Origin of the sequence: Halomonas profundus, from assembly GCF_020865425.1 — a bacterium.
In the GTDB taxonomy this organism is placed as follows: Bacteria; Pseudomonadota; Gammaproteobacteria; order Pseudomonadales; family Halomonadaceae; genus Vreelandella; species Vreelandella titanicae.
In genome coordinates this window covers 1,494,922-1,552,592 of record NZ_CP086344.1, presented here as the reverse complement: position 1 = coordinate 1,552,592, position 57,671 = coordinate 1,494,922, and the positions used below count along the sequence as shown (strand labels likewise).

The window sequence follows — 57,671 nt, the reverse complement described above, 5'->3', positions numbered from 1 at the left end:
TTTTGACGCGATAAAGTAACCCAATTTGACATGCTATCTCCTTTACAAGAAAACCCCGATCCAAGGATCGGGGTTCAGTTTATCCCATACGTATATCAACAAAGATATAACGTTTAGGAACCAGATGTCGGTACAAGACCGACACCTGGAGTGCGTCCGCTATTACGCAAGGTTAACAGCAGAAGCATCGATTTCGTTACCGAAATCAACGATACCAACCAGCGACGCATCAGTGAACTCGTTGGCGGTATTGGCGTCGTTGACACCAGAACCGGTCAGTTCGAACACTTTGTATTCGCCAGCGTTGTTATCGTTCTCGATCATCACTACAGATTTAACGGTATTGCCAACAAGGTCAGCTACATTGGCAGATACGTCGAGAGTACCGTCGACGATGCTGCCGTAACCAGCGTTGTTGCCGTTTTGGATAGCAGCCAACAGATTTTCTGCTGTCAAGCCACCCCAAGTCTCATCTGCAGCATTACCAGTACCAGCAGCAAAGTCGTTGATGGTGATAACGTTGTTAGCAGTAACGGTAGTTCCACCGTTAACGCCAGTTGTCGGGAACGTATCACGCGACTCTGCAGAAGTGCTGCCCTGGAATTCTTCGTTGCCTAAGTAGGCAGTGAAGTCCAGAGTATCAGCGCCAGTGCTAGTGCCGTCGGCGTCGAAGTTAACAACGGTGTTACGATCGAAGTTATCTTCAAATACGATGGTTTCGTTGCTGACATCGTTAGTTGACAGAACGATAACATCGCCGCCAGAACCAGCATTGATTTCGTTGCCGGTGTTGTCAGCAGTAGAGGCTGTACCAGTATAGGTGTCAGCCTGAACGCCACCACCAGTACCGATACCGTTAATACCGTGAGCAGCGCTGGTAGAGCCATTCAATACGGCTTGCAGGTTAGCGTCAGTGCCGTCGAAGTTAGAGTCATTAGACTCTTCACGGATGGCAGACTCGAGACGACCTTTAGCCGAATCACTCATGCCGCTTACGCCAGCAGGTGACAAGGTGATTTGCAGATCATCGGCTTCAAACTGGCCATCAACCTGTGAACGGATCACGAGGCTGTTGTCTGGGCCGTTTTCAGCAACCAGCAGCTTGCTAAGCACTTTATGGTTGTTAACAACCTGTGCAATTGCAGCATTGATATCACGCTGATCACCGAAGACGCGGTCACCCAGGATATCGTTCAGGTTGATGATACCTTCGAAACCATTGTCGAAAGAATCAGCTGCAGCAGAAGTTACTGCACCACCAAGGCTAGCACCGGCCAGTGTTACAGTCAGCTGAGCGCCGTAAAGTACAGCAGGAATATCGTTGCCAGCAGGTGTGGTTTGACCAGAGGAGAGGCCAGCCGCGTTGCCGCGCAGGTCATCAAATGCAGTGTTCTGAGTGTTAACCAACCAAGTGGCACCCAAATCGCTGTTCATTTGAGACAAACCGCTGTTGTCGCTGTAGATGGTGTCGTTGCCAGCACCAGTGCTGATCAATACACCGCCTGCGCCTTCAGTCCAAACAACGTCATCGCCTTCACCAGTGTTGACCACAACGTTGTGTTGCAGATCTTGCTGGTTAGGCAGGCTGAAGTCGTCAGCGCCTTGAGCAATGGTGTGAACAGTATCGTTACCCGCACCTGTATTAATACCCAGTGAGAAGCCGTTGAACTCAGCAGCTTTGTCGAGGGAGTAATCTACAGTGATGCTGTCGTTACTGGCACTGGTGTTATAGACGTGAGCCTTGTTTTCAGCGTTCGGCGCCCAGTCATTAGCAGTTGAATCCAAACCTGCTTGACCAGCTACAGAAAGGTTCTCGCCTGCAAAAGCAGTAGCGTCGAAGTTGTAGACATTGCCTACGTTTTCGATAGACAGGTCGCCTTCAGCAGCACCAGAAGTTACTTCGATCTGTTCGAAAGCAACAAGCTCAGATTGACCAGTTGCAGTCATGCCGTGAGCAGTAAGAACATTGTCTACCTTGCTGCTACGATCAACTTCCAGGTTCAGCTTCTCGATAACTTTCTGAGAGTTGGACATACCACCGATGATGGCATCGCCAGCTGTGGAGCCACGACCAGCGTTGTCGAGAATCAGATTGGTTTCGATCAAGGTAGTGCTGACGTCCGGCTCAACCGGCTGAGCAGTACCGGCTACCAGGAATTCATCGTCAACAGACTCAACGCTGTTGTAGTCGAAGCTAACGTTAGAGAAAGCGTTACCTTCCGGATCGGTAACCAGGATTTCCTGGGCAGTGAACGGCAGGTTCACAGTGTTACCGGCAACGGTTACTTGGTTGTAAGGGTTAGCCAGTTCAACGTTGTAGCCGTTAAGACCCAGCTCGTCCAACTGTGCTTTAACCGCTTCTTGCAAGCCAGCATAAGTGCCGTCAGTAGAGCGCACGTCTTCTAGAACGTAGTTTTCACCATCAACGCTAAAGCCGATAGTCAGTTCAACGTTAGCCAGCGGCGTCTCAGGTGTTGCGGTGGTTACGTCAGCAACGCGAACCATCAACTGAGAGTTGCTCTGCTGAGGACCTTCTTTGGTCAGCGAGTTGGTATCGAACGCGGCACGCAGGTCGGAATCAGTGTCAACACTGCGCATACCGAAGGTGATGTCTTTGGTGACGGACAGTTTGCTACCCAAACGCACGTCATCAATGAAGAGACCTGAACGATCGCTGTTGTCAGACCAGAACTCTTCAACGCTGTCCATACGACCAGCATCCAGAACCACGCCATCCAATGCTTCGATGTGTGTTTCTTCGATGTTAGTAGTACGCGGCGCGACATATAAAGCATCAGTACCGAAATTAACGTCTCCAGCATCTACTTTCTGGTCGTTAATCAGGCTAGCTTCGATCTTGTCGCGACCAGCGCCGCCGTCAAGAATGTCACCAGTAGACAGTGCGTTAGAAACGGCACCGTTCTGGTTTTGACCAACGAGCCCCACAAAGGTGTCGTCTGCGTCAGTACCAGTTAAATTATCACGGCCTTCAGTCAGGACGAACGTTTCGCCAGGATTAGAAGGCTCAGTCGGCTCTTCAGGTTCAGTCGGCTGAGGAATACCTGCAACAACTTCAGCGATGTCCAACTCGCCAAGGTCAGTGCTAGCGTCAATTCCGGCTAGGAATTCAGCAGCATAGTTATCAGCTGCGGTGCCCGACTGATCATCACCTGCCGCTTCGGTATAGAGATCGGCTGCAGCAACTTTATTTGCCAGCGTATCGGCATCTGGCTCATCAGTGTTGGTTGCATTCTGGACGATGGTTAATGCAATGCTCGCCAAATCTTGCTCACCGCTTTCCAACTTCTCTACGTAGAAAGCAAGGCCTTCAGCGTCAGCATCACGACCAAAAGACTGCTGATAAATGCCGTTTACCAGTTCTTCGTTTTCAAGGTCGCCAAAACGAGTGGTGTACTCTTCGGAAGTACCGAAAGCACCAACAACTGCTTGCGCGCCGCGGGCTTCAATTTCCTCTGCCCAGAACTCTAGACCCTCTGCATCAGCAGGGCGGCCATAATAGGCTACGTATAATTGTTGAGCCAGATTCAAATTCTCTTGTGTTGCCATGGGACTATAGTCTCCTTGCTTAAGAAAGATACCACCTACAAAGGCGGCTCTTATCACCTTGAGCGCTCAAGGTATTTTTAGGTTCCTTAAATAGCATAGTTTTCAGCGTACTGACTAAGCAGATTGGCTGATCCTCCTACACTACTAACATCAACTGGAACACGCCTAATGTAATGTCACACATCAAGATAAGTCAATTGCTATGACCGTGACAAGGTTGCAAAAGCAACACAGGCTACCGCTACCTGTGTGAGCACCTACTACAATAAGCACTCAACGTCAAAACCTACTACAGGGAACCTGTTTTAGGTTTTCGCGCTAACGTCAAGCCAGCTGTGTCAGAACCCTCTCGTGAAGTTTTTTTGCTGAACTCCACGTTTTCGAACACTGATCGCTAATAATCAGTATAAAGCGATGCGAGCAATTCTTGCAATACTTAGATTGAGAAGGCGCCCTCTTTAACCTGGCGAATAAACTCGTATCAAAATAGCTGCTTGAGCCTTTAGGTCAAATTTTCCTGGGCGTTTTATTGCTTTTTTTTGACAAATAACTGACCCAACGCAATCACTGCTGCGGTATCGAGCTACCGATCCAGTTCTCGCTTTGAGCTCAGCGCCCAACCGTTTGTTCGCCCCATTTATTCACTGTATACCAGCTTTGTGACAACTTGATGCCAAGAAATTTTCTTCGCGCAATAGGCCTCACGACCTTGCTTACCCATTTGCTTAGCCTGAGCGCGGTGTGCATAAGCATCATCCAACGCCGCAGCGAGTGCCTGAGGGCATGGTTCGCATTTCCAGCCAGTCACGCCGTGCTCAACAAATGCTGTGGGGCCACCACTATCAGTGCAGGTAATGACGGGCTTGGAGGCTAGCATTGCTTCTAATGTGACATAACCATAATCTTCATCAAAGGAAGGAAACGCTACAGCTAACGCATGGGCGTATAATGTGCGCTTCTCCTGCTCGGAAATATGCCCTAATAGCCGCACTCGGTTACCCAAGCCTAAGCGCTCAATCAATTCTTCAAGCTGGCGACGCTGACTGCCTTCACCGGTGAGCAATAACTTTATGGGCGTCCGGGTGTTCGCCATGGCCTCTATCAATAGCATCTGACGTTTCAGCGGCTCCAGTCGGCTAGGGTAAAATGCATAGCCCCAGTCATCACCGCAGGTAAAGTGTTCAGCTTGGTGAGGAGGATGGTACAACGGTTCCGCCATTAAGCCGTTATAATAGTGCAAGCGTTCGGCCACACGGGGGGAGTTGGCAAACAGGTGTTTGGCCCCACTAAGGTGGCGCCGGTCAAACGCTTCTACCTGGGGTTTTAATGCGGCCAGTGCGGGACTTGCCTGCTTGGGGTCGTAAAGCTCATAGCAAACGCGGTGCTGATGCATTAACCAAACCACATGTGCGGGGTGGTGTAAGCCATAGGTAGGAAATTGCAGGCTGATAACACGATCAACCAACACGTCGTTTGGAGCAGTAAGGTCGAGTTGCTCAGCAAACATCATTTGGCGTTCAATCTGTGTTTCGCCATAGTGAAACGGTAGGCGTAGGCATTCCACTTGGTGCCCATAACGCCTTAGCGCCGCCACTAATCCTTCCACATGATAGTTGGCACCGCCGGCGATAAAAGGCGTATGGTTAGCTGTCACGAGTAGCTTCACGGTGCTTCCTTGTGGTTGGCCTTTAACCCTCGTAGAGCATCGCGCAACAGTTTAATCATGGCAGCAGCCTGTTCGTCGCTTAGCCATTTAATCGGTGGCTTTGCTTGCGATGATGCCGCTTGTGATAATGATGCTCCCGGTCGTGAAGTATCTGGCAGTGCAATGCCTAGAGTCATCATTTTTTGTTGTATATCAGCCATTTCAGTGAGCGTTATAGCTAACGCTTGATACTCCTCACGGCGCTGCCCTTGATGAACTAAAATATCATAAAATTCGCCCTCTTCTTTCCAGCGTTGTTGATAACGGCGCCACAGTAAGTTGACAATCACTTTCCACCCCCACAACCCCCTACGGCAAACGCCAGACAGCGCCGTTAACCGCCGATGCCAGCGGTTGAGCCGGAGCAGTCCACGGGGCAACTCTAGCCGCTCCTGCTTTATGTAGTCTTGGGTTTCAGTCGCTTGCAGCAGAATCATTAACGTGGCAACTCGACCTTCACGGGCTGCAAGCTCGCTATGATAACGAGCCCCTTGCTGGTCTGGCATACGCCCCATTAGGAAGCTATAGGCGCGTTCGACAAATGCCTGGTCATCTAGATGAGCACTCAATAGCTCGGCTAGGCGCGGCGCACGAGGATCGTAAAGTCGATGTTGTTGTGTTTGCAAAATAGGCACAAGGCGCTGCTGCCATAACCAGAGCCAGCTTTCAATTGCCAGCGAATCTTGTGTATCCGCCAACATCGCTTGATCTTTGAGACGCTTAACCAACGTATCTATATCCTGCTCAACATTTGTCATGCTGGCGGCCTATTTCAAAAGCGCAGTCTAGGCGACACATACCTGAAAACTTGCTGAACCGGTAGCCCGCCACTTCAAAGGTATCGAGACTGTCATGCCACCAGTAACAGTTTTCCAGGTGGTGGTCGCTTGAATGAAGTGCGGCAGAGAGGGTGTACTTGCCAGGTGCGATGTTGGCCTTAATACGCACTACTACATCGAGCTCCTCACCTTCACTCATGACCAGCGTTTGCTTGTGCTGATGGGTATTTTGGCCGAACACATCCTGCCCGTAACGATCGCGCAACAGTACTCCAAGGGCGATGTCATCAAGTGCAGCGCTGGCCTTTAAGCGCAAATGAATTTCCAGTGTTTCGCCACTAGCAAGCATTGAGCTTTGGCTATCTTGCCCCTGTACATGGCAGTGGGTTACCACGACTTCTTGGGTACCGAAGGCACCGGATTCACCTTCTCGCAGGTCATCGCCTTCTGCCTGCTCGGCCATAATTCGGTTGTAATGATTAACAGCGCCTTCCGGGTCGCCGTTATGAATTAAACGCCCTCCTTCTAATACAATCGCGCGGTCGCAAAGTACTTTGACTGCATTGAGGTCGTGGGACACAAACATTATAGCGCCGCCCTCTTGCTTAAATTGGCGGATACGCTGAATGCACTTTTGTTGAAAGTAGCCATCTCCAACCGAAAGTGCTTCATCGACTAAAAAGCAGGCGGGATCGGCGTGAATGGCAATGGCAAAGCCTAGCCGCATGACCATGCCGGAGGAGTATGTCCGCAGTGGTTCATGGATATACTCGCCTAGCTCACAGAACTCGATGATGGCGTCTCTGTGACGCTCGATGTCCCCATGCGTCATACCCAGCATCAGTGCATTGATAGTGATATTGTCGATGCCGCTGAGCTCTGAATTAAAGCCAGTACCAAGCTCTAGAAGCCCGGTTACTCGACCATCGATCTGTAAGCTGCCTGCGTCAGGCATCAATACGCCAGTGAGCAGTTTTAGCAGCGTCGACTTGCCCGCGCCGTTGCGTCCTAATACGCCAAGCACTTCACCCGCTGCCACCTCGAAGCTGACGCCGTCCAAGGCGGTATGCTGGGTATGGTGACTCTTGCCAGTAAGGGCTTCTTTCAAGCGTTCGCGCGGTGAGGCAAACAATTTGAAGGATTTATGCAGGTCTTTAACAACAATCACTGTTATCTCCAGAAACGCTGCACGCGGCTAGCACACATGGCTAACACACGTCGCTAACTCAAGTACTTGTACACGTGCTATAGGCGTCGTCGTCAAAGCGAGTCGCGCAGGTCGCGCTCGGTGCGTTTTAGCAACCAAAATCCGACGTACAGTAACACAAGTGTTACCGCTAGCATGGCCAGCAGCCCGGTAGCCCCAGGAAGACGCTGGTATAAAATCAGCTCTCGATAGGCATCAATAAACTGAAACATGGGATTCAAGCTGATCAGCCCCAGCGCCCAGTCAGGTATAATGTCGTCAACGTAAACAATCGGTGTCAGCCAGAACCATACCGGCAGTAACACCGCAACGCCTTCGCGAATATCTTTTAAATATACGGCGAGAATTGCCAGCGAAAAGCCGAGCGCATAGGTAAATCCCAGTTGTAGGGTGAGTACCACGGGTATTGCCAGCCAGTGCCAATCGATGGGAAAACCGATCATTAGCAGGAATACCGCGAAGAATCCCATGCTGATCAGGTAAATAACAATTTCAGCCAATAGTACCGAGAGCGGCAGCGCGGCTAGTGATGTATTCACTTTGGTGATCATGCCCGCGCGTTCGATAAATAGGTTGGTTATGGTGCTTAGGCTTTTGGCGAAGGCGGTCCAGGCGAGAATGCCGCTGATCAGATAGATACTGTAGGTGAAGCGTTCCACCTCGGCACCAAAGCCTTCAAGCCGTGCGCCCATAATGGCAGAAAAAATCAGCACAAAGACCAAAATATTTATTAGCGGTGAGAGCAGCGTCCAGATTCGTCCCAGCACCGAGCCTTTGTGGCGATCCACCAGCTCTTGGCGGGTTAGCAGAATAATCAGTGGTAAATGCTGCCGCCACCAGCTCAGGGTTTGACGTACTCGTTTTTTCAATAACGGACGCATCTCGCGGTTACCTGGCAATGCCATGGGCATGGCTCCTTGGATAGGTCGCTGTGTTTTCTGACGAACATTGTTCGGTTAATAATTGGTCTCCAAGCACCGCAGCTAACCACTGCTCGCTGCTTTGCTGCCAGCCGAGATAAGGCATGCCATCAGAAGCAATCGTATGACCTTCCCGCCAGTCGCTAGCCCAGTCTTGCAGCGCCTGCGCTAGCGCTTGAGGTGTATCGGCGTCGAAGTAAGTCGCATAGTCACCCGCGACCTCGCGGAAAACCGGAATATCTCGGGCGAAAATAGCAATACCCTGGCGAGCAGCCTCAATCAGTGGCAGCCCAAACCCTTCACCGTAAGAGGCTGCCACAAGCACATCGCTTCGCCGATAGAGCTCTTCCAGCAGCGTATCGCTGGCACCTTCCGCCCAAAACAGCTGCTGGCCACGCCTCGGATGCCGTTTGATGCGGCGAATCAGGTCTTCTACCTGCCAGCCTTGCTTGCCCACCACCACCAGATTAATATCAGTGCATTCCGCCCAGCATTGCTCCATCGCGTCTAGCACTTGTTGATGCCCCTTGCGCGGTTCAATGGTGCCCACCATTAATAGGATCGGCCCACGACACCTGGCCAGCGGTTGCAACCATTGTTGCTCTGCTGTGCTTAATACCGCGCTCGTAGGTGGTTGAAAATCGGCTCCAAGGTGGAAGTGCTTGACCCAGGGCCGCTGCCCTTCCTGAAAGCCCTGCCGATCGAGCGCGGCATCAACTTCCTCGGCTACTTGGCGAGAGACACAAGTAATGCCATCTGCCAGCTCACTGACCGATGTAAACCATTCCTTCATCGTCGCTGGAATATGTTCAGGGAAACATGCAGGCAGTGATAAAGGCAGTAAATCATGCACAGTAAAATAAAACCTAACGCCGCTGGCACGCATTCGGCGCATAATGTGACCTGCCTGCTTGAGTAGCGGCGGCGCCCACTCCAAGGACACATAGCGATCGCCGGGGCGTGCTTCTACTGGCACATCGGGGCCCGGTGGCGCTAGTCCTAAGTGTTGGCTGGCAAAACCGCGGGCAAGATAGAAATCATCCCCCCCCCAGCGAATCAGCTCTATCCGCCAACCGGCAGGTGGGTAACGAAGAAGATAGTCGGCTACTCGGCGGGTAACGCGCTCAATCCCGGTTTTAAGGTCTTCCCAGGCAATAGTGCTAACATCAAACAGTAGCCGCGGTGCGTTTTCATCGGGAGTGGTATCCACCTCGCTTAGCACTTTTGTTAGTCGCTTGGCAGACTCAGCCTCTTGCAACTTGTCACTTAGCGGCTCGTGCGCTGCCAGTTGGTCAAGAAATCGTTCGTACTGGTAACGGGGCGCGATCAGTGGTGCCTCCAAAATCGCATGCCGATACTGCTCGGCCACCCGCTCTGGTGCCAGCATGGTGGTCACGTAAGCCCGCCCTGCCTGTCCCAGCCGTTCACGCTCGTCATCATCAGCAATTAGCTGACAAAGCGCTTGACGCAGCGGTGCTAACAGTTGCTGCTCGGGGTCATCGGCCAACTGCCAATGACTTTGCGAGGGCAGTTCCGCACTGCTGCCATGGGCGTTGGCAATCACTGCTAGTCCATGGGCCATCGCATCAATAATAGCGCCTGATGTCTCACCACGAGACTGGGTGCGTAGCTGTACGGCGATATCGGCGGCTTGCAGCCAACGCTGGTATTCCTGGCGAGAAGCATAGCCAGTGACAGTCACTTGGCAACCAAAGGGATGGCGCTTAATCCGACGCGCTAGCGTATGGCCGTACTCACCGCTGTGCTGCGCACCTACCAAGACCAGTCGCACCGGCTGGCTCGTGGCATTGACTAACGGCGGCTCGCTCTCTTCGAGATCACCTAAAAAGGCGTCCAGTAAAAGATGGGACAGTTTTTTGGGGTTAATGCCGCCGAAACTGGCAATGACTCGCTCATTGCTGGCGATTCCCAGCACCTTGCGAGCAGCCTGCTTGTCAAAGGGGGCTGGGAGTTGGCGTAAATGCGGAATTAAATACGTTGGCCCGGCTTGCCCTTGCTGCCATCGTTCGGCCAATGAGCGGGCAAAGGCGGAGTGGTAAATCAAACCACCTGCTGGGCGAGTTACCATACCATTCACTGGGTATTGCTCCGCTCCACGCGCGTTTTGTGCCGCCTCGGCATGTGCCAGCAGTGCCGGGTAGCCGTGATCAATATAAAGCTGCTGTACTAGCGCGTCAGGCTTCAAACCGCTTTCGTTAAGCCACCAAACAGCATCAAACAGGAAGTAATCGTGCAAGACCACAATCCCAGGATGCCGCTGTAGCAAACCGAATTGGTAGGCATGGTAAAGTGAATTCCCCACCTGATAAAGGGTGTAATCGAAGGATTCAGCTCGCTGCAGAAAAGTGTCAGCATTGATACATTCAAAAACACTGCTTAGCTCGCGATCTACTTCGGGCTGATCAACTACCAGCGTAATAGTAAAATGCGTGGCTAGATAAGGTAGTAATTCTGCACTGTAGTTGGCGATGCCCGTTGTTTGAGGCGGCAGTGGCGAAATAAAGGCCAGTGTCGGTTTGTCAGCATCAATACTTGAAGGCGTAGACGTCAGTTCGAGCGTCAGTCGCCTTTCACCCGTGGCAATATCTATTACCGCTGAGGGCATCAACGCATTAATCATATGCTGTACAACGATATCAGGCAAAGCGGCACTCACCGATGCCAGCGTTTCTTCCTGGTCGGGCAACAGCGTGTGACACCTTCTAGGAGCCACGCCAAGGCGAAACAGATGGCGGTGGCAGGCAACCAGACTAACTTCATCAAAACCAAGCAGCAAAACGTGAGCGCTGCCAGCAGGATTATCTGGCGTGAAAACCTCTGACAATGCCACCAGCCAATCCTCTAGCTGGTTGAACTGTGATTTCTTACGGGCATCAACTATATAAAGGGTATCGTTATTCATGCAGATGCGGCTTCCTACGCTGTTCCAACCCGTTCATTAAACGCTGTTGACGTTCTCCATAGCCTTCGGTGCGATTTGGCGTTACTCCACCTCCGAATGTACCTGCCTGGACTAGACGAATCACCCAGCCTTTTAGCTTTGGAAAGGGCTGAAGTATGCGCAGCCCCAAGCGCCTAATTAGTGGATAGCTGATCAGTTTTTTCACTACGGGGCGCAGCACTCGTTTGACGGCAATCTGAATCACACGTCACTCCTTGGTAATAAGGTACGTTTCAGCGGTACTTCTTGGACGTTTAGTTGAGCTTTTCACTCACGAGTGTTTCCAGACGCTGGGTAAACACGGCATTGCTGAATGCCTCAGCTTGGAGGCGGCAAGCCTGCGGCGAGAATTCGTGCGCCTCAAATGCCTCGATAGCTGCGCTTAGGCTCGCTACAGTTTGCTCAGTAAAGTAAACACCGGTGGCTTGCTGGTGATGCTCCAAACCTTTTACAGTTTCAAGAGCGCCTCCATGCCCATAAGCAATGACCGGCGTACCGCAGGCTTGAGCTTCCAGTGGCACAATACCAAAGTCCTCATCAGCAGCGAATACAAAGGCCTGGGCGCGTTGCATAAGCTGATGCAGCTTTTCCCCCTGCAGGTAGCCTATAAGCTCAATGTGCGGGCTTCCTTCTGCCAGCCGTTTTAAGCGCTGAAACTCAGGTCCGTCACCAACCACTTTCAGTTGGCGTTTTAATGGATCCTGGGCAAAGGCTTGTATGATCAAATCCATGCGTTTATAAGGCACAAGCCGTGATGCCGCCAGGTAGTAGGGCTCCCTCTGGCCGATATGTAATGTAAAGCTGTCGGTGTCTACCGGTGGGTAGAGCACATCTGCGTCGCGGCGGTAATACTTGGCAATACGCTGTGCGACGTTGTGGGAGTTAGCTAGAAAGAAATCCACCTGGGTGGCCGTAAAGTAATCCCATTGGCGCAGGCGCTTAAGCGTTTTACGCACATACGCAGTCATGCCTGGCAACCGAAAGTGGCTATTTTCCAGGTAAGCCTCTTTCATATCCCAGGCGTAACGCATCGGCGTATGGCAATAGCAGATATGGGTTTGACCAGGATGTGTGATCACGCCTTTTGCCACTGCGTGGCTAGAGGAGATGACCAGATCAAAGCCGCGCAGGTCGAACTGCTCAATGGCATAGGGCATCAGTGGTAAACAATGGCGGTAAAAACGACTAATGAAGGGTAGACGTTGAAGACCGCTAGTATGAATACGGTGCTGGGTTAACCATGGGATGCTAGCGCGCTCAAGCGTATGCACTAAGGTGAATATTTCAGCTTGTGGGAAGACTTCTGCCAACCCTTTGAGCACTTTTTCAGCCCCACCATTAACCACCAACCAGTCATGTACAATGGCGACGCGAAGGTGCCGAAAACGTGTAGGGGCTACTTGCATGATGGACAGCTTTCCATATCGAACGGAATAAAGCGCCATAGCTTAAAGTAAGCATGGCACTAGCTCCAGTGAATACGGCAAACAACCAGAGCTAGTGCCATTGGTGATTTGCACATCGCTGTGTTGAGGACAGAGATCCTTGAGGGCGTTGTTAACGCGTTCTTGAGCGCTATTTTCACCGTCCTTGGGCGAAAGACCTTCGCTTCAACCTGCCCTAGCGCTCATTATCGAATACTGCAAGAGAAGTCATTTCCAACTGCGATAGTTCTGGCAAACACACCGACGGATTGTGTAAAGAACATGCTTTCGCCCGCCTTCTACTCTCGCCCATACTTGTCGTTGTAACGCACAATGTCGTCTTCCCCAAGGTAGGATCCCGTTTGCACTTCAATAAGTTTGAGAGGAATCACGCCAGGGTTTTCCAGGCGATGTACAGTTCCCAATGGTATATAGGTGGATTCATCTTCGGAAAGCAGGAAACTATGTAAATTAGAGACGTCCCCATGACCTTCGCCTTGGGTTACCTGGGCAGTGCCTTGAACCACAACCCAATGCTCGGCACGGTGATGGTGCATTTGCAACGAAAGTTGACCACCTGGTTTAACGACAATTTCTTTGACCTGAAAGCTATCCGTTAACACCATGGTGCGGTAATGCCCCCAGGGGCGATAAACCTGCTGATGCGACTGACACTCTTTTCGTCCCGCTGCCTTAAGGGCATTAACAATTAATTTGGTATTTTGCGCCTGACGACGATCGGCTACTAGCACGGCATCGTCGGTTTCGACAATGATCAGGTTATTAACCCCCACCGCTGCTACTAAGCGAGACTCGCTATATACCAAGCTGTCGTTGGTTTCATGGAGCATTACATCACCATGTATTGCGTTGCCGTTCTCTTTATCCTCGCTGGAGCGCAGCTCGTGGAGCGCGTCCCAGGCGCCTATGTCACTCCACCCTGGAGACATGGGCACAACGGCCGCCTGATTAGTATGCTCCATTACAGCATAGTCAATGGATTCGCTGCGACACTGTGCAAAGGCTTCTTCGGCAACACGCAGAAAGTCCATGTCTTCTGAGCGCTGCTCATAAGCGGCCTGGCAGTTGGTCAAAATGTCGGGGGCATAAGCTTTGAGAGCAGCTAAATAATTGCTAGCCTTGAACAAGAAGATGCCACTGTTCCATAGATAGTCGCCGCTGGCTAAGTAGCTTTCTGCTACCCCTAGATCAGGTTTTTCGACAAAGGCCTCAACGCTAAAACCTCCCTCCAGCGCCTGCCCACGTTTTATATAGCCATAGCCTGTGTGCGGCGAGGTTGGCGCAATACCGAAGGTTACCAACTTATCTTGCTGACTCAGTAAGCGGCCTTTTTCTACGGCGTCAGCAAATGCCTTTACGTCTTTAATGACATGGTCAGCAGGCATTATCAGTAACTCGGCTTCCGGGTTGGTTTTGGCTACTGCTAATGCGGCAAGGGCTAATGCGGGAGCTGTGTTTCTACCGCAGGGCTCCAGAATGATTTGGCTCTTCTTAAAGCCGAGTTGATGCATTTGCTCAGCAACTAAAAAACGGTGCTCCTCGTTACATACGATGATGGGGTCACCTGCGTTGGTGACACCTTTTAGACGTAGCGCCGCCTCCTGAAGCAAACTGACGTTGTCTTTATGCAAATTCAGAAACTGCTTTGGATAATGCTCACGCGATACAGGCCAAAGGCGCGAACCAGAGCCGCCAGATAAAATCACCGGTATAACCATATTTTCCTCGAAAACGTATTTTACAAACATCAAAAAGGGGCTGGTATTACTGGGTGAATACCCAACACCGTGCTAGCACGTAACTTGCCACAGCGGCGACTACCACCGCCGTGGCGATGGCCCAAAGCCCGGTTACCCCCACCCCTAAGGCACCCGCTAGCACTAGGTTGTTAATACTAAATCCAGCGAGAGACATGACGGTAAAGCGCCATAGACTTGCACTGCGACGAAAAGTAACCCGCTGATGGCCTGCTAATGAGATGCCAAAGGCGACGCTATAGGCCAGCGCATTGACGATAAACTCATGGAGCGCTGGGAATACCATTATCATCAACGCTGCCGCCAGGATATGGGTCATTGATGCCGCTAGCCCAATAAGGCCGAAGCGCAGCATCTGCCATAGTTCAGCGAGTGGAGGTGTATTCGTCACTGGTGTCCGCCACGATGTATAAGGGCCGCTGTTTACTTTCAATAAAAAGACGGCCGATGTATTCACCTAAAATACCGATAGAGAGCAGCTGCATACCGCCAAAAAATAAAACAGCTGTCATCAATGATGCATAGCCTGGCGCATCGCGCCCGAGAAACAACACTTGGCTAATGATGATGATAATATAGATAAACGCCAAGCAGGCGATGAGCCCGCCAATATACGACCATATGCGCAGCGGCAGCGTACTAAAACTAAACATGCCATCTAAGGCAAAGTTCCATAATCTCCAATAATTAAATTTAGATTCTCCCTTCAGCCGTGCGGGACGCCGATAGGGAACGCCAATACTTCGATAACCGACCCAGGCATAGAGCCCTTTCATGAAGCGGTTACGCTCCGGCATTGAGCGCAGGGCTTCGATCATGCGACGATCAATCAAACGAAAATCACCAGCGTTTTCAGGGATTGGCGTTTCAGTAATACGGTTAAAAAGCCGATAGAAGCCACTGGCCGAATGGCGCTTAGCGGCCGTATCATCAGGGCGCTCGCTGCGAATACCGTAAACCATATCGACACGCTGCTGCTGCCAAATCGTGACAAATTCCAGAATGAGTTCGGGCGGGTCCTGGAGATCCACATCAATGGGCACCGCCGCATCGCCATGTGCGTTGAGCAAGCCAGCCGAGAGCGCTGCTTCTTTACCGAAATTGCGGCTTAGCGCAATAAACCCAACGCTTTCGTAGCATTCAGATAGCCGTTTTATCTCGCGCTGGGTTCCATCTGTTGAACCGTCATCAACCATCAAAATACGCCACTGCCACGGAGCGTCGGCCAGCACTCTGTGCACTCGTTGAACAAAGGTCGTTACGGTATCGACCTCGTTAAACACTGGAACGACAAGCGTAATGAGAGGGGGAGTATTAACGTCCATGCGAACCTTTATTGGGTGGCTTGTGATGACAACGGTGAGTAACGGCCTGACGAAACCGCAACGGGTTGCCATAGAATGGTGACGTTTTCATGCGTCACACAGGCCCAGCTGGCTAATCGACACGCTTGTTGCGAGAGCTCGTGGTCGGTTATCAAATACACATGCCCTTCGGGCAATTCACCTTGTGCCAAATGGCGGCGATAAGTTTGTGTTGCTGCGTCGATGATTTGTTGATTTGCCCTGGCAAGGTAGGCAACGTTGATCGAGAGATGGTGTTCTGCTGCCAACCACAAGTAGGGTTTAATGGCATCAAGGTCATGTGCTGGAAAGGCGACCAAGCTGTCGTGTGATGCCCATACCTGACTTAACTCGTCATCCTTCAATACGTCGTAAGCACGGGGGTCAACACGACTGGCTTCGACTTGATTTTTAACCTTGTTGCGCATAAAACTGTAAAGCTCGCGCAAATCTTCTCTTTGCACCACCATGGCTAGAACCAGCAACGGTAACAGCCAGCATGCTCTCATATTTTGGGCAAGCTGGATAAACGTAATAACCAATAGTAAGTAAAGTAGCGGCCATACCATTCTACCGCTTGACCGTAGATAATCTTTGAACGGCTCAAACAACATGTCGTAGTAGAGCGGAATACTGCCTTGGCCTATCGATACTTCTCCAGCCATAGCGAATGCAAACAGGCCAACGGAGGCTATCCAAGCTGGTAGCCAGCGGTGATCAACTAACGCTTCTTGATGGTAGCCATCATTATTTACTGCATTAACGCTTGCTAGATTTACCCCGCGATTAAACCAGGTGCTGACTATCAGCGCTAACCACAGCAGCAAAACACCTGCGCCAACATAGGCCATACCTTCGTATTGACCTTCTTTAGCGGGCTGCCAGCCGGGAAAAAGCACTGATAGTGACGTAAAATTGTCGTTAAAAAACCATGCCGATGAACGCGGATTGAAAAACGTCAGTAATTCAGCGGAATAAAAGCCGTAGCCACCCGACGCGGCGCTTTGGCTATCTAAATGAAAGTAGCCTGCCCCCCACATCACAACGAAGATAGTACAGGGTGTCGCCACCCCCATCAGCCACCACGCTTGATAGCTGTAGCGCACGCTCATCATATGCTGTCGTACTGGCTTGCCTCTTGCATCAATCGCCCCTTTCACCACCCTATAGCTAATCGATAACCACCAAACCGCCCAAAACACGCCTGCCATAAAAAAAAGATAGAAATGCATCAAAACAGCCACTGTGAGCAGTAACAGCCAACAAACGGCCCCCTTGAGGCGTTGTTTTTCGGTTGTCAGCGTAAGCTCAATGGCGATTAGAATTATCCAATGCGCAGTTAAGGCTTCGTGGCCTTGAATACCGATACCGCGCAAAATAACGATGGGCAAGCTGCTGATGAGCAATGCGCCAGCTAGCGCTGCATAGGCGGGAACACCGACGCTCAGTAGTAACCGACAAGCTACTAAACCGTTCAAACAATAGTTAATGACAATGGCTAGCCCTAAATATTGAAAAGTGTCGGGCAGCCAGTGGTGGAACAATTTTAGAGGAATAGCGTAAAGCGGTATTGAGTCAGTATAGACAATACTTGTGGATAGTTCAGTGGCTAGCGTTTTCACGGCCCCTAGGGGCCAACCCCATGGCTCCTGACGGAAAAACTGCCAACCAATGTAATGTTGAAAAGAGTCACCTTCGTGTAAAAGCCAATCAGCATCGCGAGGGTCCAGCATGCCACGGTAAAAATAAACAGCTAACAGTGCTGATAGAATGCCAGCACCAACTGCCGTGATCGCCCCGTGCTTTTCGTACCACCAGCGCCACGTCCCTGTCGTCTTCATTGGTCGCTTACTCTAAGGCTGTCGATTCACAAATCCATGCGTGATGGTCATGGCGAGTATTTTGAGATCAAACCCCAACGACCACCGTTCTATATAATAAATATCGTATTCTACCCTCTTTTCCATCAACTTGACGTCGTCCGTGATGCCCCGCAGGCCGTTTACCTGGGCCCAACCTGTCATACCCGGCTTGACGCGATGACGCTGCATGTAGATATCAATGTGGTCTTTATAGTGGTCGTTGTGATCCATGGCGTGGGGCCTTGGGCCAACAAGCGACATTCGGCCTTGTAGTACGTTATAAAGCTGGGGAAACTCATCTAAGCTGGTACGTCGTAAAAAGCGCCCCAATGGCGTTACACGGTCATCATCGTAGGCAGCCTGCTGCGTTGTATCGCTTTTGTGCAGACGCATAGTTCTAAATTTATAAATTTTGAAGCGCTTTCCGTCTAGGCCATGCCGCTCTTGCTTGAATAATACCGGCCCACCCATTTGCCAACGAATTGCCGCTGCAACCGCTAACATTATCGGGCTAAAAAGCACAAAGAGCACTAGACCTAGCACGCGGTCTTCCAGTGCTTTAATAAAACGCATGGAGCCACTAAGCGGGGTGTAATTAAGTTCTAATGAGTAGAGGCCCGCCACCTGCGTAATACGGTGGTTCAACAAGCGTATATCAGGTAAGTCGGGGAAAAAGCGAATACTAGAGGGAATACCGGCAAGCAGGCGCATTAAGTGGCGCACGCGATTACCTTGAACCAGGGGGTAACCTATCCATATTTCGTCAAAATTGCGCTGAAAAATGTTCTCTTGGGCGAAAGCAGCCATTTTGTGAAAAAAAGTCGTGTCGTCTTCATCAATATAATGACCTACCACTACATACCCCGCATGGGGTGTTTCAATGACTTTTTTTTCTAATAGGGCGATATTATCCTTTTTACCAATTAACAGCACTCGCTTTAAGTTATGCCCTTGTGCGCGCAGGCGCCTCAAGTATCCGTACAGCAACGTACGCATTACACTGCCCACTGCTAGCACCGATAATGCAGAAACACCCATCCACAAACGAGAGAAACTCTGTGTGCCTTTAATGGCAACAAGCAATAGGCTGAGCAGGGCAATAGTCGCTACCCAGGTCACAAGATAAATACCGAGCATGGTGTAAAGGCTGCGCCCACGCCAAGGCTGGTAGAGCCCGAATAGCTCACCTACAGCGGGTAGCAATAGACTGCCAATAAGTATCAAGAAAAGGTAGTCATTGCCATCGTGGTCGATATCGGGCATCAGCCAAAGAGTAGCCAATGCTACTAACGTGGCTATACCCGCATCAAAGCAACGCATCGCGCGACGCAACCACTCACTACCTTGGCTTGTTTTTATAACGGCCATAGTATGATGGCTACCGAGCTACCTGCGCTGATGTGGACATTGAGGCCAGTAGCTCCATAATGCGAGCCAAGTCATCGCTTTCCAAGCTCCCGACTGCAGCATGCAGCGCCAGCGTGTCCAAGGCATAATTGCCCACGGTATCAACGTACTGAATACGCTGATCATAAAGACTCGCACGAGCATCAAGCACATCGACAAGATCGCGTAGTCCTAATTGTTCACCTCGTTCGGCGGCATCTAAAAACAGTTGACTCGATGAAATAGCTTGATTCAACGCCTCCAAGCGACGTTCGCCACCGTTAAGTGCTCTGATACGCTGCCGCACCTCTTGGATCGCAAGGTTGCGTTCATTATCGAGAGCAGCCAACCCTGCCTCTATACGTTTTTCACCTTGCCGAACGCTGGCATTAGTGTAGCCACCACGATATATAGGTACGCTTAATTCCACGCTCGCCCGGTAGTCTTCGCTTTCTCTCAGTTCATCGTCACTGACCCGATCTGAATAACTAAGATTTAGGTTTAGCTCGGGGTAGTAACCAGAGCGCCTGACGCTACTATCAGCCTGGACGACCTGTTGCTCTTCGCTAGCATATAGGACATTCAAGTTTTGATTAGTGCGGGCGATCCACGCTTCGGGATCACCAATATCATTATTGAGGGTAACCGTCGTAAGTTCGCCAGGCGCAGAGCTTTGAAATTCGGGCATCACGCCAGTGAGGCGCTCTAATTCGCTTAAAGCATTATCTAGCTCGTTTTCTGCCTCAACAGCATCGGATACCGCCTGATCATACCTGGATTGGGCTTCCAATAGGTCTACTCGATTCCCCACCCCTAAATCAAACGCACGACTTGCTTGGCGGACTTGCAGATCAAGTGACTTTTGCTGGGCTTCCAGCAGCCCAGAACGCTGTGCAGCTAAATAGGCTTTTACATAAGCTTCGCTTACCTGTATCGCCAGCTCTTGTTCTACAACGGCAAGCTGTAGTTCAGCAGCACTTACCTGAGCACTGGCAACATCCATTTTCCTCCAGCGCTCTAGGCTGAAAAGTGGTTGCTGTAGCTGAACTTGATAGTAGGTTTCATCAATTTCGCCGGGCCTTGTTGCGGGTTGACCCAAATCTTCATCACCAACGGTTTGGATATTTGTAGAATCTTGCCATAAATACCCTCCAGTTGCGCTGATTTGGGGCAGCAGCTGTGAGCGGGCCATAGGTACTTCTTCTTGAGTAGCATCTAGCTCGTATCGCTGACGAGTAAGGTCTGAGTCGTGACGCAGTGCCCGGGCAAATAGCTCAGGCAGTGATGGCAGCGTTTGGGGTTGTGACTCCGAATTAGCCAACGCTTCTAGTTCAGTAAGCGCTTGATCATCTGCGGTAACATCGCTTTGTGCCAATGCCGGCTGACTAAGCAACGCAACTGCAAGTACAAGCGCACTCAGGTTAAAAGGTGTCGTCCGTGTCATTAATCCTCCCGGATAGCGCGCGATAGCATGTCAGTAACTGGTTTGGCGATGTAACTAGCAAAAGTACGCTCACCAGTACGGATCATGACTTCAGCAGGCATACCTGAAAGCAGGTGCATTTGCTCCGTCATGTCCTCTTTTCCTTCGTCAGTTACCCGAATGCGCGTTTTATAGTAATTCTGACCGGTCGCCTCATCTTCGAAACTATCGGCGCTGATGTGAATAATCTCACCATCAATTATATTTGTTAGCCGCTGGTTGAAAGCAGAAAAACGAATTTCAGCAAGCTGGCCTATGAATAGGTTATCGATATCACGCGTTGGAACACGCGCTTCCACCACAAAGCCGTCATCTGACGGAACCACTTCCATGATGGGATCCCCAGGTCGAATAACGGCACCGACTGTATGAACTTGGCGGCCCACCACGGTACCCGAAACTGGGGCGCTCACAACGGTTCGATTGACTTGGTCGGTCAGCGAGGTAATGCGCTCCTCCGCTTCCGCTATTTGCGCTTGAGCATTGCGCAGCTGTTCACCTACTTCGGCCTGAAATTCCTGCTGAGTAATCTCTTTTTGCATACGGTTTTCGCTGATTTGCGAACGAAGCTGAGCAATATTAGATTGAAACTCTGCATTATCACCTTGGTATTGCAGTATTTGTCGTTCGAGTTCACGCAGACGCTGATTATCGCCCAGCCCCTCGCGATACAGCGAACGGAAGTCTTCCGCTTCGGAACGCAACGAGCTGATACGCTGATTATTAACTCTTTCACGCGCTTCTAGACCATCAATCTGCTCCTGCATTTGAATAATCTGCTGATCCATTGAGTCTAGTGTACTGAGCAGCGATTGACGGCGCGCATGGAATAAACTTTGCTGAACAGCCGTTACCTGTTGGATCCTATCGTTATCCACCGACATCAGCTCTTCGGGCATTTCAAGCGTTTCGGCGCCTTGCTGTTCTGCTAGTAAGCGCACTTCCATCGCTCGGTTTATATAGTATTGAGATTGAGCAATTTCAAGCTGCGAGCGCACCTGAGTATCGCTCAATATCACCAGCGGCTGCCCAGCCTCAACTTTGTCCCCATCTTCCACCAAAAGCTCTCGCACAATGCCACCTTCAAGGTGCTGCACCGTGCGCTTAAACGACTCCATGGATACATTACCTGGGGCTACCACAGCTACCGCCAATGAAGCTGTCACAGACCACAATACGAACCCGCCAAGCGCTATACCTAGAATAGCGTAACCGAGCTTACGATAGCCTTTATCACTGGTTGGTAACTTCTCTTGAGCCTCACCTTCAATGGTAGCTGGGCCTTGTGGCGTTACATCAATTTCGCTTTTGGCTGGGAGCTGATCTTTGTGACTGCTCATATTACGACTCCTCACTACCACGACCACCTGAAATGGCGGAGAGGCGAGCTGAACCCTGTTGGCCTACTTGAGGGCGTGGCTTTTTGGCAAACTGGGCAAGTACTTGGTCTCGGGGGCCAAACATACTGACTTGGCCTTCTTTCATGACCAAAAGCTTGTCCATTGTTTTTAGTACGCTAGTTCGATGACTTATTACAAATAGCGTTGTACCTTCTGCTTTTAATTGAGCAATGGCTTGGCTCAGCGCTCGTTCACCAGCGTCATCGAGATTGGCATTTGGCTCGTCTAGCACTACCAACACTGGGTTACCATATAAGGCGCGTGCTAACCCTAAGCGCTGGCGCTGACCACCAGAGAGTGCACCGCTATTTGAGGCAATAATCGTGTCGTACCCATCTGACAGTTCCAACACCATTTCATGAACGCCTGCTTTTTTGGCGGCTGCAACGACTTTCTCTGGGTCAACATTGCCAAACCGGGCAATGTTCTCGCTGATGGTGCCATCGAACAATTCAATATCTTGCGGTAAATAGCCGATATAAGGCCCTAGCTCGTCACGGTTGTATTGATTAATTGCTCCGCCATCAAGCCTTACGTCGCCCACCTGTGTTGGCCATATCCCCAGCAACACGCGGGCAAGCGTTGATTTGCCTGCCGCACTAGGGCCGATGATGCCAACATGCTCACCTTTAGCGACACTAAAATTGATGCCTCGGATGGTGGCCATACGCGTACCTGGAGGAGCAGCAGCTACGTTTTCTATATCAACAACACCTTGTGGAGCAGGCAGCGACATGTGGGGCTGTTCGCCTGGAATCTGTACTAGAAGCTCGTTTAACCGGCCATAGGCACCACGCGCCGATACAAAGCCTTTCCAGCCACCTATCATTTGATCGATAGGGGCCAGCGCACGTCCCATAAGGATAGAACCCGCAATCATCATACCGGGGGTCATTTCACCTTCGAGCACTAAGAGCGCACCCAGGCCAAGAATCAATGACTGGAACAGTAAGCGCATCACTTTAGATGTATTCGTTAACGCGCCTGCTCGATCGCTTGCTTGCGACTGCTTAGCAAGAAACTCATGATGGCGCTTTGACCAGCGCCCCATAATGCCAGGCAGCATGCCCATTGCATGAAGCACTTCAGCGTTACGTAAGTTAGAGTTGGCTAGGTTTTGCGCTTGAATCTGTTCACTATTAGCTTCAGCAAGCAAGGTTTTTGTAGACTTCTCATTAGCCACCGCTAGCGCAAATAAAATAATACCCGCACAGGTAGCAAACACCCCGAGCCAGGGGTGGAAAATAAACAGAATACCTAGGTAAACCGGCACCCAAGGGGCATCAAAAAAAGCAAACAGGCCATTTCCGGTAAGAAATTGTCGCAAGCTGGTCAGGTCATTAAGTGGCTGGGCACTTTGGCTGCCAGGGGACATTATGCTACGTCGAAACATGGCGCTGTAGAGGCGCTGATTGATAGTGGTATCTAAACGGTTTCCTATCCTCACCAACATCCTTGAACGTACCAGTTCAAGCCCGCCCATCACCATAAATAGAAATACGACGACGAGCGTCAACATGATCAGCGTATCGAGACTTTGCGTGGTGAGCACGCGGTCATACACTTGGAGCATGTACATGGGGGGAACTAGCATCAGCAAATTGACGAACATGCTAAAAAAGCCCACCGATACAAACGAACCCTTACAGGCGCTTAATGCACGCTGTAGATCCGTTGCTTCCTGTTGCTTTGCCATGGAGGGATCACCGTTGAATCAAAGAAGTCACGCGAAGATTATCGCGGCAGCATAACAGAAACGCCCCTGCCTAGGGTAGGGGCGTTATGAGAGTAAAAACTGTCAGGAAGGGGGTCGAGCTTATCTATACCCAACCCAAGGTCTGCAAATAAACCGTTAACCAAACAGCATCATGCTCTCATCTGACTCGGTAAAACCAACCATAACGGCGCCTCGCTCGGCACCATTATCCAACTGATCCAACCAGAACTCTTTACCTGCCGAATCAGACGTTCTCTCGAGTACGTTTGAATACATCAGTTCAATAAAGGCGTCGTCTTCTAGATTCCCGTTTTGACTATTGAACTCAGCTGACGCAATAAAGCTGTTGGCAATATCACCTAAACCAGTAGTCTCCTTAATTTCCAACCAGTACCCCAACCCTTTACCATCCGCATCGCGATCAAAGGCAGCATCGTAAAGGCGCAATAGTGGGTCAACAGGCGCGCTGAAGACTGCATCGCTACGCTCATCAAGGTTTTGGATGCGCAGGTCTTCGCTGGCAGGGGTTTCTTCTTCGCTAAATGGCGTTTCGCTGAACATGCTGGCCATGTATTCAGCAAAGGCATCCTGCTCAGTGCCCTTATCGGCGAAGGTAAACTGGCCATCATCTACAAACGCGTCCATAAGATCCACGCGGTCTTGATAGCTGCCTTCATCTAACGGATAACCGTCGCCGCCATCGGCCAAAAAGCCTAAGGTAACGACTTTGATGCTCTCTTCAGCATCACCTACCAAGCGGCCATTGGCGACCAGTACATCGTTTGCACTGCCATCCTCATTAACGATTACCGCATTTTGGATGCGCTCGCCAGCGGGTTGACTTACATCAAAGCTGTATTGGATACCGCCCACCTGGGCAAACTGACCAGCAGTGACACCCGGCGCTGACGCTGCTACCGCATGCTCCAGGATATCCAATAGCGTGCTACGCGTGACGGTAATGATGGTCAGGTCGTTATTGAAGCGTAGCGATGACGCTGCATCCAGCTGGGATACACCCCCTTCCGGCTTGCCGATAGCAGGGTTGGCGCCCGGCACCTGATAGCTGGGCTCGCTATCGCTTCCTTCCACCACGACATCACCAATCGGCTCACGAATACCACCGCCGTTCTTAAACGATACCAGTACCTCGGCATCCAGCTGTTTGGCGTACCAGAGGTTGGCGTCGGCAGTCAGGTTACCCAGGTTGGTCTCTTCGGTACGCACTGCGCCCCGCTCCCCCACCAGATAAACATCGGTTAAACCAAGGATGTTGCCGTCTTGTTCAGCAACGAATTCCCCTACGGCGCCGACTAGGTCGTTGGCCACATCCCCTTTGGTGCCTTCAGCAAAGGCGCTTTCCAGGTCGCCCCACAGCGCTTCTACCTGTTCATCGGTAGAGGCGTAGATACCAGAAGAGTTTTCATCGATGGAGTCAGTAATCACACGACCCTGTTCGTCAAACTCGACAACCAGCTCTGCAACGTAGCGCCAGCCACCATCAGTATTCACTACCACGACATCATTACCTGAGGCGTCCTGGGTAACAATGGGGTATGAGTCATAGGGCTCGCCCGCTCCTGGAAACAAGCCGCGGTCTTGATCTTCTTGATCCGCCAGCAGGCTATTGGAACCACCGGCAATGACGATATCCACGCCGTCCAACAAAGTCGCTAGTTCTTCTTCGAACTGAATTTGCTGAAGGTGCGAGCTGAGGATGATTTTATTGATGCCCTGCGCCTCAAGGTCATCAATGACGGGCTGAATAAGGTCAGCCAGGGCCTGCATGTCGTTACTACCCCCTGTCAGCACGTCTACATCACCTGGCGAGGAGATGCTCTCAAGGATTTGGGTAGTTACGCCAATAATGCCAATTTTTTCACCGCCACGCTCGGCAATCACCGCCGGGGCTAGCTTAGGCTTATTAGCGCCAGCTAATAGCTCTTCCCAAGTAGCTTGGAAAGCGTCTTGGCTGAATAACTCATTGGTAGCCAGCTCGCTTAGGGCGGCATCAGCGGAGAAATCCAGGTTGGCTGAGAGGTAAGGGAACTGCGAGCCCAGCCATTCAATTTCAGCAGCCGTAGCGCCGTTAACCACAGGCGCGATCATTGCAGCAATTAGATCAGTGCCTAGGTCAAACTCGTGATTGCCCAATGTCACGGCCGCAGCGTCGACCAGATCCATCAACAGAGTCTCAACACGCCCAGAGGCCGCCGTGATTCCGCTCATGGAACCCGCTTCTAGCCCATAAATCTCTTCAACCGCGGCTTGGAAGGCTGTTTGTAAGCTTGAATCAGCGGCGGCGTTCAGATACGGCCCAGGCAAAACTAAATCGCCCGAACTGATGAACAGCGAGTTGGCGTACTGATCTTCTAAATGATCCACGATAGAAATGAAATTGGGTGCGTTAAGCAGATCTCCCCCTCCCCCTTCCATATCGGCTGCGTGTAGGAGTTGAAGTTGGAAGTTACTCATGGCGATTCCCTTTTTTAAAAGGTAGAAAAATAGGCAATCGAGAGATTACGCAATCAACCATTGCAAATACATGACGCTTTAAAGAAAAAGTATACTAGCGTCGCCAAAAAATCACTTCGTAATCCAAGCATCATTAAAATAAAACATTTAAGTCATTTAATTGCTATGACTTAGTAATAAATTCAACCTTTCTATTCATTCTGAGAGGGCTGGTTAAATGACCAATTTTGAGCTTGTTTCTACGTTATATCACGATATTTTGTTGCGTGAGCCGGATGAGGCTGGCGCTAATTATTGGACTGCCGCCCTGGATAGCGGAACTGTCGATGTTGCAACCACTCTTGACTCAATGGTGACCAGCGATGAATTTCAGCTGCAAATCCAGCCTATTATTACGCTCTATAGTGTTCACCTATTACGTACGGCCGACCCTGCAGGCCTCGCGTACTGGGTCAATGAGTACCGCAACGGCTTAGCATTGGAAGAGATTTCCAATAGTTTTCAAGCGTCTAATGAGTTCGAAGCCACCGTTTCCAACTTGAACGATACCACTTGGCTAAATCAACTCTACAACAGTGTTTTGAACCGCGAGCCTGACCCAGAAGGCTTAGTGTACTGGTCAGCGCTGCTGGCGGACGGGCTGTCTCGTGAGGAGCTTGCCACAGCATTTATGAACAGCAGCGAAAGCATTGAACAGCAACCAGCACGTGTATTAGCTCCTTTACTCGGCGATGGCTCCAGCGTGGATGATGTTGCATCGCTACTGAGTCGTTATATTGAGCAGCTTGAGAGTGAGCCAGAAGAACCTGAAGAACCTGAAGAACCAACAGAACCTGAAGAGCCAACAGAACCTGAAGAGCCAGCAGAACCTGAAGAGCCAACAGAACCTGAAGAGCCCAACAACCCAACTGACCCCAGTCAGCCTGAGCCAAGCAATCCAAACTTCAATCTGGGAGAGCGTTACCACACGGGCACTTCTGACACTTCAGCAGCGATTGCCGTGGGTGAGGGTTTCATGCTGGTGGCGGATGACGAAGACCAAGTGTTACGCCTCTATGAACGCGACACTGACGGCGCCCCTCTGGCGGAAATTAACCTAAATACTGCTCTGGGTTTGAATGACACCCAAGAGGTGGACTTGGAAGCGGTGGCGACTTATCAAGGTACCCACTACTGGTTAGGCTCCCACGAGAGCAGCCAGCGCTCGATGATTTTCGCCACTGAAGTAACAGGTGATAACGCTGAGAGTTTGAGCATCGAGGTGACGGGCCAGTTTACCGATTTAGCCAGCCAGCTTAACGACTGGGATGCCCAAAATGGCCATGGGCTTGGTGAAAATGCGCTGAGCCTCTCGTTAGGGGTCAATATTGAAGGCGCTGTGTTTATCGGTGATTCCCTTTATCTTGGCCTACGCTCGCCGTTGGATGATGGCTTCGCACAATTAGTACCGGTAGAAAACGTGATTGACCTCGTCTCTGGTGAGGCTAACGAAGCTTCCTTTGGCGACCCCCTGCGTTTAGACCTGGATGGTCGCGCTGTGCGCTCTATTGAACCTGCTGGCGATGAAGGTTATCTGATCCTGGCGGGCCCGGTTAACGATGACGACGACGTAGGTTTTGGTCTTTACCTATGGGATGGCGATTATGCCGTTCGTGAAATAGACGGCCCGGATCTCAATACCCTACCGGACGCACTGACGGCGAAGCCGGAATCACTTTTTGATGTTTCCATCACCGAGTCGGGCGTTACTGCGAGCGTGCTGTTTGATAGCGGCACGGTGGATTGGTTAGAGGATGGTCAAGAGTCTAAGGATCTACCCGCCGAACAGCAGCGCTTTGTGAGCACAGACATTGAATTCAACCTGCCTGATTTTGCACCTCAAGCCGGTGACATTGCGATTACTGCGGTCAGTGGCAGCGAAAAATCCTTCCAATTCGTAGCATTGAAGGGTATCAGCGAAGGTGCGGAAATTACCTTTACTGACTCAGGCTGGGCAGGCGATGGCTTCCGTGCCAGCGAAGGCGCCGTTAAGTGGACGGCGCCTGAAGGCGGCGTACCTGCAGGCACGGTTGTTACTTACACTACGGATTCTCCGCAATTCACTACTGCTAACGGCAGCGAGGTGGGTAATAACGGGTTTAATCTTTCGGTCAGCGGTGACCAAGTACTTGCTTTCGTCGGCGAGGCTAGCGACCCAACATTTATCTACGCGGCTCAAACCAACAGCGATGCGTGGCAGGAAACTGCTGACTCCTCTAATAATTCTGCCCTGCCGCCTGGCCTTGAAGAGGGTGTTACGGCGGTTGCCGTTGGCAGCGCACGCAACGCCGCCTTTACCGGTAATGGCTTCGGCACGGCGGAGGAGCTATTAAGCGCCGTTGGCAACCCTGAAAATTGGTCATTTGAGTACGCTGAACTACCCACCAATGCCACCACTGACTTTCATGTGGGCACGATGGAAGCTCCTTATGTGCCGGGCGAGCGCGATATTGGTTTAGCCATCACTGAGATATGGTCGGGCCAAAGCGGTTCTGACGTCACCGCTGATTGGTTTGAAGTTACCAACCGTTCGTCAGAAGCGCTTGATTTCAGCAATATGCCGCTTTACTACGATGATGACAGTGCCGATCCCGTAGATGCTATAGAAATTAAGGGGCTAAGCTCGCTGGCTCCTGGTGAATCAGCGATTGTTATGGTCGATGGCGATGCCGAATCAGTTGCGGAATTCCGTTCAGCGTGGAGCAATCTGGATAATATCGATGCCTTGAAAATTGGTTATGCCGAGAATGCTTCTGGCCTGGGCGGTGGCGGCGATGCCGTAACGCTGTGGCAAGGCGACCCACGTGTTGATGGCAACCAGGTGGCAATGGAAGCCTACCCAGATACCGACGGGTTTGACGCCGCTTCCTGGGATGTGGATTTAGGCAAATTCACCACCACTGATACTGAGGGGGCGATTAGCTCTGATGCACTGGGCGGTGATGGTAGTGATGTACCCGCCGTAGCGTCACCTGGTCTTGCTAATCAGCCCCAGGTAGATATTACACTGATTTCTGCAGTACAGGGCGACTCAAGCAGCAGCACTTTAGAGGGTGAAAACGTTACGCTTGAAGCCATCGTCACTATGGTAGCGCCTGGCTTGGATGGCTTCTTCCTGCAAGAGGAAGATAGCGATAACGACAATAATGCCGAGACCTCAGAGGGTATCTTTGTTTACACGGGCAGCAGCAGTGGTGAGTGGCTGGAGCAGCTCACTGCCGGTGATCAAATTCGCATTAGCGGCGAGGTCTCAGAGTATTTCGAGAAAACGCAGTTAACTGCCGAACGCAACAGCCTTGAGGTGCTGGCTAACGATGTGCCTTTGCCTGAAAGCCAGCGAATCATCATGCCGTTTACCGACAAACAAGGCCTGGAAGCCTTTGAAGGTATGCGCGTAGCCATTGAAGCGCTGGACGGTGAGCCGTTGGTGGTCACTGAGCTTTACGAGCTGGGCCGTTACGGCGAAGTTACGCTTGCATCAGGGGGCCGCTTAGAGCAGTTCACGGAAGTCAACGAGCCTGATGTGGCAGGCTATAGCGCTTGGCTTGACGACGCCGAGGCACGCACCATTAAAATCGATGATGCGAATTCGGCACAAAACGCTGATCCGATTATTTATGGTCGTAACGGTGAGGAGCTTTCTGGTTCTAACCCGCTGCGCGGTGGAGATGAGCTTCAGACTCTCGAAGGCGTGCTTGATTACAACTTCGAAGAGTGGAAAGTCCAAAACGTCGAAGGCCTGGACTTTACCGGCACTGAGCGTCCGGCAACACCTGATACAGATGCTCTGGGTGATGCCGATATTACAGTGGCCTCTTTTAATGTATTGAACTACTTCACTACCCTGGATGAAAACGGCAACAAAACAGAGACCTTAAATGGCACTCTGCATGATCCACGCGGCGCCAATAATGCTGAAGAATTTGCCCGTCAGGAAGCCAAAATCGTCGAGGCAATTAATACCAGCGGTGCTGATGTGGTGGGGCTCATGGAAATCGAGAACAACGGTTATGGTGACGATAGCGCCATTGCAACGTTGGTTGATGCGCTGAATGCAGATGTGCAGGATAAAAACATTCAGGATGTCACTTGGGCTTACAGCGTCCCCGAAGATGGGAATGGCAACACCACTAGCCCTGGGGATGATGCCATTGCGGTTGGGGTCATCTACAATAGTCAGGCGGTGACACCTACTGGCGCTGCAGCCACTAAAACCGATGGGGCTTTCGCCACTGCAAACCGTGCACCGGTGATGCAAACCTTTGAAGATAGTAATGGTGAAACCTTTTCGGTGGTGGTTAACCACTTTAAATCCAAAGGCAGTGTCGTCAATGGTGAAGACGCTATCGGCGACGGACAGGCCAACAACAACCCCACACGGGTCGAGGCCGCGGAGGAATTGCTTGAATGGCTATCCACCAACCCCACCGGTAGCAATGACAGCGACGTGCTGATTCTTGGTGACTTGAACTCTTATGCCATGGAAGACCCCATCATGACCCTGACCGATGCGGGCTATACCCTTCAGGACGATGATTACAGCTATGTCTTTGATGGATTCTGGGGTTCGTTAGATCATGCGTTAGCCAGTGAAACGCTCGCAACACAGGTCACGGGCACCACGACTTGGCATATCAATGCGGATGAAGCATCGGCATTGGATTACAACACCGACTTCACTAATGATCGTCAGGATGACAACCTATACTCCGATGATGCGTTCCGTAGTTCAGACCACGATCCTATCTTAGTAGGCCTGAACTTAGGCCTCGCTGAAGCTTAATTAAACGTACTACCTTTTGAGATGGCCTCCGCTTGTGGGGGCCATTTTTTGTCTTACTAGCCATTACCCCTGATCGCTTCAGCGCTCAAAGCGCCCCGTAGCGCTTCCCGCCTAGGGTGTTAAACTCACCGCAAGCACTTTTTTCAGGAGAAATACATTGAGTTCAGTACGTTCCACTACTGCTATTATTCATGACAGCGGCATTGCTTTTGGTACCAGCGGCGCACGGGGGCTGGTTGAACAGTTTACCGATGAAGTATGTGCAGCTTTCACCGTGGCATTTATTACCGCCATGCGGGACTCTTTTCCAGTAGAACGTATTGCGCTAGGTATGGATCGCCGCCCCAGCAGCCCGGCGATGGCAGCCGCCTGTACCAGTGCGGCCCATACGCTAGGAGTGAAGGTCAATGACTATGGCGTACTGCCTACGCCTGCCCTGGCGTTAAAGGCAATGGCGGATGGCATACCTTGCATCATGATTACCGGCAGCCATATACCGTTTAACCGTAACGGCATCAAGTTTTACCGCCCTGATGGCGAGATTACCAAAGCTGATGAAACCGCTATTCTTAATGCTGAGGCGGCTATGCCTACCCTACCCGCGCCAGTGCGCGGGGAGGTTTCTGAAGCCGCTAATCAGGCCTACTCAGAGCGCTTCACCACCTGGTTTCCAGGTGAGCCATTGAAAGGTTGGCGGGTAGGCTTGTACCAACACTCAGCCGCAGGGCGCGATTTGAATGCGCATATTCTGAGCGAGTTAGGTGCGGATGTAGTGGTACTAGGCCGCAGCGAAGCCTTTGTGCCCGTAGATACCGAGGCCGTTAGCGACGAGGATCAGGCTCAAGGGAGTGCCTGGGCAAACCAACACCAACTACAAGCCCTGTTTTCTACCGATGGCGATGGAGATCGCCCGTTGCTTGGAGATGAAACGGGCACGTGGCAGCGTGGTGATATTGTCGGGTTACTCTGCGCCCGTGCATTGGGAATCGAAGCGCTGGCTGTGCCGGTAAGCTGCAATACAGCGATAGAAACCTGCGGTGCCTTCCAGCTAGTTGAGCGCACGCGCATTGGTTCACCGTATGTATTGGACAGTATGGCTAAGCTCAGTAAGCGGTTTACGCGAGTGGCTGGGTTTGAGGCCAACGGCGGCTTTCTATTGGGAAGCAGACTGGAGAGTGATGGTCGTCAATTAGCCGCCCTACCCACCCGTGATGCGCTGCTCCCCGCCCTTACTTTGATGGTGATGGCCGCCCAACGCGGGATTAACCTCTCGCAGCTAATCGCTGACTTACCTGCCCGCTATACGGCAAGCGACCGACTCAAGGATTTCGCCACGGAGAAAAGCCATGCGTTACTGGCCGAATGGCAAACCTCACCTGAGCTGATGCAGCAAACATTAGGTTTACAAACTGGCATTTCAGCAGTCAATAGCACTGATGGCTTGAGAGCCACGCTTGAAAATGGCGATATCGTGCACCTTCGCCCCTCTGGCAATGCACCGGAGCTGCGCTGCTATAGCGAATCTGCTTCACAAGCAGATGCATCGGCACTGGTAAAACAGAGCTTGGCCGCTCTCGAAAAGCTGAACTAGGGGCCTTACTCTTAGCAAAGAACAGAGCACTAACAAAGAACGGGCGACCCTAATGGGCCGCCCGTTCTTTGTGGCTATCCTTTGCCAAGGAGAATGGTTACAGCTGCTTATTTATAAACCGGAAGCCGCGCACAAACCTCGGCCACTTTATCCAACACCTGGGTTTCGATGGCGCTGGTGTCTTCACCCTTGGCCAGTACGTCCAGAATGTCACAGATCCAACCTGCCAACGTACTACACTCTTGTTCACTGAAACCGCGCGTGGTCACCGCTGGGGTGCCAATACGCAGGCCAGAGGTGACAAACGGGCTTTGCGGGTCGTTAGGAACAGCATTCTTGTTCACGGTGATATGAGCACGACCCAAAGCAGCATCGGCATCTTTGCCGGTTACGCCCTGCTTAATCAGCGAAAGCAGGAATAGGTGGTCTTCGGTACCACCAGAGACGATGTCGTAACCGCGATCGATAAACACCTTGGCCATTGCCTGAGCGTTCTTAACTACCTGCTGCTGGTAGGTTTTGAACTCGGGCTCCATAGCCTCTTTGAAGCAGATCGCTTTGGCGGCGATTACGTGCATCAAGGGGCCACCCTGGCCGCCGGGGAAAACCGCTGACTGCAGCTTCTTCTCGATATCAGCGTCGTTTTCCGCTGAGAGAATCACGCCACTGCGAGGGCCGCGTAGAGTTTTGTGGGTGGTGGAGGTGACCACATGGGCATGGGGCAAGGGGCTAGGGTAAACGCCCGCCGCAACCAGACCAGAGACGTGGGCCATATCAACGAGTAAGTAAGCGCCTACTTCATCGGCGATTTCGCGGAACTTGGCCCAATCAACAATTTGTGAATAGGCTGAGAAGCCGGCGATGATCATTTTGGGCTTGTGCTCGCGAGCAAGCTGGGCCACTTGAGCGTAATCAATTAACCCCTGCTCATCCAGACCGTACTGAATGGCGTTGTAGTGCTTGCCGGAAAAATTAGGCTTGGCACCATGGGTCAGGTGGCCGCCCGCATCCAGGCTCATACCTAAAATGGTATCGCCTGGCTTAACCAGCGCTTGGAACACCGCGCTGTTGGCTTGCGAGCCTGAGTGGGGCTGAACGTTCACGTAGGTGGCGCCGAACAGCTCTTTGGCGTAATCAATGGCCAGGTTTTCAGCGATATCGACGAACTCACAGCCGCCGTAGTAGCGCTTACCGGGGTAGCCCTCAGCGTATTTATTGGTCAGCTGGCTGCCCTGAGCTTCGAGTACGCGGGGGCTGGCGTAGTTTTCGGAAGCGATCAGTTCGATGTGGGCCTCTTGGCGCTCCACTTCTTTCTGCATGGCATCAAACAGCACATCATCAAATCCGGCAATTGTCATATCGCGGCTGAACATCGGCGGGAACCTCGTAACGAGAAAGGGTCATCATGGAAGAAGCGAGGGCGCTATCATAACGCAGCCTGACGCGACTTTCATCGCATCCTCGTCAGGTCTTGCATGAGCGTGATTCATGTAATGACAGAGAAAGTGTCATCGCGAACGCAATGAAGCGATCTCAGGGGGCGTCAATTTGCGTTTTCCTTCGCCATGCAAAATACTGTATATTTATACAACATTTTAAGCACCAGGATGCCGACGATGCCGGGCCAGTCTTCTCACTTTACCCCTGCCTTGCCGTTAACCTCTCAGCCGCAGCCTTGTGGCCGCGCTGGTTTTAGTGGCTTTCCTTCGCCAGCCCAGGATTACGAGCCATGCACGCTGGATCTCAACACACGGCTGGTTAAAAACCCTACTGAGACGTTTTATGTCACCGCCACCGGCGACAGCATGGAGGGTTGGGGAATTTTTGAGGGTGATTTGCTGGTGGTTGATCGCAGTATTGAACCGCAACTGGGACATATTCTGGTCGCTATGCTAGAGGGCGAGGCCCTAATTAAACGCTATGCGCTCTATCGGGGAACGCCGCACCTGTGCTCAACACATCCTAACTATCCGCCACTGCCACTTGAAGGTAGCGACTGCCAGCTATGGGGGGTAGTGCGCGCCGTCGTGCACGAGTACTTGCGATGATCGGTCTAGTCGATGCCAACAACTTCTACGTCAGCTGCGAGCGGGTTTTTCAGCCCAAGCTGGAAGGTAGGCCCGTGGGGGTAATGTCGAACAACGACGGCTGTGTCATCGCCCGCTCCGCCGAGTTAAAAGCGCTGGGTATCCCTATGGGTGCGCCTGCCTTCAAGCTTGAAGAAATGCGTCAGCGCGGCGAGATCCACCTGCTGTCGTCTAACTATGAACTCTACGGAGATATGTCGGCACGGCTGACCCAACTACTACGCGATGCCTGCCCTGCAATTGCGCCCTACTCAATAGATGAAATGTTCGTCTACCTGGAAGGATTAACCACAGAGCAGTGTGAGAGGCTGGGGCGAGAATTGCACCATCGTATTCGCCGCCATTTAGGGTTACCGGTGTGTGTTGGGCTGGCACCCACCCACACGCTCGCCAAATTAGCCAATCACCTTGCCAAGCAAGACCCACATTACCAAGGCGTTTGCCTGCTTAATGGACAAGATCAAACGACGCAGGCGCTGCTCAAACGTACGCCGGTGGGCAGCGTGTGGGGCGTCGGCCATCGGCTTGCCGGGCGCTTAGCGATTGGCGGCGTGACCACCGCTTGGGACTTGCGTCAAAGCGACGACAAGCAGTTGCGCAAGCGCTTCTCTGTGGTGCTGGCGCGCACCGCGCTCGAGCTGCGTGGCACGCCTTGTATGGAGATGAACGCCCTGGATCAACCGCGCCAACGCATTATGACCTCGCGCTCTTTCGGCCAGCCCACCGGCGTTTTTGCAGAAGTACATAATGCACTGCGGCGCCACGCCCAGCGCAGCGCTGAAAAACTTCGCGAGCAACGTAGCTTAGCTCGTGCGGTGATGGTATTTCTCAACACTAACCGTCATCGCCGCGATCAGTTGCAATACTTCCCGCAGGCGCTGATCGCCCTGCCATCACCCAGCGACGATACCCGTGTGATCCTTGATGCCGTACGCCAAGGCCTGGAGCAGATTCATCGCCCCCGCTACCAGTTCATGAAAGCTGGCGTGATGCTGCTGGATTTAGTGGATGCAGAGCAGCACCAGCTTTCGCTGCTGCATCCGTCAGTCCGCGATCGCCATCCGTTTTTAATGGCAACCGTGGATCAGATCAACCAGCGCATGGGGCAAGGCACTATCAGCTTTGGTATGACGGATGCCCCTGCTGCTTGGCAACTGCGCTGCGCCCACCGCTCAGACCGCTATACCACGCGCTGGGACGAGTTGATGAAAGTGGGCACTCACCCCGGCGCAGTCGCCGCCGCCGAGGCAAAGCAAAAGGAGAAGCAGAAAAAACAGCAGGCGTTAAACAGCGCTAAGCGCAGTACGCAGCCGCGGGCTTAAGGTTTCGCCAAGCGCGGCCATGGCAATCAGAATCCCCAGCAGCCAGGGCCAGTGAGCCGCAAACGAGACCTGATAAACGCCCAGCGCGTCGACAAAAATCACCACAATGCCCAGCGGGCTAACGTAGCGCACCATGGTCAGCCACAGCGCATAAGGCAAGGGGGCAAGCCCCAGCTCGTCGCGGAAGGTCTCGCTTTTCAGCACAAACCCCGCTACCACTACCGTGCCCAGACCACCCAACGGCATCATCCAGCGCGAGGTTAAATAATCCAGCCAGTCAAAGAAGTTCTTACCGGCCAGTGTCCAATCCGCGCCCAGGTTAAACGACAGCATCGCCAGTGTGCTAATCAACCACAGCACAATACCGGTGCCCCAGGCGGCTGCCGAACGCGAGATGCCTTTGTTGTCGCACAGCCAGGAAACCGTGGCTTCGACCATAGAGATCGAAGAGGTCAGCGCTGCCATAGAGAGCATCAGGAAGAAGAGAATGCCAAACAGGGTGCCCAGCGGCATCGCCTGGAAGGCCAGCGGCAGGCTCATAAAAATTAGCCCAGGGCCTTCGCCGGGGTTCATGCCATTGGCGAAAATAACCGGGAAGATCGCAAGCCCCGCCATCAAGGCAACAACGGTATCCGCCACCGCCACACTCACCGTGGTGCGGCCAATAGAAGCGTCTTTAGGCAAGTAGCTGCCATAGGTCAGAATCGCCCCAGAGGCCAGCGAGAGGGTGAAAAACGCATGACCCAGCGCTGCCAGAAGGCCTTCGCTAGAGAGGCTGCCCGCATTGAAGGAGAACAGAAAGTTAACCGCAGCGCCAAAGCCACCGGAAAACATACCAAAGCCAATCAACACCACCAGCATGATCACCAGCCCCGGCATCATCCAGCTAACGCTCTTCTCGATTCCCTGCTGCACGCCTTTACCCACGATCAACATGGTGGCCAGCGTAACCAGGGTGCTCCAGAAACCGAGGTTCAGCGGATTAGCGTTATTGGCCCCGAACACAGCGGCCATCTCATCAACGCTGCTGCCCGCGAGCCCCCCGGTCAGCATCTTCCACAGATACGAGAACGACCAGCCCGCCACCACCACATAAAACGACAGGATCATAAAGCCGCAGAGCATGGCCATCCAACCAATCAACGACCAGGCCGATGAACGGCCAGACTCATTGACCACGCGCCGTATGGCATCCACCGGGCTACCACGCCCCCGCCTACCAAACGCGATTTCGACCATCATCACCGGCACACCCACGGCAAAGATGCACGTTAGATAGACCAGCACAAAGGCTCCGCCGCCAAACTCCCCAGTCATGTAGGGAAATTTCCAGATATTGCCTAGCCCCACCGCCGAACCGGTGGCCGCCAACATAAACCCCCAGCGGCCTAGCCATTGGGTGCGAGGTTGCCTAGAAGAGGTCATTTGCCCATATCCCGTAAGAAAAAGGCGCTCATCCTAAAGGATTTCGAGGGTAATGCCCACTAGGCCCCAGTTCCTAGGCGTACACCATGGCTTTTGCGGCGGCATCCAGGCGTTGAGCGGTTTGATCGACCCGGCGCAAACAGGCCAGCAGCACCGCGCCAAGCGTTACAAAACCGCCCGCCAACCACAGCCCAACACCATAGTGGCCAGAGGTTTCAGCCAACATACCGGTTAATGCCGGGGCGCATATCTGGGCGGCGCCGTATGCCAGAGTCATCTGCCCCATTAGCCGCGCGGGGCTGGAAGGATAGAGCCTACCTGCCATGGTCAGCACAAGGCTGACGCAACCAAGGAAGGTACCGCCATAGAGCACCGCACTGAGCAGTACCACTGCTGAGTTCGCGGTAATCGCAGGCAGTACGATCCCCACTACCTGAATCCCCATGGCGAGAATCAGCGCCCCTAAATAGCCCACTCGACGGGCGACCAGATCCCACAGCATCACCGCTGGGGCGGCGGCTAAACCGGCCAGAGCGAACGTCCAGTTGCCCATCCCCGCCAGCAGCGGCTCACGCTCAACGATGGCAACTAGGAAGGTAGCGCTGATCACATAACCATAACCGGCGCAAAAGTAGGCGGCGAGCATCCAGCGCATAAAAGTACGTGTTGGCGGCGTAGCGGTTCGGCTACTCGCCACGTGAGCCCCCTCTAGCGGCCTTTCCGGCCGCGGCAGCCAGCGCCAGGCAGGCACCAGCAGCACGGCACCCAGCAGGCTAAAGCCCCACCATTGGGTCTGCCAGCTAAAGGAAAACTGGAGCATCATCTCCACTGCCACCGCCGCGACAATCATGCCTAGCCCCAAACCGGCAAAATGAATTCCCAGCTCGCCGCGCTGGCGATGTTGGATTAACCAGTGAAGAATCAGCCCTGACGCTAATAGCATTGCAGCGCTGCTTGAAAGACCCGCCAGAAAACGCAACCCCGCCCAAACCCAGAAGTGATCGGTAAGCGCCATACCCGCAGTCGTGATTACCGCCAGGATTAACCCGCAGCGAAATAGCGTGTCTTTGATATAAATACTGTGAATAGAGGCGGCCAGCACGGCCCCCAGCATATAGCCCGCGTAGTTAACCGCAGCCAGCCAGCCGCCATCGGCATCACCCATCCAGGTCTGCTGCTGCATCACCGGTAGCAATGGGGTATAGGCAAAGCGCGCGATGCCAACACATAATATTTGGCTAAAAACGCCCGCCAACAGCACTTTGAAGCGCTGGGCACCTAGCGTTGCGACGGTCATGGGGCTACTCCTGAACGGCTCTTTAACGACGACTGAGCGGACGTTATGTTAATTAGCGTGCGTATTTTATCGTCATAGTAAGGCCTTTCAGGCAGCAGGTCATGACCACCTAAGTCGAGGAGCGAGGTTAAAAAGGCCTAGCTCGCATCAACCTCCATGCTTAACAGCAAAAACGATAGCGTCTTGCCATGCCCATCCAAGTTGAGCGCGCCATTAACGCCGCCCTGCAGCACGTCATCGATCACGAAGTTCATGCCCGCCAAATTAGGCAAAGGGTAACGCCGCACTCGGCTGGCACCGCGGTGGGCAAACAGCGCCAGCACCCGCTCCTCGGTTACCTGCTCCAGCAAGGTGGCGTAGTGGTCTGGGTCATAGGCAAACAGTGCCACGTTAAGCCGTTCACCTTTGTCACCAGCACGGGCATGGGCGAGTTGATGAAGAGCGATTGAGGAATGCGGGCTTACCGCTGTTTGCGTGTGTTCAGTTTGCAACATAGCGTTCACTCCTGCGTTCGCCGAGCGGCGATGATTCAAACAGACTGACATGGGGATGAATATCGCTACGCTTTACCAAATAAGAAGCGGTAAACACTCGCCTTTGAAATTGACGCCGCACGCCGCCGCCACCCGCGGGCCCGGCACAATAAAGCGCCAATAGCTCCTGGGTGGCGCGGGCTACCCAGCGCCGCTCGCTGTGCTCGGCCGCCAGTCGCAGCCGATAATCGCCGCTGGCAGACGCTGAAGCGCTACGCTGCAGCTCACCGCTATCGCTATCGAATACGCTGGCCAAGCCAATGATATCCAAGCGGGTACGCAGCTCGGCAGGGGCTCGAAACACCAATCGTTCACGCAGTACCTGCGCTGCAAGCTGGGCTCGTGCCAACGCGTTCGGGCCGGCATAGGAAATTTCCGCCTCGCCCTGCCAACCGCCTTCATAGCACACGGTGGTTTTTAGCCGCTCAGGCGCAGGCTTGCCGCGAATTCCTGTCACCGCCACGCGATTGGGTGACAACTGACGCACCTCTGCGTGGGAAAGATCCACCGTGACATCCGGAGTCAGATAATTCGCCGGGTCATGCACTTCGTAAAGCAGCTGTTCTTTCACCGTTTGCTCGGTAACACAGCCGCCGGTATTGGCAGGCTTGGAAATAATAAGGCTGCCATCCTGCTCCACTTCAATAATCGGATAGCCCACCGTGGCGAGCCCGGGCACGTCTTTAAAGCCAGGATCGGCAAAGTAGCCGCCGCTTACCTGGGCGCCACACTCAGCCAAATGCCCCGCCATCATGCCGCAAGCCAGGCGATCCCAATCGTCCCAACGCCAATCGAAGTGGTGCATCAGCGGCGCTAAAAACAGCGCCGGGTCGGCAACACGGCCTGTAACCACCACATCCGCCTGCATGGCCAACGCCTCAGCCAGCGCCTTGGCCCCCAGGTAGACATTGGCTGAAATCAGGGCGTCATCGCCCGGCATATCCAGCCGTTCGGCCTCCCAGCGCTGTAAGTCCAGGCTATGCAACTGCTGGCGGATATCGTCACCGTGCACCTGGGCAATGCATACATCCCCGCGCCCAAGCTGTGTCGCCAAGTCAGCAATTACCTGACAAGCACCACTGGGGTTCGCCGCACCAAAGTTGCCTAAAATCTTAATGTCGTGATCCAGGCAGTCGCGCAGCACCGGCGCCAGCAGCTCGTCTAACAGCGGTTCAAACCCGCTTTCAGGATCATCACGCATCGCGCGGTGAGCTGCCGCTAATGTCCGTTCACCCAGAGTTTCAAAAACCAGAGCAGAGGGCTGCTGTCGCTTGATCAACTCTGCCACCACCGCCACGGCCGCATCGGTACGGTCACCGGAAAAGCCCGCCCCGCTGCCTAATAAAAAGCTCATAGCTGGGTCCCCTTGGCTTGAAGAGAGTGGTGGTCGCCCGCGACAGACTCCAGCTCGTCTCTCAGCAGCGAGCGGCGGCGTATAAATAGCCCAATGATTAGGGCTAGCGCTGCCAGTGTGGTCAGCCAGCCGGGCGTCAGCGCCAGTCCAATGACCGCGATCAGCCCCACGACATCGATCACGCGCTTACCTGTCATGGCTACCCGGGACATCAGCGCGGCGAAGGCCATCACAAACACGACCCCTTGGCAGCTGGCCAAGACGATCTCCAGGGCAGAACCAAACCCTGCCAGGGCTGGGTAGATCAGCAGCAGGAAGGGAATGACATAGATAGCCGCCGCCAAGCGCACTGATTCAACCGCCGCAGGCAGCCAGTTGGTGTCGGCAATGCCTGAGGCCACGAACACCGCAATACATACGGGCGGTGTAATCACCGACAGGGTGGCGAAGTAGAAAACGAATAGGTGGGCAATCAGCGGCTCAACACCGATGGTGGTGAGCGCAGGCGCCAGCACTGATGCCACCAGAACATACGCTGCCGTGGTCGGGATCCCCATGCCCAAAATCAGACACACGCCGCCGACGATAAAGGCGACCAGGAACAGCGATTCGCCGCCCACCGTGACGATCAAGCTGGCTAAGGTCACACCGATGCCGGTCATACCGATCATCGCCACCAGTATCTGCGCCCCGGCCAGCAGCACGCCAATAATCACCATGCCTTTGCCTGCATCGACTAAGCCTGCCACCAGCTTGCCGAGGATCTCGCGCAGCGGCATCTTGGCCATGAGCGCAAAAGGCACGAACGTTAGTACGGTCATTAAGATACCGTAGAACGCCGACATTTGGATCGAACGACCGCTGAGCACGCCGTAAAACAGACCACCCAAAGCGGCCAGAATGGGAATGATACGTTCAGGGCGTATCACGTCTGACCAGCTTGGCAGCTCATCATCAGGCACTACCTGCAGTTGGCGGCGCTTGGCGACGAGGTGAATGGTGACAAACACCCCGAGATAGAAAAGAATCGCTGGCAACAAGGCCGCTAAGGCGATACGCAGGTAACTCTCACCGAGGATTTCCGCCATGATAAATGCCGCAGCACCCAGGATTGGCGGTGCGATTTGGCCGCCGGTCGAGGCCACCGCTTCTACCCCAGCCGCGAAGGGGCGTGGGTAGTTCAAGCGTTTCATCATGGGGATGGTGAAGTTGCCCGTGGTGGCGACATTGGCCACCGCGCTACCGCTGACCATGCCAAACAGCCCGGAGGCCACCGTGGCCACTTTGGCAGCACCGCCCGGTGAACGGCCGCTGATACGCAACGCCAGATCCATAAAGGTATTGCCGCCTCCGGTATGTAGCAGCAAACAGCCGAACAGTACGAAAGCGGCGATGGTAGTCGCAGCGACGCCCACCAGCATGCCCCACACGCCTAAGTCACCGAGGTAAATGGTTTCGGTCATGTAGTAAAGATCAAACCCGCGGTGGCCAAGCGGCCCTGGAATGGCGGCCCCAAACCACGCGTAGGCTAATCCCACTAACACTAACAGTGGAAAGATCACGCCGATGGCGCGCCGCGAAAGCTCCAGAATCGCCACCAGCAGTACGCCGGTCAGCAGCATATCCCGAGGTGTTGCCCAGGGGAGTTCGACCAGAATTTGTTCATAGTTAAGCGCCACATAGCCACAGGCAAACACCACCCCCACTGCCAGCACCGCATCAATCGCAATGCCCAGCGGGCGCCAGCGCTTGCCTGCGCCTAGCGGATAGACGGCAAGCCCTAGCAGGATGACCAGCGCGAGAAAGATACTCCGCTGAATCAAGCTCTCGAACGGCCCAGTGGCGGAGGTATAAAGGATTAGCCCGCCCAGCAGGAGCGCCAAGCCTTTGGTAACTGTCTCGCGCATGATCATCTTCTCCAATGGGCCTTACTGGACTGGCTGCAAGGCATCGGGGATGTCATACCCCTGCTCTTCGAAATAGCGCGCAGCGCCAGCATGCAGTGGCACGGTGCCAACCTCCAGGGTCATCTTCGCCATATCCGCATCCTGCATGGCAGCGAAGGCGTTAACCTGCGGCTCTGGGTTTTCCATCACCGCTTTGACGATTTGATAGGCGGTTTCTTCATCCATATCCGGATGGGCGTGCACGGCCACACCAAAGGCCCAAGTGGTGTAGGCAGGAATACCCTCTGCGGCCCCTTCCGGCACATCGACAATCGCCACATCGGGCATTTCGCTGCGCAGTGTGTCGGCCTGCTCTTGGTCAAGCGACAGCACGCTAATCGGTGTGAAAGTGGCGATATCCATGGAGGAGCCATCCAGGCGTTCTCCGACCCCCGATTTTACCGACCCCATCACTCGGCCATCTTTCATGGCGTCGACCATATCGGTGGTAGAACCACGTACATAATCCGGTTCGATGCCAAGTGCGCGCATTACCGCTTCGGTGGTTTTCTCAGTAGCTGACCCCGTGATCCCTGGATTGAAGCGAACACCGTTTAAGTCAGCGAAGGTTTCCACCCCTGCATCCTGGCGCATTACGGTATTCTGCGGTGCCACGGTGTAGACCCAGAGCAGGCGGTTATCGACGGGGCGGCCTTCAAAATCCTCCTCACCGGCGTAGGCGTGATAACCCGTATTGGTGGTCACCAGGCCCATATCGATTTGGTTGCGGCCTAAACGGCGCAGGTTATCCACAGTGGCACCGGTTTCGGCAACCGAAGAACTGATCCCTTCGACTTGATTATTAATAATCTGATTGACTGCCACAAAGTAGCTGTAGTGGCTGGAGGAGCTTGAGGTAGAGCCAATCAACAGGCGCTCATCAGCGTGAGTAGCAGCAGCGGCCAGCACCGTGGCACTGGCCACCATGGCAGTAAGTAGCGTTTTCATTGTGTCTCCGAAGCTCGCAAAGCGAGCTATTGTTATTGTAGAGCGGCTTTTTATGTAAAACGGTGATCGCGACGCTGTTTGCATGCGATACAGCAAGCATGGTCTGCCAGTTTAATTTTGTATATTGAATAGTTTTTAATTTATGTTTTACTTTCTAAATGAATCCAAGCATCCAGCAGTTGCGTGTTTTTGTTGCCGTCGCCCACTCGCGCAGCCTTGCAGAGGCCAGCGAGCGCGTGCACCTTTCCCAACCGGCGATTTCGATCGCCCTGCGTAAACTTGAGGAGAACGTCGGTGGTGCACTGTTTGCCCGTACCACGCGGCAGCTCGCGTTAACACCGGAAGGCGAAGCCTTTCTGCCCGTTGCCGTGCGGCTCCTGAATGATTGGAACGAAGCCTTTGAGGATCTCAACGACCAATTTTCCAAACAGCGCGGAAAGGTAACCGTGGCCGCCCTGCCTACTCTGGCGGCAGGACTATTCCCGCGGGTCATTAAGCTTTTTCACGAGGCTTACCCACGTATTAACCTCAGCCTGCACGATGTGCTGGCCGATCAAATCAATCAAATGGTGCGCGAAGGTCGCGCCGACCTGGGTCTTTCCGTGCCGCCAAGCGACGCAGACGACTTGACGTTTGACCCCGTCCTCGAAGACAGCTATGTGGTCGTTTGCCCCTGCGGGCATCCATTGCTGGCGCAATCAGCCGTCGCCTGGAGCCAACTCGCGGCTTATCCATTTATTGGTATCAATCGCCTTTCCAGCTCGCGCCAGGATATTGACCGCATTATGCAGAGCGTAGGAGAACGGCTGGATATCTTGTGCGATGCGCGCCAGATCGCCACGGTAGGCCGCATGGTAGCTGCGGGATTAGGTATTAGCGTGCTGCCCTCGCTCAGTTTTCGGCAAATTGCCGCCGATGGTATTGAGTACCGCCCGCTGGTGGAGCCGACCATTCGCCGTGAGCTGGGCATTATATTGAGCCGCCGTCACCCTCCATCCGCCGCCACCAGCGCCCTGCGCGAGCTAATTCATCACCATGAATAAGCGTCTTTCTCTACACACAGTGCGGGAATCTGGCAGACTAGAGGTGATTAACTCCACCTAAAAATGAGTGAGCGACAACAATGAGCGATAGTGCAAAACCCTGGACACAACCAATGCCCGACGCGCAGTTCAAACTAATGCGCGATATTCTTGCCGCCCCCAGCCCCGTAGGCCTGGAAGCTGCCATGACCTACGGCGTGCTCAAGCCGCATTTTGAGAGCTTCGCGCCTAAAAGCTGGCACCTTCACCAGTTTAAGGGCAACGCGGGCGTTGTGCTGGACACTCACCCCGGCCGCGACGACATGTTCAAGGTCATGCTGATCGGCCATGCGGATAAAATCCGCATGCAGGTGCGCTCGATTGGCGAAGACGGCAAGATCTGGATCAACACCGACTCCTTTCTGCCCACCGTGCTTATCGGCCATGAAGTGAAGTTGTTCAGCGAAGACCCCGACGCCCCCGGTAGCTACCGCTGCATTGAAGGTGGCACGGTCGAGGCACTGGGCGCGATTCACTTCTCCGATCCTGCTCAGCGCGATGGCAGCAAAGGCCTGAAAAAAGAGCAGATCTACCTGGATCTACAGATCCACGGCGAGAATAAAAAGCAACAGGTGCTGAACCTGGGCGTACGGCCCGGCGATTCGATTATTTTCGACCGCCCTATCCGCCCCGGCTTTAGTCCCAATACCTTCTACGGCGCTTACCTGGATAACGGCCTAGGCTGCTTTGTGACCGCCGAAGTGGCGCGTTTGATCGCCGAAGCAGGTGGCACCCAAAATGTGCGCGTGCTGTTTGCGATTGCCAGCTACGAAGAGATTGGCCGTTTCGGCAGCCGCGTGATGGCGGGCGAAATGAAGCCAGATGCCTTAATTGGCGTCGATGTAAACCACGACTATGTGGCTGCGCCCGGTATTGGCGACAAGCGCATGCAGCCACTGGAGATGGGCAAAGGCTTCACCATGGCGGTGGGCTCGATTGCCAGTGAACAGCTCAACCGCATTATCGCCACGGCCGCGAAAGAGCAGGACATTCCGCTGCAGCGCGATATTGTCGGTGTGGATACGGGTACCGATGGCATGGCAGGCGTATTGGCGTCTATCGATAGTGCCGCTACCTCAATTGGCTTCCCTATTCGCAACATGCACACCATCTCAGAAACAGGCCATACCCAGGACGTGCTGGCGGCCATCCATGCCCTCACCCATACCCTGCAAGCCCTGGATGCCATGCCTGACCTACAGCGTGAATTCCTGGATAACCACCCGCGCTTAGACCAAGCGAGCCCGCTCACCCATCAAGGCGGCGACAAGCCTGACAGTGAGAAGGGTGACAGCAAAGACGAGAGCAGCGAAGGCAAAACAGTTAGCCAAGGCAACGACAGTAAGAAAAGTAAGAAAAAAGCGAAGAAATAAAACAAGCGTATAAAAAAGAAGCCCCGGCCACTCCCTGGCTGGGGCTTTATCAAACCTTCCTTGATTCGTCTTCACAAACATCCTGTTTGTGCATCCATGAGCGTAAGCTTCCCTAGCTTTATCTTCCCTGTTGCCACTTCCTTATGCTGTGTACTCACAGTGAACCTTAAAACACTCTATTTATCTAACCTATGTTATTAAACCGGAAAAAATTTATCTTTTTTTATTCAGATTAACTGCACCTATTTAAAGCACGCTTTTTTATATGGCACATATGCCTTGCAGCGCTATACTATTAAAAGTATTGGCAACGATGCTACTCTACACGAACGTTACCACGCCTGAACCATCATCTAACCTAATGGTAGGAGGTCAGCGTGCGAGACATTATTATTAGCAGCAAAGTCAACGGGCTGGATGTCATCTGTCGCCATTGTGGCAACAATGAGTCACCCAAAAACCCGTTTTTGAACCGCTTCCGTTTAGAAGGCACCGGTAAAAACAGTACCACCGTACGCTGCCTGAACTGTCAAACAGCGGTTGAAATACCCTTGAGTGAATTAAGCTCGCTTTATTATCACTATGCTTGTTAAAACAATCGCTTACCAACTTAAGCGGTTATTATAAAAAAGGCTTATCTTTGTGACCGCTGCCTTTTTACTATCAATAGCAATACATTATTAACGAAAGCGTCATAAGAGCTTAATTAAATTTTTATTTATTTCAGGGTAAAAAAAACCCGGCCACTCCTTGGCCGGGTTTTCATCTGTTCTTCCCTGATCTTGCACCACAAACATCCTGTTTGTGCATCCTTGTGCTACACAAGCAATCCTTGCTTGTTCTTCCCTGTCGCGAGTTCCCTTCGCTGTGCACACACAGTGCGCTTTATAACAGCAGGTTTATCTAACCTGTGATATGTAGCGGCAAATAAATTGTTTTTTAACGGATTTTTGGATTTTAAACAGCATTTTAGCCAAGCAAGTTTTTGACGACGATTGTTATAGCAACATTTTCAGCGGCATCCATAGTCCCATCAGCACCATGGCGATATTTTCTGTCAGCGATACAAACCCTAGTGGCACATTGCTGCTTCCGCCAACGCAGGCGCATTTCAGCTCACGCTTATCCACATACACGGCTTTAAAGACCGACACCGCACCTACCGTGCCAATAAACAGTGCCAGCGGTGCTGCCAGCCAAAGCATGGCACCGGCCAGCATTAGTACCCCTGCCAGGGTCTCTGCGTAGGGGTACACATAACTGTAAGGGACATAGTGCTGAGCCAGTAAGTCGTAGTTAAGGAACATCGAGCTAAAGCTCTCTACATCCTGCAGCTTCTGCAAACCCAGCAGCACCATGGCCGTGGCCACCGCATATTCGGGCATTCGTGCCGCCACTAAGGTGCCATTGGCAACCCAGCTAATCGCCAGACCGATGAGCAAAGCGGTAACAAAAATCGCGATCACTGGCCGATATGCGGTCTCTTTTGCACTCGGCACGCTCATGCCTAAATGCTCACGCACCTCTTCATAGCCGCCAATACGTTTATCACCTATATAGGTTTGCGGAGTGGTATCGACATTCTCCTGGGCCTTGAACGCTTCAATTTCATCTCGGGATGTAAGCGGATGGTCATCAACCTGATAGCCTTTGCGTTTTAACAAATCGACTGTTTTCATACCGAATGGGCAGAGATGTTCCGCGGTTTTCATCCGATAGACGCGTGCTGTCTCCATGTTAGTCGCCTCCTTGTTGCGCTGCTGAGAACTGCGCTGTTGAGAACATAGCTAATTAAAAATAAATAACCTATCTCCCTATAAGCATAGTCAGAATCTAATCGGCACCCAAAAATACAAACGGCGAGGAGAGCCTCGCCGTCGTCACCAAACCCGGTATTAATACCGGCGGGTTATTTCGTCAGCCACGCCATTAGCGTTTCAGCCGTGAGCGCTGAGGAAGGAGGGTTTTGCCCTGTGATCAGTTGGCCATCCTCACGTACGTAAGGAGTGAAATCATCCGCTTTGCTATAAATCCCGCCACACTTTTGCAAGGCATCTTCAACGAGATGCGGCACGATATTGGTCAAGCCCACAGCCTCCTCTTCGCCGTTAGTAAAGCCCGTTACTTGGCGGCCTTTTACTAGCGGTTCACCAGCGCTGTCTTTAGCATTTACCAACACTATCGGCGCGTGACAAACCGTGGCAACCGGCTTGCCTTGGGCGATAAAGGTTTCGATCAAGCGAATCGAGTCCGCGTCGTCAACGAGATCCCATAGCGGGCCATGGCCCCCAGGGTAGAATACCGCATCGAAATCATCAGCCTTCATGTCGCTCAAGCGATGGGTAGCGGCAAGCTCCGCGTTAGCTTTTTCATCTTGCTTAAAGCGGCGCGTTTCATCGGTTTGGCTATCGTCTGCGTCACTTTTTGGGTCAAGCGGCGGCTGCCCACCCTTGGGCGATGCCAACGTTACTTCAGCACCCGCGTCTTTAAAGACATAATAAGGGGCTGCCAGCTCTTCGAGCCAAAAACCGGTTTTATTACCAGTATCACCCAACTGATCGTGAGACGTCAGTACCACTAAAATACGCTTGCTCATATCTCTCTCCTGGCGGTGGAAAATGAGGCAATTAAAATGCGTTACGGTTAGTTAGTGGGGGTCTGGATGGCGGAATGCAAGGAGAAACGACAAGTGAGCATCGAAGCGCGGGATTTTTATCGCAGTGGTCCTGACCATCGCCAGGGGCAAGCCAGCAGTTTTGCCCTGATCCGGCGTCAGTTTGATTTTCGCTCCATTGAGATTGGACGCTGGGTAACCAACGCTGAGCGCGACCGTGCCGCCGAGCTGTTTCATGATGCACTGTGCGATCTCATGGTGATTCTACAGGGACCAGAGGCGCTGATTTCACTACGCGGCTCAATCGCGCTGCAATATGGCAGCGGTGGTCGACCTGGTGTTTCTGCCCACTACGACCCCAGCCAACGCAGTTTTGCGCTGGCCAAAAACGCTGGCCCCGGCAGCATTGCCCACGAGTGGTTTCATGCTTTTGATCACTACATCGTCAGCAAGTGTTTTCGCGGCACACCCGTCGGTATGTTCGCCTCTACCGCTTGGCTCGCCGATGCAACGCCCATTGCACACCCTCTGAATCAACTGCTGATGCATTGCTTCAAGGCCGTACTGCTTCGACCAGCGGGTGATCAGCCTAGCGAGCTGTTTCAACGTTCAGTACAGATGGATAAAAAACTTGGACAGCTCTATTACAGTAAACCCGAAGAGCTCTGCGCACGCGCCTTTGAAGGGTTTGTGCAGGATGCGGCCATCACCAATCACTTCCTGGTCAAAGGCACCAAGACCTCTCCTGAAGCGGAAAGAGGTCTTTACCCACGGGGTGCACAGCGGGAACAGATCAATGCAGCGTTCAGCGACTACTTTGGCAGGCTGGGGAAAGCGTTGCGGAATGCAGAGTAAGCATGACGGCGCTCGACAGGCTCTGCTGCCGAACGCCGTGGGTGTATAAAGCAGCTTCACCTAGGTAGAGCACTTCGTAATATCTGCGCGTTTCGTGGTGTGCAGCACCGCCATCAGATAGCACAATGCAAGCGCTAGAAAGCCCAGCAGGTCACTGATCCATTCGGGGTAGATCATCAGTGCGGCAGGCAGCAGCAGCGCACAACGCATGCGCACTCCCACCGAACCTATTCGATAAAGGTATCCTTCCATCGCCGCTGCCACCAACCAGATCGCGGTCATGGCTGTAAAAGCGGAGGCCATCACGCTCAACAGGGGGCCCTGCAAAATCAGCGATGGGTTGAGCACAAACAGGAACGGCAGTACGAACAGCACGGCTCCCAACCGCACGGCATACAGGCTCGTTCGGGTGCTGTTGGCGCCGGCAACACCGGCAGCAGTAATGGCGGCTAGCGCCACGGGTGGAGTGATATAGGAGAGCATTCCCCAGTAAAGAATGAACAGGTGGCTGGCAAGAGGATTGAGGCCAGCACCCACTAGCGCTGGCGCAAGCAGAATCGACAGGAAGATGTAGCATGCGCTGACCGTCATTCCCATCCCGAGGATAAAGCTGGTAATCGCCCCCGCCGCCAGCATCAGGGGAATGCTGTCACCTGCATACAACAGCAGTTCGCGAGAGAAAGCCCCTGCAACCCCCGTATAGGAAAGCCCACCGACCACCAAACCGATACCGGCCAAAACGGCGACCAGACTCCCCACCCCGTGTGCCAACTGATAGAAAAAATCCAGCAGTTGGCTGATACGCAGCCGCTGCTGACGGCGCACCAGTGCAATCGCCAGCAATATCAGGGTGGCATAATAAGGCGCCTGACTTTCCAGACGCATGACAAGCAGCATGTAGATCAGCACGCCCAAACTGAGTAGGTACGGCCATCCAGAGAGCAGCGTGTCACGCACCCTGGGAATATCCTTGGCGGACATGCCCATGAGGCCTTTGCGGGCAGCATAGTTATCTACCTGAAGCAGCAGGGCCAGGTAGAAGAGCACCGCAGGCAGCAACGCCGCCAGCATTACCTCACCGTAACTGACGCCTAGGAAGGAAGCCATGATGAAGGCAACGGCCCCCATAACGGGCGGCATCAAGGTTCCGCCCGTGGAGGCGCACGCCTCTACGGCAGCGGCATATTCGCGTGAATAGCCACTGCGCTTCATGGCAGGAATGGTAATCGTCCCTGTGGTCAGAATATTGGATACCGCACTACCGGATAAGCTGCCCATGAAGGCACTGGAAACGACGGCCACCTTGGCGGGCCCGCCGCGGCTTCGGCCCATCAATGCAGTGGCGAAATTCATGAAGAACTCACCGCCACCGGTGATGGTCAGCGCTATCCCGAACACGACAAAGCCGATAATCAGGTTGGCGACGACCTGCATCGGCACGCCCACAATGCTTTCCGCCCCCATGACATGGGCTCGGATGGTTTCCCCCCATCCAAAACCATTACTCCACAGGAAACCAGGCATGTGGCCTGCATAGAGCGGATAGAGCCCAAATAGCAGTGCCACGGCAAAAATCGCCCAGCCACCACAGCGGCGAACGCCCTCCAGCACCAGTAGCAGCATCATCGTTGCCACCAGCGTGGCTTCGAGCGGGGCGAAATACTCCCACCCTTGCTGGGTCATGCGCAGGCCATTAAGGCCGAGGTAGATGGCGCCACCAAGAGCAGCCCCCGCCAGCACCCAGTCATACCAGGGAAGGCGTTCGGTATCAGCCTTGCGAGCCGGAAAGATCAGTAGTGCCGCCGATAGGAACAGCCCTATCAGATAGTAGATAAAGGCATTACCGATCGGATAGAACCCCAACAGATTGAGGGCAAAGGTTTGGTTGATCGTCATCAACAGACCGACGGCTCCCAGCCCCATCACTATCCACCTTGCCGAACCTTCCAATCGCTCTTGACTTGAATTGCTCATGATGTCGCTCCCAGTGACATATCCACCCGTGGTCAAAGCGCGCCAATCACTTCTTGCCGGCGAGCCTCCCAACGTTCGGCAAGCGCATCCCCTTCGAGGTCTGGCTCCTCGTTCAGCAGGCTATCCCAAGCTTGTTTCAGTGCTTCCAGGCGGGCGAGGCGGTTATCGTTCCATGTCTGCATCTCCTCGCTCCATAGCCCTTTCTCTTCCATATAGCGGATAGCCCCAGGGTGGAAAGGTATATCGATAGGTGGCACGCCGGAGTCCTCGATTGCCCAGCGGTGAATGGCAGCGGTCGCGTCACGATAAAGGTCATAACTCTCATCCAGGCTCTTGATGAACTGGTAGACCTCTTCTTCGTCACGATCAGCCATGGCTACGATGATCGGGTAACGGTAAGCAAGCATGTTGGCGGGAGATTCTTCGTTTAGCCCAGCGCCAATGGTTTCACGGAATGACTGGAAGACAGGGGCCACCTGGTTCATGCGCGCCCAGCCCTCTTCGTCATCGGCAGGAATATCTATCCAGCGAATACCACGAGAAGACTCCTCCAGCTCATAAAGCTGGCTGGCGGTGGTGGTCGTGCAGGTGGCATCGGCCCGATCCTCGACCAGCGAACTCATGGCGGCGCCGTGAGTCGGGAACATCACCGCCTCCACATCGTCGCGCCCCAGCCCTGCAAAGGCCAAGATCGCATCACATTTCACATTGACCGAAGGGTTGCCTGCCACGTAGGCAACCCGCTGCCCCCGCAAGTCTTCGAGCGTATGGATATTAGCGTCGGCTGCCGATGGCACACCAAAGGTAGATGGTCTTCCAGCAACGGCTCTGAGGTCTTGCGGCCCCCAGCGGCGCTCGCTGAAGTCGTAAATTCCTTCCGTTGCAAAGAAGGATTCCGTGGCTAGGAAGGCATAATCAGCTCGGCCGCTAACCAAAGGCTGCATTCGCCCAATGGCCGATCCCGCAGGCTGAATACGTATGCGGGTGTTGTAGCCCTTGCCAAAGGCATCGGCGATGGCGGAGGCCTCCGAGTGTCCTTGCGAGCCCACATCATAGGCGGTCCATGTCATGGTGCTGGGAAGCTCTGCGGCCGAGGCCGTATTGGCTAGAACGGCAAAAACGGTGGAGATAAGGCCAGTGGTCAGGTGCGTGCGTTTCATGGTTTTGCTCTCATGTTGTGTTGTTATTGGCGTAACGTTAATTGTGCTTATTTTTCAGCCCTTAGGATTGGGCAATGGAGTACATCGTGTTGTGCAAAAGGCTTCATGCCACCGGCACATCCGGCAGCACGCCTTTCGCTCTAAGGTGTTCTATTTGTTGCACGGTCAATCCTGCTTCATGAAGGATTGCGTCGGTATGTTCGGCAAAGCGTGGCGGTGGCGTTTCATAGCGTGAGGGCGTACGGGCTAGCTTGATCGGCGAGCCTGTGCCCTTGTAATGGCCGATATTGACGATCATATCGCGGTGCTGGGTATGCGGATGCGCCAGCGCTTGCGTGGTATCGAGTACGGGCCCGCAGGGAACGCCGATGCGCATCAACCGGTCGGCGAGCTTATCCCCTTCCCACCTGGCCATGGCACTCTCCAGCACATTACGCAGTGCATCGCGGTTACCCAGGCGGGCACCATTGGTTGCAAAGCGTTCATCCTGGCTAACGTCGTGGCATTCGAGCAACTCGCATAAGCGCGCGAACTGCACATTATTGCCAACCGCCAGAAAAATCGGCTGTGTCGCCGTCCGGTAGACCTCATAAGGGGCAATATTGGGATGTTCATTTCCCGTGCGGCGCGGCGGCGGCCCACCGTAGAATACGTTGGGAAAGTGGGGATGCATCAAGGAGAGCCCGGAGTCGAACAGTGCTGTTTCGACAAACTGCCCAAGCCCGCTGCGCGTACGCTCATGGAGAGCCAAGGTGATACCGATGACGGCATTCAGGCCGGTCACGATATCGACAATGGGTAGCCCCACTCGCAGTGGCTCCCCCTGTTTCTCACCGTTGACACTCATCAGTCCCGCCATTGCCTGGATGATGGCGTCATAGCCAGGCAAACCGCCCATCGGACCATCAGCACCAAACCCACTGATTCGGCATTGGATCAGACGAGGAAAGCGCGCGCTGAGAATGTCATAGCTCAGTCCCCACTTTTCCAGGGTTCCCGGCTTGAAGTTTTCCACCAGCACATCGGCGCCCTCCAGCAGTTGTAGTAGCAGAGCCTTGCCGTCAGGATGGCGAAGATCCAGCGCCATCCCGCGCTTGCTGCGGTTCAAGCCGTGGAAATAGGAAGCTGCATCACCTTCGAAAGGAGGCCCCCAGCCGCGGGTTTCATCCCCCCCGGGAGGCTCGATCTTGATCACATCCGCACCGTAGTCACCCAGCACCTGGGTACAGTACGGGCCTCCCAGCACACGGCTAAGATCAATCACCCTGATTCCGCTCAGTGCGCCATTGGGTTTAACCATGACCCACCTCCAGCCCGTGGGAACGCGCCAGTGCTTGAGTATTTACCACCGCAGAGACCTGTTCGTCGGTCATCGGCGTTTCGCTGAGCAGCATCGCCAGCGCTTCCGGCGACGCTCGACTGACCGATAGCGGATCGGGAGGGAGTAGCTTGTGGCGTACCACCAGCCAGGCGAGTGCCAATCGCCGCCTGTCTCCCGTGATCCGGGACGCCTCCCAGGCCATAAGAATGGCGGAGGTAATGTGGTAGAGACTGCTGGCGATCCGCCGCGCGTCGTGCTCGCAGGCAGGATCCTCTGCCAGTGCATTCGCGCTCTCTACTGCCTTGTCGAGGAGCACCTGCAACAGGTGGCGCTCGTGATTCTCAATGGCGGACGCCTGCAACTGTTGGTGCAAGTAGTCAGCCAGTACCGGCAAGGTCTGTTCACGCCGAATCGCCCGAAAAACATCCAGGGCAACGATATTGCTGGTGCCTTCCCATATTGAGCCAAGGTGGGCATCACGCAGCACGCGGGCATCCGACCACTCCTCGATGTAGCCACATCCACCACGTACTTCCATGCCATCCCCAGCCACCTTGCGTGCATCCCGCGTGGTGCGGAACTTGATCATGGGTGTCAGGATGCGCAAGAGCTTGGCTGACTGGGTATCCCCCGCATCGGCACGCCGCAGGCACTCTGCCGTGTGGAAGACCATCGTGCGCCCTTGCTCGGCAGTGAGCATCATCTTGCTGAGCTGACGCTGCATAAGCGGCAGCTCGATGAGCTGGCTACCGAACGCCTGCCGATGGCGGGCAATGAAAAGCGCCTCGTTGAGTGAGCGACGCATTAGCCCCGCCGACCGCACCCCGTTCGAGAGACGAGACATGTTGATCATGTCCGTCATCTGCTTGAAGCCCTGCCCCGGCTCTCCCACCACATAAGCTTCGGCGCCTTCGAGCAGGATCTCACCGCTCGCCATGGAGCGAGTACCCAGCTTGTCTTTCAGGCGTACGATGCGGTAATGGTTAAGATCACCATTTTCCAGATACCGGGGCAGCAGGAACAACGTGAGACCGCGAGTGCCCCGCTCCCCCTGCTCGGGGCGCGCCAATACCATCGCCAGCGCGGCATCAGGGTTAGAGCAAAACCATTTGTCGCCATAAAGGCGCCACTTGCCCTCTTCCTGCCTCGCTTCCGTGGTAATCGCTCCAACATCAGAGCCTGCATCCTGCTCGGTCATGAACATGGCTCCCTGATAGGCCAGATCCATATCCTGTGAGGTCAACGCTTCCAGGTAGCGGTTCACCAACGCTTCGTCGCCAAACTTGCGCAACGTGCGAGTCAGTGCATCGGTCATGCTAAGCGGGCAGCAAAGGCCAAACTCTGCCTGCACGAACAGGTACGTCAGCGCGTACTTCACTACCGGCGGCATGGGTTCCGACCAGTCAAGCACTCCACCGCGGTGCGACATGGCCGCCAGCCCGAACTGCCCATAGGCATACGCTTCCAGGCGTTGATAGGCTGGATGTTTGAGGATCTGCTGACGCTCGGTGCCATTTCGGTTGCGCAGGGCAAGTTCAGGCGGATGCTTGTCAGCCTCGATGGCCAGCGCTTCCAGTTCACCGCCAGCAAGGGCTCCCATCTCGTTGAAGTGGTGTTCCAAGTGCTGACGTAGCGCCGTCGGCAAATAGATATCCAAAAGCTGGGAAAGGGTGGGATCGTTATGGTAACTGTTCTGCCCCCAGGAATCGGGGATATTGCGGTGTATCATTTCATTCACAACGGCGTACCTCTTGGACTTATTATATGTTTTATCGTCACATTAGGCGGGTACGGAGACCGTCTCCAATACTGTTTTAGGATCCATTGATTCAGTTTTATGTATGATTGAAGAACAAGAAACGATAAGGAACGAAGCCAATGGCGCTGACATTTCGACAGCTGCGTTACTTTCTGGTGCTCTCGGAGGAACTACATTTCGGCAAAGCAGCGCAGCGCCTGCATATTTCTCAACCACCACTAAGTGCCAGCCTGCGTCAACTGGAAGAGGAGCTAAAGGTCAAGCTGCTGCTGCGCAATAGCAAACGCGTTACCCTCACGCCCGCCGGAGAAGCCTTCCAGCGCCAGGCACGCCGGATTCTCGAGCAGCTAGAAGACTCGCAAACGCTGGTGCAGCGCATTGCCTCAAGCGCCACCGGCCTGGTGCGTGTTGGGTTTACGCCCGCCATGCTCTTTCGCGGCCTTCCGGAACTGCTCAAACGCCTGCAATCCCGCTATCCCGGCATCGAAATACAATTGATCGAACGCAACTCGGCAGATCAAGTAGAAGCAGTGATGCAGGAGCAGCTCGATATCGGCTTCATCCATTCGATGCCGTTACCCGAGGGAATCGAGTCGGTCATCCTGTCGGACGAACCCTTCCTGTGCTGCTTGCCAGCGCATCACCATCTGGCAGGCCGACGCGAGTTGGCAGTCAAGGAATTAGCCAATGAGCCTATCATCCTGTTTGGTCGCGACCTTGCCCCTCACTATTACGACAGGATCATCGGCCTGTTTCACCACGCAGATGTTAAACCCCATATCTGCCACGAAGTCTCCCACTGGTTGACCATTCTTGCTCTAGTAGCTAATGCGATGGGGGTTGCTTTAGTTCCCAAATCACTTGCCAAAGCCGGTTTTTCCAATGTGAGCTTTCTCCCTCTGACCGATTCAACGACACGACATCAGTCGCACTGCATATGGCGCAGCGATTCGGAGGAACATGAAGAAATCCGTCAGTTGCTGCTTAACTGCCTAAAAGAACAACAGCAAGTCAGGTAAGCACGGCGCCAAGCCCAGCAGCCCCCTACCTGCCCTACTCCCGCTGACGCATGCTGGTTCCCTCATTCCGTCGTGAGGAAACCGCAGTGCAGTCGTTGTCGCCTACGTGCGAAATAACGCTTTCGCGACTACGCTATAGCAACGCTCACTACTCAAAGGAAGAGAATATGTCTACTACCACTATCGTCGTTATCGTTGTTGTTATCGTGGCCGTGCTGGGTATTGGTTTCGGTGGCGTTCTGCCTTTTTAAACAGCTTTCTTTATTTTTCCCAAGACAATTCCAGACAGCCAAAAACGAAAAAGGCCGTCGAGCTAAGAGCTTGACGGCCTTTAAAATTCTTGGCGGAGGGGGAGGGATTCGAACCCTCGAAGCCTTGCGGCTTACACACTTTCCAGGCGTGCTCCTTCGACCACTCGGACACCCCTCCGCGTTTTGGCGCTGTTGAAAGGCTGAACCTTTCGCGACAGAACGGCGCATATACTATTGGCTAAGCCTCGAAATAGCAAGCCTTTTCCGGCTGACGAACCTTTAGGTTAGTGACATACCCCGGTTATCGTTCAGACAATGCAGCGTAGCTGCCCTTGGCTTCCAGGCAGAGCGTCTCGCCACAATAGAGCTGCTGGGTTAGCGCTATGCGGCCTTTTCCTCGCTCAGCGAGCTTGTTGGCAAGCTGAGTAGGGCCTTCTGACACGGCTGGCGTACATACCAAGCGGTAGTCACTTGTTACCGGCGCCAGAAAACGCTGGCTAGCCTCGGCAACGACGACATCGCGCGCAATGCCCCGCTCACGTAGCCATAGCGTTACCCAGCACCAGCCTTGTAGCGTCGTCTGCGCCGTCAGTGCGCCACCAAAGCCCGTGCCTTTATCGTTAAGGTTGGGCTCCAGTGCTAACTGCCAGATTAGTGAATCTCCTTGGCGCGTCATTTCGCTAATACCTAGGCCGCTCACCATGGGTATGGCGTCACTCAGCCACTGCTGAAAAGCGGCCAGGTCTTCCAGCTGGCCCTCTGGCAGCGGCAATCGTGGATGAGGGACACCTGGCTGACGAGGGAGACTCATCGCTAGTCCCAACGCTCCAAAAAGTCAGCAACATTATGCTGCGGTACCGGTTTATGGCGCCCCCCCAGGGTGCCCAGATAGATAAACGCGACGACTTCGTCATCTTCATCCAGATTCAG

General features: G+C 53.5%; 43 protein-coding genes and 1 tRNA gene (2 of these 44 only partly in view). 10 read left to right on the top strand and 34 right to left on the bottom strand.

All coding sequences use genetic code 11. From position 1 onward, the window contains the following. The 18 genes from LMS44_RS07025 to LMS44_RS06940 form a co-directional block, all read right to left on the bottom strand. Positions 1-32, bottom strand: the start of a protein-coding gene (locus LMS44_RS07025; protein WP_211593771.1) for a SapC family protein. It extends 721 nt beyond the left edge of the window; only the first 32 of its 753 coding nucleotides appear in the window; its start codon is at positions 30-32; the stop codon falls past the left edge of the window. 130 nt (positions 33-162) lie between these two features. Then, the gene (locus LMS44_RS07020; protein ID WP_498947160.1) at positions 163-3,567 is read right to left on the bottom strand and encodes a DUF4214 domain-containing protein; all 3,405 of its coding nucleotides are present in this window, start codon (positions 3,565-3,567) and stop codon (positions 163-165) included. 637 nt (positions 3,568-4,204) lie between these two features. After that, positions 4,205-5,233: a glycosyltransferase family 4 protein gene (locus LMS44_RS07015; RefSeq protein ID WP_089690598.1), complete on the bottom strand. Its 1,029-nt coding sequence runs from the start codon at positions 5,231-5,233 to the stop codon at positions 4,205-4,207. After that, a complete protein-coding gene (locus LMS44_RS07010; protein WP_009288100.1) occupies positions 5,230-6,030 on the bottom strand; it encodes a hypothetical protein in 801 nt (266 codons plus the stop codon). The genes LMS44_RS07015 and LMS44_RS07010 overlap by 4 nt, the downstream gene beginning before the upstream one ends. Then, positions 6,017-7,219: an ABC transporter ATP-binding protein gene (locus tag LMS44_RS07005; protein ID WP_278371852.1), complete on the bottom strand. Its 1,203-nt coding sequence runs from the start codon at positions 7,217-7,219 to the stop codon at positions 6,017-6,019. Before LMS44_RS07005 ends, LMS44_RS07010 begins: the two co-directional genes overlap by 14 nt. A gap of 92 nt (positions 7,220-7,311) precedes the next feature. Beyond that, on the bottom strand, positions 7,312-8,163 hold the full coding sequence (locus LMS44_RS07000) for an ABC transporter permease (protein WP_223827984.1): 852 nt from the start codon (positions 8,161-8,163) through the stop codon (positions 7,312-7,314). Next, on the bottom strand, positions 8,147-11,101 hold the full coding sequence (locus LMS44_RS06995) for a glycosyltransferase family protein (protein ID WP_498947159.1): 2,955 nt from the start codon (positions 11,099-11,101) through the stop codon (positions 8,147-8,149). Before LMS44_RS06995 ends, LMS44_RS07000 begins: the two co-directional genes overlap by 17 nt. After that, positions 11,094-11,345 (bottom strand): hypothetical protein, encoded by a 252-nt coding sequence (locus LMS44_RS06990; protein ID WP_089690594.1) that lies wholly within the window; start codon positions 11,343-11,345, stop codon positions 11,094-11,096. Before LMS44_RS06990 ends, LMS44_RS06995 begins: the two co-directional genes overlap by 8 nt. A 49-nt stretch (positions 11,346-11,394) precedes the next feature. Beyond that, a complete protein-coding gene (locus LMS44_RS06985) occupies positions 11,395-12,546 on the bottom strand; it encodes a glycosyltransferase (RefSeq protein WP_223827985.1) in 1,152 nt (383 codons plus the stop codon). A gap of 317 nt (positions 12,547-12,863) precedes the next feature. Continuing rightward, positions 12,864-14,303, bottom strand: a complete 1,440-nt coding sequence (locus tag LMS44_RS06980) for a glycosyltransferase family protein (protein ID WP_498947158.1) — start codon at positions 14,301-14,303, stop codon at positions 12,864-12,866. A gap of 46 nt (positions 14,304-14,349) precedes the next feature. Further along, positions 14,350-14,733 carry a GtrA family protein gene (locus LMS44_RS06975; protein ID WP_022519996.1) on the bottom strand — a complete coding sequence of 128 codons (384 nt, stop codon included), beginning with the start codon at positions 14,731-14,733 and terminating at the stop codon, positions 14,350-14,352. Further along, on the bottom strand, positions 14,708-15,667 hold the full coding sequence (locus LMS44_RS06970; RefSeq protein WP_498947157.1) for a glycosyltransferase family 2 protein: 960 nt from the start codon (positions 15,665-15,667) through the stop codon (positions 14,708-14,710). Before LMS44_RS06970 ends, LMS44_RS06975 begins: the two co-directional genes overlap by 26 nt. An 8-nt stretch (positions 15,668-15,675) precedes the next feature. Further along, positions 15,676-17,526, bottom strand: a complete 1,851-nt coding sequence (locus tag LMS44_RS06965; RefSeq protein ID WP_498947156.1) for a DUF6311 domain-containing protein — start codon at positions 17,524-17,526, stop codon at positions 15,676-15,678. Positions 17,527-17,538: 12 nt separating this feature from the next. Then, positions 17,539-18,915, bottom strand: coding sequence for an undecaprenyl-phosphate glucose phosphotransferase (locus LMS44_RS06960; RefSeq protein ID WP_022519999.1), 1,377 nt, complete (start codon positions 18,913-18,915; stop codon positions 17,539-17,541). A gap of 10 nt (positions 18,916-18,925) precedes the next feature. Next, positions 18,926-20,377, bottom strand: a complete 1,452-nt coding sequence (locus LMS44_RS06955) for a TolC family outer membrane protein (protein WP_022520000.1) — start codon at positions 20,375-20,377, stop codon at positions 18,926-18,928. Continuing rightward, positions 20,377-21,756, bottom strand: a complete 1,380-nt coding sequence (locus LMS44_RS06950) for an HlyD family type I secretion periplasmic adaptor subunit (RefSeq protein ID WP_159176459.1) — start codon at positions 21,754-21,756, stop codon at positions 20,377-20,379. Before LMS44_RS06950 ends, LMS44_RS06955 begins: the two co-directional genes overlap by 1 nt. 1 nt (position 21,757) lies before the next feature. Then, a complete protein-coding gene (locus tag LMS44_RS06945) occupies positions 21,758-23,512 on the bottom strand; it encodes a type I secretion system permease/ATPase (protein ID WP_089690579.1) in 1,755 nt (584 codons plus the stop codon). A gap of 156 nt (positions 23,513-23,668) precedes the next feature. Continuing rightward, positions 23,669-26,008 (bottom strand): DUF4214 domain-containing protein, encoded by a 2,340-nt coding sequence (locus tag LMS44_RS06940; RefSeq protein WP_190373598.1) that lies wholly within the window; start codon positions 26,006-26,008, stop codon positions 23,669-23,671. A gap of 217 nt (positions 26,009-26,225) precedes the next feature. Here LMS44_RS06940 and LMS44_RS06935 point away from each other — a divergent pair, with 217 nt between their 5' ends. Beyond that, the gene (locus LMS44_RS06935) at positions 26,226-30,830 is read left to right on the top strand and encodes an ExeM/NucH family extracellular endonuclease (protein ID WP_498947155.1); all 4,605 of its coding nucleotides are present in this window, start codon (positions 26,226-26,228) and stop codon (positions 30,828-30,830) included. Between the two features lie 157 nt (positions 30,831-30,987). After that, the gene (locus LMS44_RS06930) at positions 30,988-32,421 is read left to right on the top strand and encodes a phosphomannomutase (RefSeq protein WP_278371859.1); all 1,434 of its coding nucleotides are present in this window, start codon (positions 30,988-30,990) and stop codon (positions 32,419-32,421) included. Positions 32,422-32,528: 107 nt separating this feature from the next. Here LMS44_RS06930 and glyA read toward each other — a convergent pair whose 3' ends face one another. Next, positions 32,529-33,794 carry a serine hydroxymethyltransferase gene (gene glyA / locus LMS44_RS06925; protein WP_041157896.1) on the bottom strand — a complete coding sequence of 422 codons (1,266 nt, stop codon included), beginning with the start codon at positions 33,792-33,794 and terminating at the stop codon, positions 32,529-32,531. Between the two features lie 243 nt (positions 33,795-34,037). Between glyA and LMS44_RS06920 the strand changes: the two genes are divergently transcribed. Both LMS44_RS06920 and LMS44_RS06915 read left to right on the top strand, forming a co-directional pair. Beyond that, positions 34,038-34,469 carry a LexA family protein gene (locus LMS44_RS06920; RefSeq protein WP_022520377.1) on the top strand — a complete coding sequence of 144 codons (432 nt, stop codon included), beginning with the start codon at positions 34,038-34,040 and terminating at the stop codon, positions 34,467-34,469. After that, positions 34,466-35,830, top strand: coding sequence for a Y-family DNA polymerase (locus tag LMS44_RS06915; protein ID WP_278371861.1), 1,365 nt, complete (start codon positions 34,466-34,468; stop codon positions 35,828-35,830). Before LMS44_RS06920 ends, LMS44_RS06915 begins: the two co-directional genes overlap by 4 nt. Here LMS44_RS06915 and LMS44_RS06910 read toward each other — a convergent pair. From LMS44_RS06910 to LMS44_RS06885, 6 genes are all read right to left on the bottom strand, one after another. Next, complete coding sequence (locus tag LMS44_RS06910) at positions 35,792-37,255, bottom strand: sodium-dependent transporter (RefSeq protein ID WP_278371862.1); 1,464 nt, start codon at positions 37,253-37,255, stop codon at positions 35,792-35,794. The genes LMS44_RS06915 and LMS44_RS06910 overlap by 39 nt on opposite strands. Before the next feature lie 73 nt (positions 37,256-37,328). Continuing rightward, complete coding sequence (locus LMS44_RS06905; protein ID WP_041157894.1) at positions 37,329-38,552, bottom strand: YbfB/YjiJ family MFS transporter; 1,224 nt, start codon at positions 38,550-38,552, stop codon at positions 37,329-37,331. 137 nt (positions 38,553-38,689) lie between these two features. After that, a complete protein-coding gene (locus LMS44_RS06900) occupies positions 38,690-39,046 on the bottom strand; it encodes an AtuA-related protein (protein WP_138801231.1) in 357 nt (118 codons plus the stop codon). Continuing rightward, positions 39,033-40,439: an acyclic terpene utilization AtuA family protein gene (locus LMS44_RS06895; RefSeq protein ID WP_498947154.1), complete on the bottom strand. Its 1,407-nt coding sequence runs from the start codon at positions 40,437-40,439 to the stop codon at positions 39,033-39,035. Before LMS44_RS06895 ends, LMS44_RS06900 begins: the two co-directional genes overlap by 14 nt. Next, positions 40,436-42,346: a TRAP transporter permease gene (locus tag LMS44_RS06890; RefSeq protein ID WP_278371864.1), complete on the bottom strand. Its 1,911-nt coding sequence runs from the start codon at positions 42,344-42,346 to the stop codon at positions 40,436-40,438. Before LMS44_RS06890 ends, LMS44_RS06895 begins: the two co-directional genes overlap by 4 nt. Before the next feature lie 21 nt (positions 42,347-42,367). After that, positions 42,368-43,333: a TAXI family TRAP transporter solute-binding subunit gene (locus tag LMS44_RS06885; protein ID WP_041157891.1), complete on the bottom strand. Its 966-nt coding sequence runs from the start codon at positions 43,331-43,333 to the stop codon at positions 42,368-42,370. A 158-nt stretch (positions 43,334-43,491) separates the two neighbouring features. Here LMS44_RS06885 and LMS44_RS06880 point away from each other — a divergent pair, with 158 nt between their 5' ends. From LMS44_RS06880 to LMS44_RS06870, 3 genes are all read left to right on the top strand, one after another. Next, entirely contained in the window at positions 43,492-44,376 is an 885-nt protein-coding gene (locus LMS44_RS06880) for a LysR family transcriptional regulator (protein WP_138801235.1), read from the top strand. 80 nt (positions 44,377-44,456) lie between these two features. After that, a complete protein-coding gene (locus LMS44_RS06875) occupies positions 44,457-45,788 on the top strand; it encodes a M20/M25/M40 family metallo-hydrolase (protein WP_022520386.1) in 1,332 nt (443 codons plus the stop codon). Between the two features lie 377 nt (positions 45,789-46,165). Next, complete coding sequence (locus LMS44_RS06870) at positions 46,166-46,381, top strand: hypothetical protein (RefSeq protein ID WP_022520387.1); 216 nt, start codon at positions 46,166-46,168, stop codon at positions 46,379-46,381. Positions 46,382-46,786: 405 nt separating this feature from the next. Here the strand turns inward: LMS44_RS06870 and LMS44_RS06865 are convergent, their stop codons facing one another. Beyond that, the gene (locus LMS44_RS06865) at positions 46,787-47,524 is read right to left on the bottom strand and encodes a glutaredoxin (protein WP_278371865.1); all 738 of its coding nucleotides are present in this window, start codon (positions 47,522-47,524) and stop codon (positions 46,787-46,789) included. A 173-nt stretch (positions 47,525-47,697) separates the two neighbouring features. Continuing rightward, the gene (locus tag LMS44_RS06860; RefSeq protein ID WP_009288080.1) at positions 47,698-48,384 is read right to left on the bottom strand and encodes a type 1 glutamine amidotransferase domain-containing protein; all 687 of its coding nucleotides are present in this window, start codon (positions 48,382-48,384) and stop codon (positions 47,698-47,700) included. A gap of 93 nt (positions 48,385-48,477) precedes the next feature. Here LMS44_RS06860 and LMS44_RS06855 point away from each other — a divergent pair, with 93 nt between their 5' ends. Next, positions 48,478-49,257, top strand: coding sequence for a CLCA_X family protein (locus LMS44_RS06855; protein ID WP_230804575.1), 780 nt, complete (start codon positions 48,478-48,480; stop codon positions 49,255-49,257). 60 nt (positions 49,258-49,317) lie between these two features. Here LMS44_RS06855 and LMS44_RS06850 read toward each other — a convergent pair whose 3' ends face one another. The 4 genes from LMS44_RS06850 to LMS44_RS06835 all read right to left on the bottom strand — a co-directional run bounded on the left by LMS44_RS06850 (position 49,318) and on the right by LMS44_RS06835 (position 55,441). Beyond that, positions 49,318-51,231, bottom strand: a complete 1,914-nt coding sequence (locus tag LMS44_RS06850; protein ID WP_278371866.1) for a TRAP transporter permease — start codon at positions 51,229-51,231, stop codon at positions 49,318-49,320. Positions 51,232-51,263: 32 nt separating this feature from the next. Beyond that, a complete protein-coding gene (locus LMS44_RS06845) occupies positions 51,264-52,391 on the bottom strand; it encodes a TAXI family TRAP transporter solute-binding subunit (protein ID WP_278371867.1) in 1,128 nt (375 codons plus the stop codon). Between the two features lie 103 nt (positions 52,392-52,494). Continuing rightward, complete coding sequence (locus tag LMS44_RS06840; protein ID WP_022520393.1) at positions 52,495-53,691, bottom strand: CaiB/BaiF CoA transferase family protein; 1,197 nt, start codon at positions 53,689-53,691, stop codon at positions 52,495-52,497. Beyond that, a complete protein-coding gene (locus LMS44_RS06835) occupies positions 53,684-55,441 on the bottom strand; it encodes an acyl-CoA dehydrogenase family protein (protein ID WP_278371900.1) in 1,758 nt (585 codons plus the stop codon). Before LMS44_RS06835 ends, LMS44_RS06840 begins: the two co-directional genes overlap by 8 nt. 149 nt (positions 55,442-55,590) lie before the next feature. Between LMS44_RS06835 and LMS44_RS06830 the strand changes: the two genes are divergently transcribed. Next, positions 55,591-56,490 carry a LysR family transcriptional regulator gene (locus LMS44_RS06830; protein WP_022520395.1) on the top strand — a complete coding sequence of 300 codons (900 nt, stop codon included), beginning with the start codon at positions 55,591-55,593 and terminating at the stop codon, positions 56,488-56,490. A gap of 86 nt (positions 56,491-56,576) precedes the next feature. Beyond that, positions 56,577-56,741, top strand: a complete 165-nt coding sequence (locus tag LMS44_RS06825) for a hypothetical protein (protein WP_155830865.1) — start codon at positions 56,577-56,579, stop codon at positions 56,739-56,741. Between the two features lie 90 nt (positions 56,742-56,831). On the opposite strand, the gene LMS44_RS06820 is transcribed toward LMS44_RS06825, so the two are convergent. From LMS44_RS06820 to LMS44_RS06810, 3 genes are all read right to left on the bottom strand, one after another. Continuing rightward, a tRNA-Ser gene (locus tag LMS44_RS06820) sits at positions 56,832-56,919 on the bottom strand. A gap of 123 nt (positions 56,920-57,042) precedes the next feature. Further along, the gene (locus LMS44_RS06815) at positions 57,043-57,552 is read right to left on the bottom strand and encodes a YiiD C-terminal domain-containing protein (RefSeq protein ID WP_278371868.1); all 510 of its coding nucleotides are present in this window, start codon (positions 57,550-57,552) and stop codon (positions 57,043-57,045) included. 2 nt (positions 57,553-57,554) lie between these two features. Continuing rightward, on the bottom strand, positions 57,555-57,671 hold the 3' end of the coding sequence (locus LMS44_RS06810; RefSeq protein ID WP_174788067.1) for a nitroreductase family protein. The gene runs 444 nt beyond the window's last position; the window shows 117 of its 561 coding nt (coding positions 445-561); the start codon falls outside the window, past its right edge — the gene reads right to left on this strand; the stop codon is at positions 57,555-57,557.

Excerpts from the sequence above, each read along its gene's own strand:
- LMS44_RS07020 (WP_498947160.1), bottom strand. The coding sequence starts at position 3,567 with ATGGCAACACAAGAGAATTTGAATCTGGCTCAACAATTATACGTAGCC.
- LMS44_RS07010 (WP_009288100.1), bottom strand. The coding sequence starts at position 6,030 with ATGACAAATGTTGAGCAGGATATAGATACGTTGGTTAAGCGTCTCAAA.
- LMS44_RS07000 (WP_223827984.1), bottom strand. The coding sequence starts at position 8,163 with ATGGCATTGCCAGGTAACCGCGAGATGCGTCCGTTATTGAAAAAACGA.
- LMS44_RS06995 (WP_498947159.1), bottom strand. The coding sequence starts at position 11,101 with ATGAATAACGATACCCTTTATATAGTTGATGCCCGTAAGAAATCACAG.
- LMS44_RS06985 (WP_223827985.1), bottom strand. The coding sequence starts at position 12,546 with ATGCAAGTAGCCCCTACACGTTTTCGGCACCTTCGCGTCGCCATTGTA.
- LMS44_RS06980 (WP_498947158.1), bottom strand. The coding sequence starts at position 14,303 with ATGGTTATACCGGTGATTTTATCTGGCGGCTCTGGTTCGCGCCTTTGG.
- LMS44_RS06970 (WP_498947157.1), bottom strand. The coding sequence starts at position 15,667 with ATGGACGTTAATACTCCCCCTCTCATTACGCTTGTCGTTCCAGTGTTT.
- LMS44_RS06965 (WP_498947156.1), bottom strand. The coding sequence starts at position 17,526 with ATGAAGACGACAGGGACGTGGCGCTGGTGGTACGAAAAGCACGGGGCG.
- LMS44_RS06960 (WP_022519999.1), bottom strand. The coding sequence starts at position 18,915 with ATGGCCGTTATAAAAACAAGCCAAGGTAGTGAGTGGTTGCGTCGCGCG.
- LMS44_RS06955 (WP_022520000.1), bottom strand. The coding sequence starts at position 20,377 with ATGACACGGACGACACCTTTTAACCTGAGTGCGCTTGTACTTGCAGTT.
- LMS44_RS06950 (WP_159176459.1), bottom strand. The coding sequence starts at position 21,756 with ATGAGCAGTCACAAAGATCAGCTCCCAGCCAAAAGCGAAATTGATGTA.
- LMS44_RS06945 (WP_089690579.1), bottom strand. The coding sequence starts at position 23,512 with ATGGCAAAGCAACAGGAAGCAACGGATCTACAGCGTGCATTAAGCGCC.
- LMS44_RS06940 (WP_190373598.1), bottom strand. The coding sequence starts at position 26,008 with ATGAGTAACTTCCAACTTCAACTCCTACACGCAGCCGATATGGAAGGG.
- LMS44_RS06935 (WP_498947155.1), top strand. The coding sequence starts at position 26,226 with ATGACCAATTTTGAGCTTGTTTCTACGTTATATCACGATATTTTGTTG.
- glyA (WP_041157896.1), bottom strand. The coding sequence starts at position 33,794 with ATGTTCAGCCGCGATATGACAATTGCCGGATTTGATGATGTGCTGTTT.
- LMS44_RS06920 (WP_022520377.1), top strand. The coding sequence starts at position 34,038 with ATGCCGGGCCAGTCTTCTCACTTTACCCCTGCCTTGCCGTTAACCTCT.
- LMS44_RS06915 (WP_278371861.1), top strand. The coding sequence starts at position 34,466 with ATGATCGGTCTAGTCGATGCCAACAACTTCTACGTCAGCTGCGAGCGG.
- LMS44_RS06910 (WP_278371862.1), bottom strand. The coding sequence starts at position 37,255 with ATGACCTCTTCTAGGCAACCTCGCACCCAATGGCTAGGCCGCTGGGGG.
- LMS44_RS06905 (WP_041157894.1), bottom strand. The coding sequence starts at position 38,552 with ATGACCGTCGCAACGCTAGGTGCCCAGCGCTTCAAAGTGCTGTTGGCG.
- LMS44_RS06900 (WP_138801231.1), bottom strand. The coding sequence starts at position 39,046 with ATGTTGCAAACTGAACACACGCAAACAGCGGTAAGCCCGCATTCCTCA.
- LMS44_RS06895 (WP_498947154.1), bottom strand. The coding sequence starts at position 40,439 with ATGAGCTTTTTATTAGGCAGCGGGGCGGGCTTTTCCGGTGACCGTACC.
- LMS44_RS06890 (WP_278371864.1), bottom strand. The coding sequence starts at position 42,346 with ATGCGCGAGACAGTTACCAAAGGCTTGGCGCTCCTGCTGGGCGGGCTA.
- LMS44_RS06885 (WP_041157891.1), bottom strand. The coding sequence starts at position 43,333 with ATGAAAACGCTACTTACTGCCATGGTGGCCAGTGCCACGGTGCTGGCC.
- LMS44_RS06880 (WP_138801235.1), top strand. The coding sequence starts at position 43,492 with ATGAATCCAAGCATCCAGCAGTTGCGTGTTTTTGTTGCCGTCGCCCAC.
- LMS44_RS06875 (WP_022520386.1), top strand. The coding sequence starts at position 44,457 with ATGAGCGATAGTGCAAAACCCTGGACACAACCAATGCCCGACGCGCAG.
- LMS44_RS06865 (WP_278371865.1), bottom strand. The coding sequence starts at position 47,524 with ATGGAGACAGCACGCGTCTATCGGATGAAAACCGCGGAACATCTCTGC.
- LMS44_RS06860 (WP_009288080.1), bottom strand. The coding sequence starts at position 48,384 with ATGAGCAAGCGTATTTTAGTGGTACTGACGTCTCACGATCAGTTGGGT.
- LMS44_RS06850 (WP_278371866.1), bottom strand. The coding sequence starts at position 51,231 with ATGAGCAATTCAAGTCAAGAGCGATTGGAAGGTTCGGCAAGGTGGATA.
- LMS44_RS06845 (WP_278371867.1), bottom strand. The coding sequence starts at position 52,391 with ATGAAACGCACGCACCTGACCACTGGCCTTATCTCCACCGTTTTTGCC.
- LMS44_RS06840 (WP_022520393.1), bottom strand. The coding sequence starts at position 53,691 with ATGGTTAAACCCAATGGCGCACTGAGCGGAATCAGGGTGATTGATCTT.
- LMS44_RS06835 (WP_278371900.1), bottom strand. The coding sequence starts at position 55,441 with ATGATACACCGCAATATCCCCGATTCCTGGGGGCAGAACAGTTACCAT.
- LMS44_RS06830 (WP_022520395.1), top strand. The coding sequence starts at position 55,591 with ATGGCGCTGACATTTCGACAGCTGCGTTACTTTCTGGTGCTCTCGGAG.
- LMS44_RS06815 (WP_278371868.1), bottom strand. The coding sequence starts at position 57,552 with ATGAGTCTCCCTCGTCAGCCAGGTGTCCCTCATCCACGATTGCCGCTG.